Source organism: Lentzea sp. NPDC005914, from assembly GCF_040629405.1.
Taxonomy (GTDB): domain Bacteria; phylum Actinomycetota; class Actinomycetes; order Mycobacteriales; family Pseudonocardiaceae; genus Lentzea.
In genome coordinates this window covers 1-57,671 of record NZ_JBEXVQ010000034.1, presented here as the reverse complement: position 1 = coordinate 57,671, position 57,671 = coordinate 1, and the positions used below count along the sequence as shown (strand labels likewise).

Annotated in this window: 50 protein-coding genes and 4 pseudogenes (1 of these 54 running past the window's edge); 24 read left to right on the top strand and 30 right to left on the bottom strand. The window is 66.5% G+C overall.

Translation table 11 applies throughout. The annotated features are described in order from the left end of the window. Together ABZ345_RS36340 and ppk2 are read left to right on the top strand one after the other, a co-directional pair. On the top strand, positions 1-316 hold the 3' end of the coding sequence (locus tag ABZ345_RS36340; RefSeq protein WP_359859034.1) for a glutamate--cysteine ligase. The gene continues 827 nt to the left of window position 1, outside the view; 316 of the gene's 1,143 nt are visible here — the last part of the coding sequence; its start codon lies beyond the left edge, outside the window; the stop codon is at positions 314-316. A 58-nt stretch (positions 317-374) separates the two neighbouring features. After that, positions 375-1,334: a polyphosphate kinase 2 gene (gene ppk2, locus ABZ345_RS36335; protein WP_359859032.1), complete on the top strand. Its 960-nt coding sequence runs from the start codon at positions 375-377 to the stop codon at positions 1,332-1,334. A gap of 190 nt (positions 1,335-1,524) precedes the next feature. On the opposite strand, the gene ABZ345_RS36330 is transcribed toward ppk2, so the two are convergent. Next, on the bottom strand, positions 1,525-2,463 hold the full coding sequence (locus ABZ345_RS36330) for a winged helix-turn-helix transcriptional regulator (protein WP_359859030.1): 939 nt from the start codon (positions 2,461-2,463) through the stop codon (positions 1,525-1,527). Between the two features lie 139 nt (positions 2,464-2,602). Between ABZ345_RS36330 and ABZ345_RS36325 the strand changes: the two genes are divergently transcribed. Continuing rightward, a complete protein-coding gene (locus tag ABZ345_RS36325; protein WP_359859028.1) occupies positions 2,603-3,130 on the top strand; it encodes an RICIN domain-containing protein in 528 nt (175 codons plus the stop codon). 361 nt (positions 3,131-3,491) lie between these two features. Here the strand turns inward: ABZ345_RS36325 and ABZ345_RS36320 are convergent, their stop codons facing one another. The 3 genes from ABZ345_RS36320 to pdxY all read right to left on the bottom strand — a co-directional run bounded on the left by ABZ345_RS36320 (position 3,492) and on the right by pdxY (position 6,501). After that, positions 3,492-3,707, bottom strand: a complete 216-nt coding sequence (locus tag ABZ345_RS36320) for a hypothetical protein (RefSeq protein WP_359859026.1) — start codon at positions 3,705-3,707, stop codon at positions 3,492-3,494. Positions 3,708-4,080: 373 nt separating this feature from the next. Further along, entirely contained in the window at positions 4,081-5,031 is a 951-nt protein-coding gene (locus tag ABZ345_RS36315) for a hypothetical protein (protein ID WP_359859024.1), read from the bottom strand. Positions 5,032-5,649: 618 nt separating this feature from the next. Next, positions 5,650-6,501, bottom strand: a complete 852-nt coding sequence (pdxY, locus tag ABZ345_RS36310) for a pyridoxal kinase PdxY (protein ID WP_359859022.1) — start codon at positions 6,499-6,501, stop codon at positions 5,650-5,652. Here pdxY and ABZ345_RS36305 point away from each other — a divergent pair. Next, positions 6,460-6,777 carry a Vms1/Ankzf1 family peptidyl-tRNA hydrolase gene (locus tag ABZ345_RS36305; protein ID WP_359859020.1) on the top strand — a complete coding sequence of 106 codons (318 nt, stop codon included), beginning with the start codon at positions 6,460-6,462 and terminating at the stop codon, positions 6,775-6,777. The two genes, pdxY and ABZ345_RS36305, sit on opposite strands and share 42 nt — an antisense overlap. Positions 6,778-6,942: 165 nt before the next feature. Here the strand turns inward: ABZ345_RS36305 and ABZ345_RS36300 are convergent, their stop codons facing one another. After that, entirely contained in the window at positions 6,943-7,134 is a 192-nt protein-coding gene (locus ABZ345_RS36300) for a hypothetical protein (protein WP_359859018.1), read from the bottom strand. Between the two features lie 244 nt (positions 7,135-7,378). On the opposite strand from ABZ345_RS36300, the gene ABZ345_RS36295 reads away from it, so the two are divergent. From ABZ345_RS36295 to ABZ345_RS36285, 3 genes are read left to right on the top strand one after another with little or no spacing between them, the layout of a single operon-like run. Further along, the gene (locus ABZ345_RS36295; protein WP_359859016.1) at positions 7,379-7,957 is read left to right on the top strand and encodes a TetR/AcrR family transcriptional regulator; all 579 of its coding nucleotides are present in this window, start codon (positions 7,379-7,381) and stop codon (positions 7,955-7,957) included. 11 nt (positions 7,958-7,968) lie between these two features. Next, positions 7,969-10,209, top strand: coding sequence for a molybdopterin-dependent oxidoreductase (locus ABZ345_RS36290; protein WP_359859014.1), 2,241 nt, complete (start codon positions 7,969-7,971; stop codon positions 10,207-10,209). 31 nt (positions 10,210-10,240) lie between these two features. Continuing rightward, a complete protein-coding gene (locus tag ABZ345_RS36285; RefSeq protein ID WP_359859012.1) occupies positions 10,241-10,408 on the top strand; it encodes a hypothetical protein in 168 nt (55 codons plus the stop codon). A 34-nt stretch (positions 10,409-10,442) separates the two neighbouring features. On the opposite strand, the gene ABZ345_RS36280 is transcribed toward ABZ345_RS36285, so the two are convergent. From ABZ345_RS36280 to ABZ345_RS36255, 6 genes and pseudogenes are all read right to left on the bottom strand, one after another. Continuing rightward, complete coding sequence (locus ABZ345_RS36280) at positions 10,443-11,543, bottom strand: FAD-dependent oxidoreductase (RefSeq protein WP_359859010.1); 1,101 nt, start codon at positions 11,541-11,543, stop codon at positions 10,443-10,445. A 10-nt stretch (positions 11,544-11,553) separates the two neighbouring features. Next, positions 11,554-12,762, bottom strand: a complete 1,209-nt coding sequence (locus ABZ345_RS36275; protein WP_359859008.1) for an ABC transporter substrate-binding protein — start codon at positions 12,760-12,762, stop codon at positions 11,554-11,556. After that, complete coding sequence (locus tag ABZ345_RS36270; protein WP_359859006.1) at positions 12,759-14,213, bottom strand: long-chain fatty acid--CoA ligase; 1,455 nt, start codon at positions 14,211-14,213, stop codon at positions 12,759-12,761. The genes ABZ345_RS36275 and ABZ345_RS36270 overlap by 4 nt, the downstream gene beginning before the upstream one ends. Then, positions 14,207-14,989, bottom strand: coding sequence for an alpha/beta fold hydrolase (locus tag ABZ345_RS36265; protein ID WP_359859004.1), 783 nt, complete (start codon positions 14,987-14,989; stop codon positions 14,207-14,209). Before ABZ345_RS36265 ends, ABZ345_RS36270 begins: the two co-directional genes overlap by 7 nt. Beyond that, entirely contained in the window at positions 14,986-16,644 is a 1,659-nt protein-coding gene (locus ABZ345_RS36260) for an alpha/beta fold hydrolase (RefSeq protein WP_359859002.1), read from the bottom strand. The genes ABZ345_RS36265 and ABZ345_RS36260 overlap by 4 nt, the downstream gene beginning before the upstream one ends. A gap of 22 nt (positions 16,645-16,666) precedes the next feature. Beyond that, positions 16,667-17,818: pseudogene (locus ABZ345_RS36255) on the bottom strand (acyl-CoA dehydrogenase family protein); the annotation flags it as partial. Positions 17,819-17,878: 60 nt separating this feature from the next. Between ABZ345_RS36255 and ABZ345_RS36250 the strand changes: the two are divergent. The 3 genes and pseudogenes from ABZ345_RS36250 to ABZ345_RS36240 all read left to right on the top strand — a co-directional run. After that, on the top strand, positions 17,879-20,446 hold the full coding sequence (locus ABZ345_RS36250; RefSeq protein WP_359859000.1) for a LuxR C-terminal-related transcriptional regulator: 2,568 nt from the start codon (positions 17,879-17,881) through the stop codon (positions 20,444-20,446). A gap of 645 nt (positions 20,447-21,091) precedes the next feature. Continuing rightward, complete coding sequence (locus ABZ345_RS36245) at positions 21,092-22,405, top strand: protein kinase (RefSeq protein WP_359858998.1); 1,314 nt, start codon at positions 21,092-21,094, stop codon at positions 22,403-22,405. Between the two features lie 6 nt (positions 22,406-22,411). Beyond that, positions 22,412-22,501: pseudogene (locus ABZ345_RS36240) on the top strand (transposase); the annotation flags it as partial. A gap of 134 nt (positions 22,502-22,635) precedes the next feature. On the opposite strand, the gene ABZ345_RS36235 reads toward ABZ345_RS36240, so the two are convergent. The 9 genes from ABZ345_RS36235 to ABZ345_RS36195 all read right to left on the bottom strand — a co-directional run bounded on the left by ABZ345_RS36235 (position 22,636) and on the right by ABZ345_RS36195 (position 33,801). Continuing rightward, on the bottom strand, positions 22,636-22,968 hold the full coding sequence (locus ABZ345_RS36235; protein ID WP_359858996.1) for a hypothetical protein: 333 nt from the start codon (positions 22,966-22,968) through the stop codon (positions 22,636-22,638). Continuing rightward, a complete protein-coding gene (locus ABZ345_RS36230; protein ID WP_359858995.1) occupies positions 22,965-23,333 on the bottom strand; it encodes a hypothetical protein in 369 nt (122 codons plus the stop codon). The genes ABZ345_RS36235 and ABZ345_RS36230 overlap by 4 nt, the downstream gene beginning before the upstream one ends. A 100-nt stretch (positions 23,334-23,433) precedes the next feature. Continuing rightward, positions 23,434-23,859: a hypothetical protein gene (locus ABZ345_RS36225; protein ID WP_359858993.1), complete on the bottom strand. Its 426-nt coding sequence runs from the start codon at positions 23,857-23,859 to the stop codon at positions 23,434-23,436. After that, positions 23,856-24,602, bottom strand: a complete 747-nt coding sequence (locus ABZ345_RS36220) for a response regulator (RefSeq protein ID WP_359858991.1) — start codon at positions 24,600-24,602, stop codon at positions 23,856-23,858. The genes ABZ345_RS36225 and ABZ345_RS36220 overlap by 4 nt, the downstream gene beginning before the upstream one ends. 6 nt (positions 24,603-24,608) lie before the next feature. Further along, positions 24,609-25,064, bottom strand: coding sequence for a hypothetical protein (locus ABZ345_RS36215; RefSeq protein ID WP_359858989.1), 456 nt, complete (start codon positions 25,062-25,064; stop codon positions 24,609-24,611). 248 nt (positions 25,065-25,312) lie between these two features. Further along, positions 25,313-25,789, bottom strand: a complete 477-nt coding sequence (locus ABZ345_RS36210) for an aldo/keto reductase (protein ID WP_359859144.1) — start codon at positions 25,787-25,789, stop codon at positions 25,313-25,315. Between the two features lie 827 nt (positions 25,790-26,616). Beyond that, complete coding sequence (locus ABZ345_RS36205; protein WP_359858987.1) at positions 26,617-26,988, bottom strand: STAS domain-containing protein; 372 nt, start codon at positions 26,986-26,988, stop codon at positions 26,617-26,619. Between the two features lie 111 nt (positions 26,989-27,099). Further along, positions 27,100-29,040, bottom strand: a complete 1,941-nt coding sequence (gene ligD / locus ABZ345_RS36200) for a DNA ligase D (RefSeq protein ID WP_359859142.1) — start codon at positions 29,038-29,040, stop codon at positions 27,100-27,102. 171 nt (positions 29,041-29,211) lie between these two features. Further along, positions 29,212-33,801, bottom strand: a complete 4,590-nt coding sequence (locus ABZ345_RS36195) for an Hsp70 family protein (protein WP_359858985.1) — start codon at positions 33,799-33,801, stop codon at positions 29,212-29,214. Between the two features lie 495 nt (positions 33,802-34,296). Here ABZ345_RS36195 and ABZ345_RS36190 point away from each other — a divergent pair, with 495 nt between their 5' ends. The 4 genes from ABZ345_RS36190 to ABZ345_RS36175 all read left to right on the top strand — a co-directional run bounded on the left by ABZ345_RS36190 (position 34,297) and on the right by ABZ345_RS36175 (position 37,919). After that, a complete protein-coding gene (locus tag ABZ345_RS36190) occupies positions 34,297-36,627 on the top strand; it encodes a fibronectin type III domain-containing protein (protein WP_359858983.1) in 2,331 nt (776 codons plus the stop codon). A gap of 36 nt (positions 36,628-36,663) precedes the next feature. Beyond that, positions 36,664-36,972: a helix-turn-helix domain-containing protein gene (locus ABZ345_RS36185; RefSeq protein ID WP_359858981.1), complete on the top strand. Its 309-nt coding sequence runs from the start codon at positions 36,664-36,666 to the stop codon at positions 36,970-36,972. 307 nt (positions 36,973-37,279) lie between these two features. Beyond that, positions 37,280-37,417, top strand: a complete 138-nt coding sequence (locus ABZ345_RS36180; RefSeq protein WP_359858979.1) for a hypothetical protein — start codon at positions 37,280-37,282, stop codon at positions 37,415-37,417. Positions 37,418-37,541: 124 nt separating this feature from the next. After that, positions 37,542-37,919 (top strand): hypothetical protein, encoded by a 378-nt coding sequence (locus tag ABZ345_RS36175; RefSeq protein ID WP_359858977.1) that lies wholly within the window; start codon positions 37,542-37,544, stop codon positions 37,917-37,919. 100 nt (positions 37,920-38,019) lie between these two features. On the opposite strand, the gene ABZ345_RS36170 is transcribed toward ABZ345_RS36175, so the two are convergent. Beyond that, on the bottom strand, positions 38,020-38,982 hold the full coding sequence (locus ABZ345_RS36170; RefSeq protein ID WP_359858975.1) for a hypothetical protein: 963 nt from the start codon (positions 38,980-38,982) through the stop codon (positions 38,020-38,022). A gap of 301 nt (positions 38,983-39,283) precedes the next feature. Here ABZ345_RS36170 and ABZ345_RS36165 point away from each other — a divergent pair, with 301 nt between their 5' ends. The 3 genes and pseudogenes from ABZ345_RS36165 to ABZ345_RS36155 all read left to right on the top strand — a co-directional run bounded on the left by ABZ345_RS36165 (position 39,284) and on the right by ABZ345_RS36155 (position 40,708). Continuing rightward, positions 39,284-39,727, top strand: coding sequence for a hypothetical protein (locus tag ABZ345_RS36165; protein WP_359858973.1), 444 nt, complete (start codon positions 39,284-39,286; stop codon positions 39,725-39,727). Positions 39,728-39,956: 229 nt separating this feature from the next. Beyond that, positions 39,957-40,256, top strand: a pseudogene (locus ABZ345_RS36160) (recombinase family protein); the annotation flags it as partial. Positions 40,257-40,375: 119 nt separating this feature from the next. Then, a complete protein-coding gene (locus tag ABZ345_RS36155; protein WP_359859152.1) occupies positions 40,376-40,708 on the top strand; it encodes a hypothetical protein in 333 nt (110 codons plus the stop codon). Between the two features lie 500 nt (positions 40,709-41,208). Here the strand turns inward: ABZ345_RS36155 and ABZ345_RS36150 are convergent, their stop codons facing one another. The 5 genes from ABZ345_RS36150 to ABZ345_RS36130 all read right to left on the bottom strand — a co-directional run bounded on the left by ABZ345_RS36150 (position 41,209) and on the right by ABZ345_RS36130 (position 44,976). Further along, positions 41,209-43,890, bottom strand: a complete 2,682-nt coding sequence (locus ABZ345_RS36150) for an RICIN domain-containing protein (protein WP_359858971.1) — start codon at positions 43,888-43,890, stop codon at positions 41,209-41,211. Next, positions 43,890-44,186, bottom strand: a complete 297-nt coding sequence (locus ABZ345_RS36145) for a cellulose binding domain-containing protein (protein ID WP_359859141.1) — start codon at positions 44,184-44,186, stop codon at positions 43,890-43,892. Before ABZ345_RS36145 ends, ABZ345_RS36150 begins: the two co-directional genes overlap by 1 nt. Before the next feature lie 192 nt (positions 44,187-44,378). After that, positions 44,379-44,579 carry a hypothetical protein gene (locus ABZ345_RS36140; RefSeq protein WP_359858969.1) on the bottom strand — a complete coding sequence of 67 codons (201 nt, stop codon included), beginning with the start codon at positions 44,577-44,579 and terminating at the stop codon, positions 44,379-44,381. Continuing rightward, on the bottom strand, positions 44,576-44,818 hold the full coding sequence (locus ABZ345_RS36135; RefSeq protein WP_359858967.1) for a hypothetical protein: 243 nt from the start codon (positions 44,816-44,818) through the stop codon (positions 44,576-44,578). Before ABZ345_RS36135 ends, ABZ345_RS36140 begins: the two co-directional genes overlap by 4 nt. Then, positions 44,815-44,976 carry a hypothetical protein gene (locus ABZ345_RS36130; protein ID WP_359858965.1) on the bottom strand — a complete coding sequence of 54 codons (162 nt, stop codon included), beginning with the start codon at positions 44,974-44,976 and terminating at the stop codon, positions 44,815-44,817. Before ABZ345_RS36130 ends, ABZ345_RS36135 begins: the two co-directional genes overlap by 4 nt. 95 nt (positions 44,977-45,071) lie before the next feature. Between ABZ345_RS36130 and ABZ345_RS36125 the strand changes: the two genes are divergently transcribed. The 3 genes from ABZ345_RS36125 (at position 45,072) to ABZ345_RS36115 (ending at position 47,076) form a co-directional block, all read left to right on the top strand. After that, complete coding sequence (locus ABZ345_RS36125) at positions 45,072-45,386, top strand: integrase (RefSeq protein WP_359858963.1); 315 nt, start codon at positions 45,072-45,074, stop codon at positions 45,384-45,386. A 360-nt stretch (positions 45,387-45,746) separates the two neighbouring features. After that, on the top strand, positions 45,747-46,478 hold the full coding sequence (locus tag ABZ345_RS36120) for a recombinase family protein (protein WP_359858961.1): 732 nt from the start codon (positions 45,747-45,749) through the stop codon (positions 46,476-46,478). Continuing rightward, entirely contained in the window at positions 46,360-47,076 is a 717-nt protein-coding gene (locus tag ABZ345_RS36115; RefSeq protein ID WP_359859139.1) for a recombinase family protein, read from the top strand. The genes ABZ345_RS36120 and ABZ345_RS36115 overlap by 119 nt, the downstream gene beginning before the upstream one ends. Positions 47,077-47,370: 294 nt before the next feature. Here the strand turns inward: ABZ345_RS36115 and ABZ345_RS36110 are convergent. Continuing rightward, a pseudogene (locus tag ABZ345_RS36110) lies at positions 47,371-47,969 on the bottom strand (ATP-binding cassette domain-containing protein); the annotation flags it as partial. Between the two features lie 356 nt (positions 47,970-48,325). Between ABZ345_RS36110 and ABZ345_RS36105 the strand changes: the two are divergent. Next, positions 48,326-48,454 carry a hypothetical protein gene (locus ABZ345_RS36105; protein ID WP_359858959.1) on the top strand — a complete coding sequence of 43 codons (129 nt, stop codon included), beginning with the start codon at positions 48,326-48,328 and terminating at the stop codon, positions 48,452-48,454. On the opposite strand, the gene ABZ345_RS36100 is transcribed toward ABZ345_RS36105, so the two are convergent. Further along, positions 48,451-49,257 (bottom strand): alpha/beta hydrolase, encoded by an 807-nt coding sequence (locus ABZ345_RS36100; protein WP_359858957.1) that lies wholly within the window; start codon positions 49,255-49,257, stop codon positions 48,451-48,453. The two genes, ABZ345_RS36105 and ABZ345_RS36100, sit on opposite strands and share 4 nt — an antisense overlap. An 88-nt stretch (positions 49,258-49,345) precedes the next feature. On the opposite strand from ABZ345_RS36100, the gene ABZ345_RS36095 reads away from it, so the two are divergent. From ABZ345_RS36095 to ABZ345_RS36085, 3 genes are all read left to right on the top strand, one after another. Then, the gene (locus ABZ345_RS36095; RefSeq protein WP_359858955.1) at positions 49,346-51,343 is read left to right on the top strand and encodes a recombinase family protein; all 1,998 of its coding nucleotides are present in this window, start codon (positions 49,346-49,348) and stop codon (positions 51,341-51,343) included. A gap of 1,605 nt (positions 51,344-52,948) precedes the next feature. Then, positions 52,949-54,817, top strand: coding sequence for a DUF6119 family protein (locus ABZ345_RS36090; RefSeq protein WP_359858953.1), 1,869 nt, complete (start codon positions 52,949-52,951; stop codon positions 54,815-54,817). A gap of 30 nt (positions 54,818-54,847) precedes the next feature. Beyond that, entirely contained in the window at positions 54,848-55,882 is a 1,035-nt protein-coding gene (locus ABZ345_RS36085; protein ID WP_359858951.1) for a hypothetical protein, read from the top strand. Between the two features lie 23 nt (positions 55,883-55,905). On the opposite strand, the gene ABZ345_RS36080 is transcribed toward ABZ345_RS36085, so the two are convergent. Together ABZ345_RS36080 and ABZ345_RS36075 are read right to left on the bottom strand one after the other, a co-directional pair. Further along, entirely contained in the window at positions 55,906-56,829 is a 924-nt protein-coding gene (locus tag ABZ345_RS36080; RefSeq protein WP_359858949.1) for an HNH endonuclease signature motif containing protein, read from the bottom strand. Between the two features lie 207 nt (positions 56,830-57,036). After that, positions 57,037-57,567 carry a DUF5753 domain-containing protein gene (locus ABZ345_RS36075; RefSeq protein ID WP_359859137.1) on the bottom strand — a complete coding sequence of 177 codons (531 nt, stop codon included), beginning with the start codon at positions 57,565-57,567 and terminating at the stop codon, positions 57,037-57,039. Positions 57,568-57,671 lie beyond the last annotated feature (104 nt).

Here is a 57,671-nt window from a genome sequence, read left to right as displayed (position 1 = left end):
ACAGGAGACATTGCGGCAGGCTTGCTGGGGCGCGGCGAACGAGGGCTTGCGCGGCAGTACTTTGGACGTGTCGTCCGGAGAGCTGCGACCGATCCGACAGCAATTGGACGATCTTGTTCGGCGACTCACTCCCGTGTTCGAGGTCAACGGTGATCTGCCTGCGGTGCAACGGGGTCTGCGCTTGCTGGACGATGACGGAGGTGGTGCGGACCGCCAGCGCCACGCTTTCCGTGGGGGAGAGGTAGAACCGTTGCTGAGCCTGCTCGACGTCGACAGTGCGGACCGGATCGAGCCCCGCGATACCGCCGCTTGCTGAAGCGAGAGCGTCGGTCCCCGGCGGTTTTGCCTCGGTCATGCCGGGTATGTACGTTTTCGTGACCGACCTGACTGTCGACTCGCACGACCTCGTCGTCGAGGGCTACACCGCTGAGTTCCCAGACGCCGACGAACCGGTGTTGTGCGATGCGAATGGTCGTGAGGTGCTCACCTGGCAGGAGAACTATCCGTTCACCGAACGGATGTCCCGTCCTGACTATGAACGGCTCAAGCGGCTGCTGCAGATCGAGCTGCTGAAGCTCCAGTACTGGGTGCGGGAGACAGGGCAACGTGTCGTCATCCTCTTCGAGGGCCGAGACGCCGCCGGCAAGGGTGGCACGATCAAACGGTTCACCGAACACCTCGATCCCCGCGGCGCGCGGACCGTCGCCCTCGGCAAACCGAGCGAGCGCGAACGGGGCGAGTGGTACTTCCAGCGCTACGTCCGCGAGCTGCCGACCGCGGGAGAGATCGTGCTGTTCGACCGGTCCTGGTACAACCGCGCCGTGGTCGAGCACGTCATGGGGTACTGCACGACGGCAGAGTACGAGCTGTTCATGCGGCAGGCGCCGGTGTTCGAGCAGATGCTCGTCGACGACGGCATGCTGCTGGTGAAATTCTGGTTCTCCGTGTCGCGCAAAGAACAGCGAACCCGGTTCGTCATCCGGCAGATCGACCCGGTGCGCCAGTGGAAGCTCAGCCCCAACGACATCAAGTCCCTGGACCGCTGGGACGACTACACCGAGGCGAAGGTCGCCATGCTCCGCGCCACGGACACCGAGATCGCACCGTGGACGGTGGTCAAGAGCAACGACAAGAAGCGGGCTCGCATCGAGGCCATGCGGAGCGTCCTGGCTCGCTTCGACTACGCCGACAGGGACCTCGAGGTGGTCGGTACCCCGGACGTCCGCGTCGTCGGTGCCGCAGCCACTCTCCTCGAAGAGGGTGAGGACGACGCCGCACTCAGCCCTACCCCCATCGCCCCCGGTACGGAGCCGGGGCCCGGTCTGCATCCCTGAAGGTGCACGCGGCGCGTTCCCAGTTCTACCGCTCCAACTGCGCGATCCAGAGCTCGGTTCGAGGAACGCGGCGGCGTGGCGGGTGAGGTGACCAGACCGAGCGCGTGCGCCTCGGATGGGAGTACGCCGGCGAGCAGAGCCAGCCCGTAGCGGCGCAACGCGAAGTCCGAGTCGACGGCGATGAGCGGCCTCACCCGATCTCCAACCCGAGCTTCGTCGGCACGTGCCGCACCGTGTTGCGATGCCGGTGGCTCGTGATCAGCCCGGCGTCGCGCAACACCCCGGCGTGCTCGCTTGCGCGGCCGGGCGAGATACCCAGTGCGTTCGCGATCTGGCTGGTCGTGCTGGACGGGTTGCGCGTGATCGTCTTCAGCACGGCGGTGCGGGTGCGCCCGAGCAGCGGTGTGAGCGCGGGTGAGCGTTCGGTCTGTTCGAGCAGCGGCATCGGCACGTGCGCCGGGTAGACGACCGTGCGCGGGTGGCCGGGCATGTCGGAGCCGATGATCGTGGAGCCGGTGCGGAACGAGGTCGGCAGCAGCACCATGCCGTCGCCGTGCAGGTCGATGTCGAGCGAGGCGGTGTGCGGGATCTCCAGCGTGTCACCTCTCCACGACGCGGAGCGGAAAACGCTTGCCACTGCCGCGCCAAGACCGTCGGCGAACAGGATTTCCTTGCGGTGCGCCATGTCCGTGTGCAGCGTGGCGCGGATGCGTTCGTACTCGCCGCCGAACAGATGTGCGGCACTGCGCAGCGCGCGCTCCAGCACAGCTTGCGCCGAGCGATCACCCTCGGCGAGTTTGCGGGTCCACGGCGATCCGGGGCTGCCGATGGCGTCCAGTGACTCGCGCACGTATCGCGCGGGCGACGACAACACGGTGTCGACGGCCGCGTCGAAGTCGTGGTCGAGCGCCCAGAGGTACTCCAGCGCGCCCGCACGAGAGACGAGTTCGAGCAACGGCGCCGCCTCGCGCGGGAACCGTTGCCGCGTCCGGCTGACCCACGGCGCGAGCACGCCGCGGTCGTTGCGGCACAGGGCGGCGGCCGCCAGCGACACCTCGACCATCGGCGCCGGCTCGGCGACGAACCGCGTCCGCAACAGGTCCTGCGCCGTGAACCGGATCCTCAGCACACGCGCGAGTGGAGCACGTTCCACCCGCCATTGTCATGGGATTTACCGACTTTCCGCCGTGCCGGAAAGTCCGTGCCGGCCGCACGGGGCGGCAACAGACTTCGTGGTGTCCGTTCAGAACCACAGGGGAGAACCTCAATTGCGCAAGATCGCCATCGTGCTGGCCGTTCTGTCCGCGTTCGTGACCGCGTTCATGGGCTCGGCGTCGGCGGGCACGATCTTCTACAACATCAGAGTCGCGCACACGAACAAGTGTCTCGACGTCGACAACACCGGCGGCGGCATCGGCAACGGCCGCAAAGTCCAGCAGTGGACGTGCCTCGGCAAGGACCAGGTCAACCAGATCTTCGTGCTCGACCCGGTCGCGGGCACGGACAAGGTGAAGATCCGGTCCGTCTACAGCAACCGCTGCCTGGACGTGTTCGACCTCAACCCGAACAACGGCGCCGACGTCGTCCAGTGGGACTGCATCGCGGGCGCGAAGAACCAGGAGTGGACGTTCCTGTTCGACGGCGCAGGCCACTACCAGATCAGGTCGTCGCTCAACCAGAAGTGCCTGGACGTGGACACGGTCGGGGGCGGGACGGCGAACGGCACGCGGGTGCAGATGTGGACGTGCCTCGGCAACACGCAGCTGAACCAGCGCTGGAACCTGGTCTCGATCTGAGCCGCAGAGCCGCCGGGAACCCCGGCGGCTCTGCACTGCATCCGCAGCTAGGCCATGCATGAACAGGAACAGCTCGTTGGAGCAGCGGGTCGCGAGGTCGGCTGCGGTGGCCGGCGAGCCCCGCCTTGTCGATGTCGCGGTGGTGGACTTCGGCGGTCCAGCCAGCGGAAAGGTGCTCGCAAGAACGGTTGGTCAGTGACCACGGTGCTGCGGTCGCACACAGAACAACATCACCGGAACGGTGAACGGGACGGCTGTGCAGGCACGAGACATGTCCGCACCCGTGACGTTCACGAATGAGCGGCCCCGCCCCGAGTCATCTGTATCGGACTGACGTCGCCTGGCGGCTCGGGTTGAGCTCCTATGTTGATGCCACAGGGATCCTGTCGCTCAGCCCGCAGAAGGGAGCCGAGTACCACAGCCGGGTCGGCATGGCCTCGGGCAAGTCGGTGGTGATCTGCCGCAGCCAGGCCTCGGTAGCCGGTTCCACTGGCTTGCCCGCGTCGGCGTGCAGCAGGCAGCGGGCTCGGGAGCGGTCGCCGAGCTGACCGTGGATCCAGACCTCACCGAGAAGCATTGCCGTAAATGGACCTTGTCGGCGGTGGTAGTTGACCACTTGTGGTGTCTCCTTCCGGGGTAGTTGGTCGGGGCCTTGTGCTCGTTTTGCGGTGGCGGCGGGGTGCTGCTGGGCGTCTGGTTGATCAAGCTCTCGGAGCAGTGGGGCCCGCCCTCGACAGCGCGACGGATGTTCGTGATGCAGTGTGGCGGCAAGTTTGGTGATCATCTGGCGTGAACTGCGGGCTGCGTTCAGTGCGCGCGAGGCCGCCTGGAGGTCTTCAATCGATGAGCACGACGACCTGCCACCCGACGGGTCGACGCGGAGTGGTTGGAGCGAAGGTCAAGAGGTCGTTCGGCAGTGCCGAGGCTCACGACGATCCGTGTGCGATTCGCTAGCGACTGCCCGGCGCGGGGGTCGATCGCACCCACAACGCGTTTTGGTCGAACACCGAGGACATGAGGGCGTTGTCGGCGACCGCCGCGCGGATCATTGACTGAAGCACGAACAGGCCACCGATGCTCCGGACGGCTCCGGGCTCCTGGACCGGAGCCTGTCCAGAAGCGGCGCGTACGGCGTTGGCGGTGAACATCCAGGTGGTCACCAGCCGCGCAGCTTGCCGGGCGACCGCTTCGCCGGGTGCGTCCTCCGGGGCATGCTCGTGCAGGAGAGGGGCACCTTGGTCCGGTTGCCAGTTCCGGTTCGCTGCGGGGGGCGGAGCGATGGCTTGGCGGCGAGTTGCGGTGGCGAACGGCTCCGAGGACAGGTAGATAGTTCCCCGCCTGACCTCCATCGTGGTGTCCCAGAACCAGCGCTTTCGGATGAGCCAGGTCTCCGAGGCGGCAAGGCGGAGCCGGCCCCACTCGAGCTCCCGTTGCCAGCTGTCGTCGCCGGGGACCTGGGTCCAGGGTCCGATTCGGCTGAGGACCCACATGGTCAGGTAGCGCACGCGGTGGTAGTTGGCGTAACTGTAGTCCCGATCGGGAGCGGGAACGGCCGGATAGGTGAGCCCGTCGGGCGCCGGTACATCCTGGCCGGAGACCGGGACAACGGTGAAACCGCCGACCGACGCGGGTCCACCGAGGACACGCTGCTGGGCGGCGGCTTGAGCGGACTCGGAGCGATCCTGTGGCTGGCGTTGCAGCAGAACCGACGCCGCCCTGTTCCCAGTGAGACGCTGCAGCGCGACGATCGAGTCCGCAGTCCGGACGAGCCGGGGGAAACGCGGTGTGCCCGATTGTGCGGCCGGTCGGGATGGCGTCGTCTCGGGTTCACGGTCCGCATTCCACCTCATTCTCGCAGTGAACGGCACCGCTGGCTTCGTGGTCACCGTCATGGTGGACATGTCCGAGGGCAGTTTCCCTTGCCCGTGTGGGGTGCCAGAACTCTACGGCCGCCCCGCTGAGCTGCAGTGATCGGTCTGCGGCGAAGGATGTGGAGTTGCTGTTGCTGCGGCATGAGGTCGCGGTATTGCGGCGTACTCATGGCCGTGCGCGTCTGAACTGGGCTGATCGTGCTGTGCTGACCGCGCTGGTGCGGCGGTCACCTGTCTGGTTGCGGATGCACCGATTGGTGTCTCCAGACACGGTGTTGCGGTGGCATCGGCGCTTGGTCGCAAAGAAGTGGACTGGGCGACCGCAGGTCGACGAAACGATCGTGGCACTGATCGAGCGCATGGCGCGGGAGAACGCCGGCTGGGGGTTGTCGCCGTATCCAAGGTGAACTGCTCAAGCTCGGCCATCGGACGGCCGCGTCAACTGTCCGCCGCGTACTGAAGCGACTGCGGGTACCGCCCTCGCTGACCCGGGATACCGACACGTCGTGGCGGCGGTTCCTGCGTGCTCGAGCGGCAAGCATGCTGGCGTGCGACTTCTTCCACGTCGACTGCGCCGTCACGTTGAAACGGGTGAAGGCTGCGGTCGGACGGTCGCGGGTAGCCCTGCACGGCGATCGCCGAGGGGGCTCAGCGCACCTGTTCGGCCTTGAACTGCATCCGCGGCGCCGCGTAGAACTCCTGGGCCTGCACCAGTCGCAGTTCGCGCTCACCGGAGCGGTGAGTCAGGTCGATCAGGTCGAAGACGCTCGACGCGGTGCGCTCCAGCGCCAGCGCCGCGTCGTTGGTCTGGACGTAGTGGGCGGTGAACAGCGCGGCCGTGACGTCGCCGGACCCGTTCGCCTTGAACGGTAGGTGCGGGGTGCTCACGAGCCACGCCCCGGCGGTGTCCACGACGAGCATCTCGATCGTGCCCTGCTCCCGGTCGGGCCGCTCGACGCTCGTGACCAGCACGGTCGACGGGCCCATCGCGCGAGCGAGGTCGGCCGACGCCAGCGTCTCCTCGACGCTCGTGGGCTCGGTGCCGGTGAGGAAGCCCAGCTCGAACTGGTTCGGAGTGATGATGTCGGCCACCGGCACGACCCGGTCGCGCAGCAGCACGGGGATCTCGGGCGCGACGAAACAGCCGGACTTGGCGTTGCCCATCACCGGGTCGCACGCGTAGAGCGCTTCCGGGTTCGCGGCCTTCACCCTGCGCACCGCGTCGATGATCACGTCGGCGATGCCGGTGCCACCCTGGTAGCCGGACAGCACGGCGTCGACCTGCGGGAACACCCCGCGTTCCTCCACGCCGAGCAGGATCTCGGCCACGTCCGACGGCGGCAGGAGCGGACCGCGCCACGCGCCGTACCCGGTGTGGTTGGAGAAGTTCACCGTGGGGATCGGGACGACCTCGACCCCGATGCGCTGCAACGGGAACACGGCGGCAGAGTTACCAACGTGACCGTGGGCGACGACCGACTGGATGGACAGAACCTTCATCCGCCCACCCTAGACGGACACCTGACCATCGCCGTGCCACCGAGCCTGGTCGAGGCGGCGCTGCAGGCGAGACCTCAGTCTTGTGCGAACACGACCGCTCGACGCGCGTCAAGTCCTCGCGGCCGCTGCACAAGATCCGCAGTGGGGGGATGGGCACACAAGCAGCTGCAACAGCGCGTTGAAGACACCGTCAAGCACAACGTGAAGCAAGTGGCCGAAGAAGTCGAACGGCTCGTGCGCGAGGTACGGGCCAAACTGGTCGTGCTCGCCATCTGAGCCACGTCGATGATCTTGGCCTCGAGTGGGTTGATGCCCGCGGCGTGAATCTGCAGCAGCACGTTGTGCTCGCGCACTTCGGGTTCCGGCATCTCGCCTGCACGCAGGTTGCCGCCATCGCGTCCGGAACGGTCGACGATGAATGCCTTCATGACCGTGTCTCTCCTATGTGGATGGTGAGCCGGTCATCCGGTTGAGCGGTCGGAGGCTGTTGCCGAAGGCTCCGGCGGGCGCGATGCGGCGGAGCACGGCGAAACGTCCGGCGGTGGCTCCCGCCAGGTAGCGCGACTCGGGTTTCGGGTCGGCGGCGGCGATCACTTTGGCGACGACCGTGGGTGTTGTCGGACGTGGCCGCACGCGCAGGACCCGGACGACCTCGACGTGCGGACAGCGGTCACCGGACTCGTCGCTGAAACTTCCGGTCGTCGATCAGTTCGTGCGTACTGAGCTGAAAGCCGGGCGCGGCGGACTTGTCACCGTCGTTCGGTCCGGCCGCGTTTCGGCACCCACACTCCGCAGGCCGCGCCAGTGGTCCACAGGTTCGACAGCTGCTGACATCGACTATGGTCTCTGTCATACTCCTGAGACGAGAGAAGGTGTGATGAGCGGTCAGGTCAGGCGAGGCACCAAGCAGCGGATGCTGGACAGCGCGGTGCTGTTGCTGCGGGAACGTGGCGCGGCTGGCGTGACGGTCGATGCGGTGCTGGCGCACAGCGGTGCGCCGCGGGGTTCCGTGTACCACCATTTCCCCGGTGGCCGGAACGAGATGGTCCTGGGCGCGGTCCGCCAAGCGGGGGACTACATCGCCACCATGGTCAGCGACTCGGCGGCTGAGGGCGACGTCCAGCAGATGGTGGAACGCCTCGTCGCCTTCTGGAAGCGAGCGCTGACCAAGACCGACTTTCGGGCGGGATGCCCTGTGGCCGCTATGGCCATGGGCAGCCGCGACCTCGTCCCTGACGCGGGTGAGGTGGTGCGCGAGATCTTCGCGCAGTGGCAGGCGAGTCTCGCTGAAGCCTTGTCCGCCAGCGGTTTCAACACACAACACGCACATCGGCTGGCGACGGTGGTCGTGTCCGCCATCGAGGGAGCGATCATTCTCTGCCGCGCACACCGTGATCTGGGCCCGCTCGACGACGTGCTCGTCGAAATCGCGCCCCTTCTGGAGCGACGAGACTAGGAGCCTGGCCCATGTGGAAACCCAGCGCCTGCATCCTCTGTGAATGCAACTGCGGGATCGAAATCCTCGTCGGTGAGGACGGCCGGTCGTTCGACAAGATCCGCGGCGACAAGCTTCACCCCGCGTCGGCCGGCTACACCTGCAACAAGGCGCTGCGTCTGGACCTGCACCAGAACGGCGACACCGGTCGGATCACGCACCCGTTGCGCCGGCGGCCGGACGGGAGTTTCGAGGAGATCGACTGGGACACCGCGATCAGTGAGATCGCGGCGCGGCTGGGCGAGGTCCGCGACACCTTCGGCGGGGAGACGATCTTCTACTACGGTGGCGGCGGCCAGGGCAACCACCTCGGTGGCGCGTACTCGCCGGCCACCTTGGCGGCCTTCGGTGCCCGCTACCGCTCCTCCGCGCTCGCGCAGGAGAAGACCGGCGAGTTCTGGGTGAACGCCCGCATGCTCGGCAGCATGACCCGTGCGGACTTCGAGCACTGCGAGGTCGCGCTGTTCGTCGGCAAGAACCCCTATCAGTCGCACGGCTTCCCCCGAGCCCGGTCGGTGCTCAAGGACATCGCCAAGGACCCGGCCCGGTCGATGATCGTGATCGACCCCGTGCGGACCGAGACAGCGGAGCTGGCCGACTTCCACCTCCAGGTCCGGCCTGGCACCGACCTCTACCTGCTGACCGCGTTGGCCGCTGTGCTCGTGCAGGAGAACCTGATCGCCACGGACTGGCTCGCCCAGCACGCGGACGGCCTCGGCGCCGTCACCGAGGTCCTGCGGCAGGTGCTGGTCGGCGACTACTGCGCCATCGCCGACGTCGAGGAGACGCTCGTGCGGGCGGTCGCGGCCCGGATCGCCGCCGCGGACTCCGTGGCCGTGTTCGAGGACCTCGGCGTCCAGATGAACCGCGACTCCACGCTCGTGAGCTACGTCGAGAAGCTCGTCTGGCTGCTCACCGGCAACTTCGGCAAACAGGGCGCCCAGTACGTGCCCTCCAGCCTGGTACCCATCGGCCGAGATCGCGGGCACGCCGACGGCGAGGGCCCGCGCAGCCCGGTCGCGGGCGCACGGATCATCAGTGGTCTGGTGCCGTGCAACGTGATCGCCGAGGAGATCCTCACCGACCACCCGGCCCGCTACCGGGCGATGCTGATCGAGAGCGCCAACCCCGCGCACTCCCTGGCCGACTCGGCGCGGATGCGGGAGGCGCTCGCCGCGCTGGAACTCGTGGTCGTCATCGACGTCGCGATGACCGAGACCGCGCGCCTGGCCGACTACGTGCTGCCCGCGCCGACGCAGTTCGAGAAGTTCGAGGCCACGTTCTTCAACTTCGACTTCCCGCGCAACATCTTCCACCTGCGGCACCCCGTCGTACCCGCACCGCAGGGCGTGCTGCCCGAACCGGAGATCCACGCCCGGCTCGTCGAGGCGTCCGGCGCGCTCACCGAGGCCGACTACGCACCGCTGCGTGCCGCTGCGGCCAACGGACGGGCCGAGTTCGCGATGGTCTTCCTCGCGGTACTCGCGGATCCGGTGAAGCGGCGGCTCGCATCCGTCCTGTTGTACCGCACGCTCGGCCCGACGCTGCCGCACGACGCCTCAGCGGCCGCCGTGCTGTGGATGGCCGCGCACGAGTGCGCCCGCAAGAACCCGGCCGGCGTGGAGAAGGCCGGCTACGGGTCCGGCATCGAGGCGGGGGAGCGGCTCTTCGACGCGATCGTCAACGGCCCCCACGGCGTGCACATCACCGACGACGAATACGACGCGTCCTGGCAGCGCCTGCCCGCCGACCGGATCAACCTCGCCGTGCCGGAACTGCTCGCCGCAGTCGCCGCACTGCGGGACAGGCCCACTCCACAACAGGATCCAGACTGGCCGTTCGTGCTGTCCGCGGGAGAGCGACGCGCGTTCACGGCCAACACGATCATGCGTGACCCCAGCTGGCGACGGCGCGATCCGGACGGCCGCTTGCGCATCAGCACGACCGACGCGACGCGGCTGGGCGTCACGACAGGCGACCGGGTCAGGCTCACCACGCGGCGCGGCACCGCCGACGTGTCTGTGGACGCCACGGACACCATGCGTCCCGGCCACATCTCACTTCCCAACGGCCTCGGGCTCACGGTGCAGCAGCGCACGGGCGTCGCTCCGAACGAACTGACTGCCGCCGAGGACCGTGACGAGTGGGTCGGCACACCTTGGCACAAGCACGTGCCGGCCCGCCTCGAACCACTCGGACCGGAGTTGGGGTGATGATCCGGATGAGCATGAACGTCACGATCAGATGGCACTGCCGCCGCAGCAGCTCACCCTGAAGCTGACCGAGTCGGCCTTCGCGCACGATGCCGCGCTGACCGTGCTGGGTTCGGTGCGCGAACTCGGTGTTCGCGTCGCACACCGCGCTCCTGAGGATTCCGGTGGTCACTCACCCCGGTACTGGCAAACGGCCTGATCCGCGACTGAACACCGTTGCCCGGAGATGGGTTTCAGCCAGCCGTGGTGGCGGTCGTGGACATCGCGTCGAGCAGGTGGACGATCTCCTCGGCACACCCCCAGGACAGCGTCACACCGGAGCCGCCGTGGCCGAAGTTGTGCAGGATCCGAGTGCCCACCTGGTGCTCGAGCCGGACGCCCTGGTGCCGCATCGGCCGCAGTCCCGCCCGAACCGTGCCGTTGCTGTACAGGGAGACGTTGCGCAGCACGGGGAGGAACTCCTGGCAACGGGCGAGCATCTCGCGTACCGGCGCGTGGTTGTCCAGCGTGAGGTCCGTGTCCCACTCGTTCGGCTCCACGAGTCCGCCCAGGACGAGCCGATACCTGCCGCGCGGCACGATGAAGATCATGTTCTGGGGGCCGTAGGCCGAGTTGTGCGCCATGAGGTGGGCGCTGCCGATGCGCGGCGCCAAACCGCCGTCGTTGTGCGCGTAGATGAGCGCGCCCCGCAACGGATACATGGACTCACCGCTGAGCTCGATCGCGCCGAGCCCGGCGCAGTTGACGATGAAGTCCACGCCGAACGCCGCGAGCAGACCCGGCTGCTGTGCGAGGAGATCATTCTCGATGCGGGCGCGCACGACGACGCACCCGGAACTGGTGACCTGCCCGTAGAGCCAGCGCAGGTACACGTCGGTGTCGATCATCGGGGCGAGGTGGGTGTAGGCGTCGGCGACGTTCGCGGAAGGGTTGACGCCGTTGCGCTCCGCGAGCGAGGCGTCCCACTGGAAGCCGCGGACGTGCTGTGCGAGCTCGAGCATCTTGCGGTGCTCGAGCGGATTGGCCTCGATCGGGCTGCGGAAGTAGAACACCGCGGGCCGCACGTGCACGCCGCTGTGCGCGTGCCCGGCTAATCGCTGGAACCGCTCGTACGAGGTCAGGCACCACGCCTTCGATCGTTCCAGTGACGCCTCGTCGCCATGATGTCCGCACACGGCGGGCGGCCACTCCCACAACGCGCCGGCGGTCACGGAGGTGATGTCGGGGGCGAACCTGTCGGCGGCGATCACCACCTCGTACCCGGCCCGGCGGGCGCAGAGCGCTGTCGTCAGCCCTGCCACACCCGCACCGATCACCAGGATTCGCGGCTTCATGCCGTCTCCCTCACTTCGCTTTGGTTGCCTTGAGCTGCACGAGCGGTGACTCGAACAGCGGCCGCACGACGGTCAGGCCGCCGGGCGCGCCGGAGTCCGGCTTGCTGAGGTACGACTGCGTGCTGGACGGCCTGCCCGCGTGCGAGAAGTGCAGCGGCGCGGTGATGCCGAGCGTGTCGACGTCGGTCGTGTCGTGAAACGCGCGCAGCACGCCCTCTCTGGTCAGATCTCCTGTCTCACAGGCCTTGTCGAGCACTGCGGTGAACGCGAGGCCGACGGCGTACCCGTCGACGACGGGACCCGACGGCCGGACGCCGGGGTACTTCGCTCGGAACGCCTCGGCGGCGGACCGCGCGCCGGGCACGTCGGCCGACAGCGGCGCGGTGGACGACATCACGAGGACGCGGCTGTCTGTGATCACCGGGTCGTAGCCGACGACGTGCACCAGGAAGGGCACGTCCCAGTTCTGGGCGGCGGCGATCGCGAGCCGTGTCTGGCTCGAGGTCGTCGTGATCACGACGGCCTGCGCCTTGGCCGCCCTGAGTGCGGCGATCTGCGCCGTGACGTCGTTGGTCGTCCCGCCGATCGACTGGGAGACGACCGTCATCCCGGACTTCGCCGCGAAGAAAGTGCTGCCTTCCAGCGCGTTCTCGCCGTAGTCGCCCCGCAGGTGCAGGTGCCCGATCACGGAACCTTCGCGCAGCACGCCCTGCTGGCGGAGGTGGTCGAGCCCGTTGATCACGTCGATGTCGTAGGTCGCACCGACGATCATCATGTGCGGGTTGCCCAGCAGCGCGGCCGACCACGACGCGGGCGCGGCGAGTGCTCTGCTCTGCATGAGGTCCGGGCCGATCGCCGCGGTCATCGGCGCACCGGTGATGTCGAGGAAGCCGAGCACCTGCGGTTCCAGCTCGAAATAGGCGGACATGGCGCGGTCGACGTCATACCCGTGATCCTTGACGTGCAGCTGGACCTGGCGCTCGCAGACGCCGCCCTGCGCGTTGCGGCCGGCGAAGAACAGCTCGTACCCGGAGATCCTGGCCGACGCCTGCGCCTTGAAGGGTCCGCTCAGGTCGGACAGCACGCCGAGCTCGATCGCGGTGTCGGAAACCCCTTGGCCGGTGCGGACGTGCGGTTGGTGGGGTGCGGCGCCGCAGGCGGACAACAGGAGAACGGTGACGACAGCGGCACCGTTGCGGAAATCCGGCCGGCACCTCATCGGAGCTCCCGCTTGAGAATCTTGCCGGTGGCCGTCATCGGCAGGGCGTCGCGGAACTCGACGATGCGGGGGTACTTGTAGCTCGCCATGTTCTCCTTGCACCACGCGACGAGCGCATCCTCGGTCACCGCGGTGTCCGGCTTGCGGATCACGAACGCCTTGACCTCCTCGCCGTGGCTCGCGTGCGGTGTGCCCACCACGGCCACCAGGCTCACGTCCGGGTGGGTCATGATCACTTCTTCGAGCTCGCGCGGGTACACGTTGAAACCGCCGCGCACGATCATGTCCTTGGCGCGGTCGACGATGAAGTAGTAGCCGTCCTCGTCTCGCACCCCGATGTCGCCGGTGCGGAACCAGCCGTCGCGGATCACCTCGGCGGTCGCTTCCGGGCGGCCGAGGTAGCCCTTCATCACGTTGTGGCCGCGAATCGCGATCTCGCCCGCCTCGCCGTCGGGCACCTCGTTCCAGTCCGCGTCGACGAGCTTGACCCGCACGCACCACACCGGCTGCCCGATCGAACCGGGCTTCACCTCGCGGCCGGGATGGTTGAACGTGGCCACCGGCGACGTCTCGGACAGGCCGTAGCCCTCGCGGATCTCCACGCCGTAGACCTTGTGCACCTGTTCGAGGATCTCCACCGGCAGCGCCGCGCCGCCAGACACCGCGATGCGCAACGAACCCAGGTCGTAGCCCGACGCGTCCGTGCTCACCAACGCCCAGTACATCGTCGGCACACCGGCGAAGAACGTCACCTGCTCCCGTTGCATCGACTCCAGCGCGTCTCCGGGCGTGAAACGCGGCAGCAGCACCAGAGTCGCCCCGGCGGCGAAGCCCGAGTTCATCTGCACGGTCTGGCCGAACGAGTGGAACAACGGCAGCGTCACCAGGTGCACGTCGTGGTCGATGGTGCCGAAGAGCTTGTGGCACGTCAGGGTGTTCAGCGTCATGTTGGCGTGGGTCAGCTCGGCGCCCTTGGGCGTGCCGGTGGTGCCGCTGGTGTAGAGCACGACCGCGGTGTCCGTGGCCTCGACCGGGACCGCCTCGAACTCTGCGGGTTGATCGTCCACGAAGGACGCTTCGAAGAAGTACCCGAGGCCAGGCGCCGCATCGAACCCCGCGCGGGCGTCGGGAGTGCCGCCGAAATACGCGCGAGCACCGGAGTCGATCAGGTGGTAGGCGATCTCGCGCGGCTTGAGCAGGATGTTCAACGGCACCACGACCGCACCGGCCTTGAGGATGCCGTAGTAGATCACCGGGAACTGCGGGAGGTTCGCGCACGAGAGCGCGACCCGGTCACCCGGCCGGATGCCGGACGCCACCAGCAGGTTCGCCACCCGGTTCGCGGCGGCGTTCACCTCGGCGTAGGTGAGCCTCGTGTCACCGCACACCACAGCGTCGCGGGCGGGCCACTGCTCGGCCGCGGTCTCCAGCATCATCGCGAGGTTCAGCACTTCGGTTCTCCTTCGGTGAGGAAGTCGTGGATCAGGGGGACGAGTTCGCCGGCGTGGGTCAGCAGCGCCAGATGACCGCCACCGCGCACGACGTGCAGACGTCCACGCCTCAGCAGCCGAGTCATCACGCGGGCGTTGACGAGCGGGATGATCGGGTCGTCGTCACCGGCCACCACCAGCACCTCCTGCCGCAGCAACTGCAGGTAGTGCGCGCTGGTCCAGCCGATACCGGCGGCGATCTGCCAGTAGTAGCCGCGCGGGTCCGGTGCCCTGGTGTGCGTGGCGAACCTGGCCGCGACCGCGGGGTCGGAGCCGAAGCCGCCGCCGTAGATGCGTTGTCCGGTCTCCTTCATGTGCCGGGGACCGAAGTACCGCAACGGACTCGCCAGCGTCAGCAGCACCGACGGCCGGGCGGGCACCATGACCATGCCCATCGACGTCGCGCACAGCACCACTCGGCGGCAGAGCTTTCCGTTGCGGCGCGCGAACTCCTGGGCCAGCGCACCGCCCCACGAGATGCCGAGCACGTCGACCTGGTCGTGGCCGAGTTCGGTGACGAGCCGCCCGAGCGTCCTGGCGAGTGCGGGCATCCGGAGTGGCAGCAACGTGGTCGGGGAGCCGCCGGTACCCGGTGCGTCGAACCGGATCACCGGAATCCGGCGACCCTCCACGAGCTGCAGTGCCTCGACGAGCGGGTCGAGGAGTTCGAGGTTGGCGCCGATCCCGTTGCACACCAGCAGCGGCACGCCTTCGCCCGGTGAGACGTCGACGTTCATGCGAGCACGTAGCTGCCCGGCGCAGCCTCGATCGGCGCGTGCTCGTGGCTGCCGAGCGTGACCGGCGCCGCGATGAGCGAGCAGGAGCGTTCGGTCAGCCACTCGACCCACCGCGGCCACCAGCTGCCCGCGGCCCTTTCCGCACCCTGCTGCCACTCCCGCGCCTCCTGCGGCAGCTCGGCGTTGCGGAAGTAGCTCGCCTTGGGGTTGCCGGGAGGGTTGAGGATGCTCTGGATGTGGCCGGAGTTGCTGAGCGTGAACTCGACGTTGCCACCAAGTCGTCGTGCTGAGCGGTAGCAGGCGTCCCACGGCGTGATGTGGTCGGTCGTGCCCGCCATCACGAACGCGTCGGCGGTGATCTTGCCCAGGTCCAGCGGAGTGCCGTCGAGCACCACCTCGTCCTGGTGCGCCAGCGCGTTGTCCCGGTAGATGTCGATCAGCTGACCGTGGAACGCCGCCGGCAACCTGGTCGTGTCGTTGTTCCAGTACAGGATGTCGAACGTCGGCGGCTTCTTGCCCAGCAGGTAGTTGTTGACCCAGTACGTCCAGATGAGGTCGTTGGGGCGCAACAGGTTGAACAACTTGGCGAGCTCGCGGCCGTCCAGCACCCCGCGGACGTGTGAGTGCCGCTTGGCCGCCGCCAGGGTCTCCTCGCTGGCGAAGATCCCGAGCAACGTCTTGTCGTCGGCCATGTCGAACACGCTCACGAACAACGTCAGCGCGTTGATCACCGGCTTCCCCCGCGCGGCGAGGTACGCGGCCAGCGACACCGACGCGATACCACCGGAGCAGGCCCCGGCGAGGTTCACGTCCGGGCTGCCGGTGATCTCGCGGACCGCGTCGATCGCCTCCTCCATCGCCAGCACGTACGTCGAGAGATCCCAGTCGCGGTGCTCGGCCGTCGGGTTGCGCCACGAGATCACGAACACCTGGAAACCCTGCTCCAGCGCGTACTTCACGAGGCTCTTCTGCGGCGACAGGTCGAAGACGTAGAACTTGTTGATCTGCGGAGGCGCGATGACCAGCGGTCGGGCGCGTACCTGCTCGGTGACCGGCTGGTACTGGATGAGCTCCAGCACCTCGTTGCGGAACACGACCGAGCCCTGTGTGGTGGCCAGGTTGCCGCCCACGCTGAACCCGTCGGTGTCGACCTGGCTCGGGAACCCGCCGTTGCGCCGCACGTCACCGGCGAAGTGACGCACACCCTCGACCGCGCTCTCGCCGCCGGTGTCGATGAACCGCTTCACCGCGGCGGGGTTGAGCGGCAGGTTGCTCGGCGCCAGCGCGTCGAGCCCGAGCGAGAGCACGAACCTCGCCCGCTCCCGGTCCACATCGGACAGTTGGGTGCCGGCGAGCCACGCGTCGAGCTCGGCCTCGGCGGCCAGGTAGACGCCCATCATCCGGCAGTACAGGAAGTTCTGCCGCCATGCCGAATCGGTGAACCGGCGGTCCTTCGGGCCGGGCGTCAGCTCGCCACGGCCGCGAACGGCGTCGACCGCGGCCGAGGCCAGGTGGCGCAGGCTGCCCGCGAGGTGACCGGGGTGCTTGGCGGCCTCGAGGACGACCGTGCGCAACGAGTCGAGCACGTCCTTGCGCCGGAAGCCGACCACGGGGTTGGGACCGCCGATCGCGTCGACGGCCACTGCGTTGGTCATGACACGTCTCCTCGTCAGACGAAGCGGACTGGCCGGTGATCGCCCGGCCCACGATGAGGGTGTTCATCTCGCGCGTGCCCTCGTAGGAGTGGATGGCCTCGGCGTCGGCGACGAACCGGCCGACCTCGTGGTCGAGCAGGATTCCGTTGCCGCCCATGAGCTCGCGGGCCATACCGACCGTTTCGCGCATCCTGCTGGTGCAGAACGCCTTCGCGAGAGAGGCCTGCTCCTCGGTCATCTTCCGCGCGTCCTGCAACCGTGAGAGCTGCGCGACCATGCACAGCGACGAGGTGATGTTGCCGAGCATCCTCACCAGCAGGTCCTGCACCAGCTGGAACCCGCCGATCAGCCGCCCGAACTGCTCGCGCTCCTTGGCGTAGGCCAAAGCACGCTGGTAGGCGCCTGTCGAACAGCCGACCGCCTGCCAGGCCACGGAGTTCCGGGTCATCCGCAGTACAGCGGCGGTGTCGGCGAACGACTGAGCGTTCTGCAGCCGGTTCGACTCCGGTACGCGGCACCCGGTCAGCGTGATGTGAGCGTTCTGCACCGTCCGGAGCGCGATCTTGTTCTCGATCTTGACCGGGCTGAAGCCCGGGGTGCCCTTCTCGACGACGAAGCCCTTGACGTTGCCGTCCTCGAGATCCTTCGCCCAGATCACCGTCAGGTCGGCGAAAGTGGCGTTGCCGATCCACTTCTTCTCGCCGTCGAGCACCCACTCGTCGCCCTCGCGGCGAGCGGTGGTCCGCAGGCCGCGTGCCACCGCGGAGCCGACCTCCGGTTCGGTCAGACCGAACGCGCCGATCTGCTCGAACCGGCGCATCGCGGGCAGCCAGCGCTGCTTCTGCTCCTCCGAGCCGCACAGGTCGATCGAGCCCATCGCGAGCCCGGTGTGCACGCCGAAGAACGTCGCGAACGACGGGTCGGTGCTCGCCAGGGCCAGCGTGACGAACCCGTCGAACAGGCTGGTGCGCCCGGTCAGGCCGAGCTTGCCCAGCGGCTCGATCAGGTGGTGCGGGAACTTCTCCCGCGCCCAGTGCCAGTTCGCGACCGGGGCGACCTCGGTGTCGAGGAAGTCCTTCAACCGCGCGAGCAGTTCGAGATCCTCGGTGGGCAGGTCGTCCGCCAGCCGGTAGAAGTCTCCCGAGAAGGAGTGGTCTCTTGCGTCCATGCCCATGATGTTCGGCGGGGGCGCTGGCTGGCGGCCCTGTCCAAAGTTAGGTTTGGGGTTGTGCAGGTGGTGGCGACAAAGCTGCTGGTCCCGCCGGCGCGCGCGGGCACCGTGGTCCGGTCCCGGCTGCTGCGCCTGCTCGACGCTGTCCCGTCCCGGCCGCTCACCCTCGTCACCGCGCCTGCGGGTTTCGGCAAAACGACCCTTGTCAGCACGTGGCTGCGAGAGTTCGAAGGCCACAGCGCGTGGCTTGCGCTGGACTCCGACGATGACGTGCCCGGCCGGTTCCTGGATTACCTCGTGACCGCGCTCGGCGGCTCCCACACGCTGCTCGAAGCGGGGTCTGCGGCGGCGCCTGCGGTGATGACGGCGCTGGTCAACGACCGTGCAGCAGACTCCGAGGACACCGTGTTGGTGCTCGACGACGTGCACCTGCTGCACGACCAGGAGATCCTGGACGCGCTGACGTTCCTGGTCGAGCACTGCCCGCCGCGGTTGCACCTGGTGTTGCTCGGCCGCACCGACCCCGACCTGCCGCTGGCCCGGTGGCGCGGACGTGGGCTGGTCGGCGAGATCGGGGCCGCCCAGCTGCGGTTCTCCCAGGCGGAGGCCGCCGAGATGCTGTACGCGCTGACCGGACGCGAGCTGCCCGTACCGACCGTCGAGGCGCTCACGTCCCGTGCCGAGGGCTGGGCCGCCGCGTTGCAGCTGCTCGGCATCGGCCTGCGCGACGGCAGTGCGGCGGACGGGCCGGCCGTGCGGCTGCGCTCGGGCGACCGGTACGTGCTCGACTACCTCGCCGAGGAGGTTCTGCGCGGCCAGACCGACTACGTGCGGGACTTCCTGGTGCGCACGAGCCTGCTGGAGTCGCTCACACCGTCCTTGTGCGACGCGGTGACGGGCCGGCCCGACAGCGCGTCGGTGATCCGGTCGCTGGAACGCGCGAACCTGTTCCTGACAGCGCTCGACGACAGTGGGCGGTGGTACCGCTATCACGGGCTGTTCGCGGACTTCCTGCGCACGGAGCTGGATCCCGAAACCGCCGCGAAGTGTCACCGGCGAGCGGCCCACTGGTACGCGGCAAGGGACATGCCCGCCGAGACCATCCGGCACGCGGTCGCCGGGGGAGAGGTGGACCTGGCCGTCGCCGCCGTGCGCGCCCACGCCGAGGAACAGGTGCGGCGCGGAGAACTGGCCACGCTGCTCTCATGGCTCAACCGGCTCGACGAACACGTTGTGCGCGCGCACGCCGACCTCGCCGGGTTCAAGGGCTGGCTGCTCTACCTCGCCGGTCGAGTGGACGAGGCGGAGACCTACGCAGCACTGGCGGACGCGGGCATGGGACCGGACGCACCGGCTGAGGACCTGGCGATGCTGCGGACCTTCCAGGCCTACCTGGCGCTCACCCACGGCCGGTCGGTGCGTGCCGCGGAACTGGCGACCGCGGCACTGACGTTGCTGGGTGGCAGCACGTCGTTCTTCCGCGCGGCCGCACTGGGCGTGCTCGGCCAGGCACGCAGGTTGACCGGCGACCGACGCGGCGCGATCGAGGTGCTGCGCGAGGCGGTGCGGGTCGGCGAACGCGGCGGCAACCCGTTGAGCACGTTGGAAGCCACCGGCTACCTCGCTCCGCTGCTCTACGTGCAGGGCAGGCTGCGCGAGGCCGTGCTGCTGTGCCGGGACGGGTTGCGCGGCCACGAGAACACCCCGATCGCAGGCCTGGCCGAGGTGCCGCTCGGCACGCTGCTCTACGAACGCGACGAGCTCGACACCGCCCGCACACACCTGACCGATGGCATCGCCCACTGCGAACAGCTCGGCACGACCTCGTACTCGTTGCTGGGCCTGCGAACCCTCGCCCGCCTGCACCACGCACAGGGCCGCGTCGACGAGGGCTTCAGCGCGCTGCTCACCGCACGACGGCAAGCCGACGCCGCCGAGGACTACCGCCGCGCCCGGCTGGTCGTGGCGACGATCGCCGAACTGCACGCCCGCTCAGGCAACCTCGCCGCCGCCGAGCAGTCGTTGCGCGAGATCAGCGGCGACCAACCGTCCTCTTCGGACTACGAACAGCTGGCCAGGGCCCGGCTGCTGATCGCGACGGGCACTCCGCAACGAGCGTTGGAACCGTTGGCGTTCATCGAGGAACGTGCGACCCGCGAAGGCCGGGACGGCAGCCTGGTGGCGATCCTCGTGGTCACCGCGCTCGCCCGGCACGCGCTGGGCGAACCGTGCACGACTCCCTTGGCCCGCGCGGTCGAACTCGCCGCCCCGGATGGATACCGGCGCACGTTCGTCGACGAAGGCCCGGTGCTCGTGGGGCTGATGAAGGACGTGCGCGCCACGGCACCGGAGTTCGTCACTGATCTGCTCACCCGCATGCGAGCCGCGCCGAAGCAACAACGGCCGGCGTTGCGGACCGTGGAGGGGATCGGGGTCGTGGAGACGCTGACCGAGACGCAACGCCGCATCCTCGGTCTCATCGCCACCGGCATGTCGAACCAGCAGGTGGCGGACAAGCTGTTCATCACCGTCGGCACCACCAAGTGGCACCTGAACCAGATCTTCGGCAGGTTGCAGGCGCGCAACCGGACCGAAGCCGTGGCGCGCGCCCGTGAGCTCAGTCTGCTTTGACCCGTCAACTTGCCCTTGGGTGTGGTGATGGAGACCTGGTCGTCGGCTTGAGACAGGACGCCGGAACGACGTCGTGGGGACGACCACGAGATCGGGATGCTGTGCGTGCCGACAAATACGTCCGTGCAGGTCAGGAGGCGTCGACGGGTAGTGGTCATCATCCGGCATGATCGCGGCCGTGTGTCGAGATCCTCGCCCTGCGCCATCAGCTCGAGGTCTTGCGCCGGCAGCTCGGCGATCAGCGCCCACGATTGCGACCAGAGGACAGGGCGTTGCTCGCCGCTTTACTCGCGCCCCTGGCTCGCGTGAGGTTGCGCCCGCTCCGGCTGTCGGTCAGCCCGGACACGGTGGTGAGGTGGTATCGCGACCTGATGAAGCGCCGTTGTCGACGCATCCACGGTGAAGTCACGCTCTTGGGTGTCACGATCGCCGCCTCCACCATGTGGGAGATCCTCAAGACTGCGCTGGGGTGAAGACCCTTCGCACCGAACTGCTGGACCGCACGCTGATCTGGAATCAGACCCACCTACGGCACTCACCAGGGGCGTGCAGCGCCGACAGCAGCGCGAACCCGAAGTACCGGGAGAGCTTCATCTGCGAAGTCGAAGGTGGCCGATGGTCGGCTCAGCCAAGTAGCGTCGGCATGTGCCAGAAGAGGGTGAGGTCATCGCCGGGCGGTACCGGCTGGTGTCGTCGATCGGGCAAGGATCCATGGGGGTGGTCTGGCAGGCGCGCGACGAGCAGCTCGACCGCGTGATCGCGGTCAAGCTGCTCAACACGGACCGGCGGTCCCCGGACGCGGTGGCGCAGCTGCTGCGCGAGGGCCGGGTCGCCGGTCGGCTGCGGCACCCGCACGCGATCAGGGTGTACGAGGTCGTCGAGCACGACGGCAAGCCCTGTCTGGTGCTGGAGTACCTGCCCTCCCGCAGCCTCGCGGCGCTGATCGCCGAACGGGGCGCGCTACCGCCGGGCGTGGTCGCGGCCGTGGGCAGGCAGGTCGCCGCCGCGCTGGCGGCGGCGCACGCAGAGGGCATCGTGCACCGGGACGTCTCGACGTTCAACGTCCTGCTGGCCGAGGACGGCATCGCGAAGATCACCGACTTCGGCATCGCCCGCGCGGTCGGCGAAGGCACGGTGACCGACGCCCGCTTGATCGTCGGCACGCCGGCCTTCCTGGCGCCGGAGGTGGCGGCGGGCGAGGCGGCGACGTTCGCCTCGGACGTGTTCTCCCTCGGCGCGACCCTCTACGCGGCACTGGAGGGCACGCCGCCGTTCGGTGTGGACGACAACCCCTACGCGCTCCTGCAACGCGTGGTCCGGGGGGAGTTCGAGCCGCCACGGTCGGGTGGCCCGCTCGGCGAGGTGCTCCTGCGCCTCCTGCATCGTGACGCGGCACAACGCCCGACGATGGCCGAGGCCCACAAGCTGCTCGCGGCGGTCGCGGAGGGACTGCCGCTGCCCGCTGCGCCCCCGAAGAGCGGGACGCGGATGCTGCTCGTCCGCCGCCACCTGCCACGCCGGGTGATCGCGATGGTCGCCGGTGCGGCCGTCCTGGTCGCCGCCGGTGTTGTGATCGGCACCGTCGTGCAGGGCGACCGGCCCAGCAGCAGCGCCCAGACCAACTCCACCACGGCGACTACCACGGTCACGACCGCGACCGCCTGCGTTGCCCGTTACGAGGTGACCAACTCGTGGCCGGGCGGCTACCAGGTCGAGGTGACCGTGCGCAACACCAGCCCAGGCGGACTAACCGGCTGGACCATCACGTGGCAGCCGGCTGCGGGCCACACCATCGGCAACCTGTGGAACGGCACCCTGACCCAGAACGCGACCGCGGTGACCGTCACCAACGCCGGCCACAACGCTGTGCTCGCTGCCGGGGGAACCACCTCGTTCGGGTTCGTCGCCGCCGGTCCTGAACCCGCTCGCCCGGCCGTGACCTGCTCCACCGCCAACTGAAACGTCGGCACCCGGTCCATGACCGTGCTCACCGATATCGGCCCGGTCGAGATCGACGTGCCGCGGGACCGCGACGCCGGCTTCGAGCCCAAGATCAATGCGGTCATCAGTCCCAACACCACAACGATCAGCCCAGCGCACGCGCATCACCTCGTCCTGAGCAGGCACTGTTGCCGCGTGCAGAACGGCATCTCTGCCCGGTGAGGCGAAGATGCCGTTCTCTGCGACGATCAGCGGTAGCAGCGCCAGGAGTACGGGTTGTAGTAGTCCAGATAGCCGCTGTACGCACCCGTACCGTACTGACTGGCGCACACGGCGTTCACGTCGATGTCGGCAACTCCGACGTACCCGCTCGAGTACACGTGCGTGCACCGCCACCCGAACACGTGCTGGTTCGGGTAGTAGACCTCGGCGTGCCAGTAGTTGCTGCCGCAGCCGCGTTGCATGTCCACACCGCCGAGTTCGGTGGCCGCCTGCGCGGGCGCAGCCGTGAGCACAGCGGCGGACAGCGCGCCGAGCATGATTCCGATCGATCCGGCCCATAGGCGGCGGATGATGCTCATCGCGGGCAGATCCCGACCGACGACTGGCTCTCCACCAGGGAGGAGTGGACGTAGGCCTTGTAGACGCCGACGCTCGGCACGTCAACCTTGAACCAGCGCGCGGAGGCGTAGTCGGAGTCCGGCGGCCGGACCATCTGAGTGTCGATCCAGCAGACCATCGTCACGGGCGTGCCGTTGCCGACGTACTTGACCTTGAACTGTTCGCCCAGGTACGCGGCGTTGCGCAGCCAGGCGCCGCCGGAGTTCGAGCCGATGTACGGGCCTGCCGCGGCGTGGACGCCGGCACTTGCACCCGTGGTCATGAGGATGACTGCGAGTGGAGCCGCGACGGCGGCGGCCGTGGCGATGCGGAGGACGGGGTTCACGGTGTCTCCTCGATCTTTCGGTGCACCTGTCGTGCACGTTCACCATGAACCTTGCTCGCTGGAAACCCTTGGCGCAGCGGACAAATGTGGCTCCGGTGCGTCATCCTCCAGGCCGGTCCGCGCAGCTTTCGACGGAGATCGAGTTGATGTGCACGTCGTCGCAGACGACTCGTCGGTATTGGTTGGCGCCGTAAGTCGAAACCGCGGTGATGCCCCACTGTTGTTGTGTGCCACCACATCCGGCCCGAATCTGGTAGGTCGCCATGAACCGCTGTTTGAACGTGAACCGCTGGAAGGGTGCGGTTCCTCGCGGGCTTTCCGTTGCGTACCACGAGGCTCCGGACGTCGACTCGATCCAGACGGCTGCTACCGGAAAGCCGGATGAGCAGGACACATCTACTGTCACTTCGCGGTTGGTCGCGATCGGCAGCGTGGTTCCCAGATAGATCCACAACACCGGCAGGACGACGAGCGCGACGCGCGGAAACCAGATGCGGAATCGTCCAGCGCCCACGTGCGGCGTCATGGGTAGATCTCGCGCACGGTGTCGTCGAGGAAGAACTGCCAGTTCTGGCTCGCGTACCGGACGAGTTCTGGCGTGGGCGGTCCTTCTGGAGAACAGCCCGGATCGAATGCGACGAGCCGGCTTCGCATGTCCTCGACGCGTCTGCGCACGGTACCGGACGCGATGCCGACGGCCTTGGCGATCCTTGAATGGTCGTGCAGTCCCAAGGCCATCGCGCGCCAGGACGCTCGCCGGGTCTCCGAGTGCAGGAAGGTGTCGCGAAGCGAAGGGGAGGATCGGGGCGGCAGATGCATGCGCAGTACCGGATCTATGTGCTCACGTCCTTCGGCGGCGGCCCGTACGGTGACAGCCAGCTTGCCGACCGCGTCTTTCTGGCACATCGTCCGGCAGCCGAGCTCTTCCAGCGCGAACATCATGTGCAGACGACGGTTCGGCTCCCCGTTCGTCCACAGCACTGCCTTCGTGCCGGCCTCGTCGGCGGCGCGCAGCACCGCGAGGCCGCTGAGGTGCAGCCGTGCGTCGGTGAGCCGGACGTCGCCGAGACGTCGTCGTCTCTCGAACTCGTCCGAGTGTTTCTGGTAGAGCATGTCGACCACGGCCACGTCGAACCTTTCCCGGCTCAGACGCACGAACGCCTCGATCGGGTCCGTGACCACGACGACCTCGCAGGGCGCCGCTCCGGTCAGCTCTGTCACGGCCATGGCCGCGGACATGCCCTCGTCCTCTACAACCAGAACTCGCATACCTGGTCACCTCTTCGGTTGCAGCGGCAGCACGAGCCGGACCTCAGCGCCGTCGTCGGGTTGTGGTTCTGTCAGGAGAAGATCTCCACCGTGGTGGCGCAGCTTCTCCTGCAGCTGCCGAAGTTTGCTGCCGGGAGGTGCGAACTCCTCTTGCCCGAGACCGGGCCCGAAGTCCCGCACGTTCAGTGACATGGTGGTGTCCTCCACGGAGAACCCGAGCTCGACCGATCCACCGGCGTGCTCGACGACGTTCTTGAGGAGATCGGCGAGTCCTTGCTCCAGCAGAATCGCGTGGGCGCGGGGCACGGTCAGGCCACCTAGCTGTGGTGACGACAGGAGAGTCAGCCGATCACCGTGCGCTCGGACCGCGTTCTTGAAGATGTCGACGGCACCGACGTGCTGCTCCTGCATCAGCAACTGCCGCCGGCGCTCGGCGGTGACCTCCCGCAACCGCTGGGCCACGACACGGGCGTCGTAACCAGCCTCGATCTGCTTGGCCGCGTTGTCGACGTGGGTGTGGGCCTGTGCGGATCACGGCGAGCGTGGGTGTCTGGCCGCCCGTCACGCGCGAACTACCAGGGCAGCGGGCCGAAGTTGTATCGGGTTCCAAGGCCGTGCAAGCGTGCAACAGCCTCGGCGGGCAAGCGACCCTGGCACGCTCGAACGTCGAAGTGCAGTTGCTGCAAGGACTTCACGCCTGGGACGACTGTCTACACCGCCTCGTGGCCCAGGATGAACCGCAATGCGGCAGTTGGGAGGTCCACTCCGCCAGGTAGTACCGAACTGACTTCGTCGGCCGGCTCCGCTCGTCTCGTTCTGTCCTCGTCCGTCCAGCGCCTTGAGCGTGATCGGTCGAAGAGACCGTGCACTCCTTTGCCCGTCAACCAACCAGATTCGACCGGCACCTTGACGACGACCCCGACTCCGCGCTCGGCAGCGAGGTCAAAGGCGGGGAGGGCAGCTTGGTACATGGCGTTGAACCGAACTTCGACGACTTGGCAGCCGGTGGTCTTGACTGCCAACGCGAGCTCGTCAGCGGTGCTCGGGCCTAGGGATAGGCCGACGGTGCGCACCTTGCCCTCCTCGACCATGCGGGTCGCCGCCGTCAGATACGGACGCACGGTGTTGTCGAACATCTCGAGGGGAGGGCTGTGTAGCAGAAGCACGTCCACGTAGTCGGTCCCCAGGCGCGCAAGAAGATGATGCCAGCGTCAACAGCCGTTGCCAGGATCTCCAAGGCCTCGGCGTCGTCTGGGCCGCCGAGGCGACTCGACGGAAGCCGGCCCATCCCGAGCCCGAACTCGCTGACGACGATTCCGGACGATCCCAGCGATCGCTTCTCGGGTGCCGACAAATGCTGAAGATGGCCGTGGCCGGTCTGGCTCTGGCGGCGACATACAGCCGCACCGCGGCGCTTGCGGGCGTCGGAGCTGCCTATCTCGCCCCGCTCCAAGAGGGGCTGGCCGCGACACCCCTGACCTGGCGCAACTGATCAACGAACCTGCGGCAACCTTAAGCGCAGGTCAGACAGTGCGGCCGTGTTTTGGCACCCCACAGGCGAGCCGCTCGCCGAGGTCCATGACTTCGTCGCGGCAGGCCCGCCCCGGCACCGCTCAACGTCCAAAGACGACTGACCTCATCGGTGTGCAACAGCCGTGTTGTCAAGGTCGCCGACGCATGTGTTGATATTGCCGGTGTAAGCGAAGCGACGGTGGGTACTCGGTGGTCGCCGGGCTGGTTCGCCGGACTCGGTGGAGACCGCGCAAGTGTGGTCTGGCCGGGCTTGACGCGGTGCGTTAAGCAGCCAGCCTCCGCGCCGTCTGGTTGCGCGGTGCGGGCACCGGTTGCGTCATCGCCCGCACCGCGCCCGCCAGGTTCCCGGGAGCTCACCGCCGCCTGACGCACCCTCAACCGGGGATGTTGCGGGGGTCGCTGCTTCGCACACAGCGTTCGCGTCGGTGCGTTCTCCAGACAATCAGAACACCGCCAGCTCATGCGGGACCGCCGAACGCGGCTAGTCGCCTGTGCGTAACGACTTCACTGCCTCTGGCGCAGAGTCGAACAACGGCAAGACGTTGGCAAGCCCGCTGAGCTCCAGTGGACGCCAGGCAGGGCGACTGGAAGCCACGACACCGAACCGCGATCCGCCCTGCTCGGCGCTGCGGTGGATCTGAATGAGCATCATCAGACCTGCCGAGCCGAGAAAGTCCAGCGCGAGGTCCACCACCAGCACGTCAGGCCGGGCATCGAGCTGTGCCTGCAGAGCGGAACGCATCTCTTCGGCGTTGACCATGTCGACCTCGCCGGTCAGCGTGACCACCACGACGCCGTTGTCGGCGAAGGCCTTCGCCTGTGCAAGTTGCGGCCTTTCCTCCCGGTCGCTCACCGCTGGCCGCTCCTTCCACCCACACTGCTGAAGGTGTCCTTTCCAGCATGATCGCCGTAAGTCAGCTGAACGCTACGACTCGCAGGAGCGGGTATTCAACTGCACCCGGCATCAACGAGGAAACGGTGCCTTGTCTTGGTCGATCGGCACGAACAGATCGCCGACGTCCGACACCCGTTCGAGCACCTCGTCCGCGGTGAAGGTCAGCTGCTCCGGTCTGCGGCAGCTGCGGACCTCGTCCCAGGTGACCGGGGTCGCCACAGTGGGCTCGTCGCGGCCACGCAGCGAGTAGGGTGCGATGGTGGTCTTGGCCGGGTTGTTCTGGCTCCAGTCGATGAGGACTCTGCCCTCGCGGCGGGCTTTCACCATTGTGGCCGTCACCTCCTCGGGCGTGTCCCGTTCGAAGGCCACCGCGATCGCCTTCGCGTACGCCGAGGGTGCCTGCGGGCTCGTGGTTTCGATGCCCGCGTAGACCTGCAGCCCTTTTGAGCCCGAGGTCGTCGCCACCGGGAGCAGCCCGTCCGCGGCGAGCACGTCGTACAGGCGCTCGGCCACCCTGCAACAGTGCACGATCGTCGTGCCCGGCCCGGGATCGAGGTCGAACACGAGCCGGTCCGGCAAGTTCCGCACGCCGCCGGTCACCGTCCATTGAGGAACGTGCAGTTCGAGCGCGGCTAGATTTGCGGCCCACACGAGCGCGGCGAGCTCGTGGATCAGCGGATATCGGACGATCTCATCGCCTCCGCGTCGTGACCCACCACCTCGCAACTCCACTGCCGGCAACCAGTCCGGCGCGCTCGCGTCGGTGTTCTTCTGGAAGAACTTCTGGCCATGCACGCCGTTCGGGAAGCGGACGAACGTGACAGGCCTGTCACGCAGGTGCGGCACCAAGACGGGCGCGATCCGGCTGTAGTAGGCGATGACCTCGCCCTTCGTGGTGCCGTCTGGGTACAGCACTTTGTCCAGGTTGGACAGTCGCAAGGTGCGGCTACCCGCCTTCACCGTCACCCGGCCGCCGATCTCCGGTTCGTCAGCGGCGGGTGGTGTGGGCCGCCCGGGTTGTGGCGCGGTCACCTCGTCGGGTGCGCGGTCACGACGAAGACCCCGCCACGCGGTGTGCCGCAGTCTGCCGTCGTCGCCGCGGGTGAATTGGCGGAACCGGACCTCGCCCACCAGCACCGGGTCCACCCACCGGGCGCGCACGACGTCCTCACGCGGGGGAGTGGACGCGAACGGATGGCGGGAGCGTTCGAGCGGTTGGAGCTGATCGCGCAGTTGATCACGTTCCTGCCGGGTGAAGCCGGTGCCCACATCGCCGATGTACACCAGCTCGCCGGTCTCCGGATCGTGCGCGCCGAGCAGGAGCCCTCCGACGGTGCCGGTGAAGCCGCTTTGGCCGGGCCGCCAGCCGCACACGATGACTTCGCGCGTCTGCACCAGGGGGTGCTTGCACCAGAAGTCCGGCCGCTTGCCGGGGATGTACGGCGAGTCGAGCCGCTTGGCCACCAGCCCTTCATGTCCTTCCGCGGCGACGCGCTCGAGCAGTCGCTGCGGGGTGAGGCGTTCGGCGGCGAGCTCGGCCGCGGCGAACGACGGCACGACGGCGACCCGGAAGGGGTCGGGCATCGGCAGTTCGGTGAGCTGGTGCCGCCGTTGCTCGTACGGTTCGCCCAGCAGGAGTTGGTCACCGAGCTGCAGGAGGTCGAACGCCAGGAAGCGGACCGGGAGGTCGTCGAACGGCTCGGTGCGCCGGGCGGTGCGGTGCTTCTGGAAGCGGCCGCGACGTTGCTGCAGCAGACCGAAGTCGATCTGGCCGGCCTCGTTGTAGACCACGACCTCACCGTCGAGCACCGCGGCACGCCCTCGCAGCGCCGCGGTGAACACACCGGTCAGCTCGGCGAACTCGGCGGTGAGATCGAGACCGTTGCGACTGGTCAGCACGGTCGTGCCGTCCGCGGCGATCCGCATCGCCACGCGGTAGCCGTCCAGTTTGTACTCGTAAGCCCATTGCGGTCCCTCACGGAGAAGGCCACCGTCGGGCTTGGCGAGCATGGGGTCGATCCACGCGGGAACGGAGTCGTGCGCCACGGCCACGGTGACCTCCGTTCCTGGTGTGTTGCCTTCTCACCAGGAATCTGAAGGTAACCCGATCGGCCTAATTCTGCGCGTCGATGCAGGTCGGCTATGCCTGTTCTCTCGGTACGCCGTCCGCGAGCCATGCGTCTACGGCACCACAGGTGGTGTCCTCAGAGCATCGATGCCGGTTATCGCGAAATGGTCCGGGTCGCAGGCGGTGATCACCCCGACCACTTCTCCCAGCTCGTCGAGCACAGGCGCCCCCAGGGACGAGGGCTCGAGCCTGATTCCGACGCGGAGCTGCCGCCCAGCACCGCCCGGGGCGGGTTCGAACCGGTCGACGACACCACTGTGGACCGTCCAGTCCGCCTCCGCCGTCTCGCCTCTGACAGGCACGTGGACCTGGTCGCCGATGCGGACCAGCGAGGTGTGCCCCAGTCGTGGCACCGGAACCGGGATCGGCTCGGTCAGGTGCAGCACCGCCAGACCGCCCCGCGTCGAGATGTCGTCCACCGACCGGGCGCCTGCAACGACAACGGCGTGGTCCGGTACCGGGCGGTCGGTGCCGGGCTCGATCATCTGGGCGCGACTGGTGACCACGACCCTCTCCTCGATGAGGAATCCCGTGCACGTGGTGATTCCGCCACCGGTCAGCGCCACCTGGATGTCCACCAGCGCAGCGAGCGTCGCCTCCGGTGCTGTGGCGCCGCGCAGCGCGCGATACCCGTCCACGTCACCGACTTCGGCCAGACAACGCGCCTGCCTGTCGATGTCGGAGGGATCGCTCAGAGGCTCGGCCAGCTGAGCGATCGCTTCCAGCGCCTGGCGGTAGTTGCCGCTGTCGACGTGCGTGCGGAAGCGCAGCAGCGGGTTCGGCTCTGTCATCGCGAGACGGGTCAGCACCGCGCTCCACCGGGTGACCTGGGTGATCAGGCGGCTCAGCTCTGCCAGTCGATCGCGAAGCTGATCGGCAATCCGGGCGGTCACGTCCAGATCCTCGGCGAGATCGAGGGTGGGCTGGGCGAGGTGGGTCAACGCCGCCTGCGCGCATTTTTGCGCCGAGCGCCGGCACAGTTCGAGATCCAGCTCCGTCTGGGTGGCTTCGTTGAACATCTCGACGAGCTGCTGCTGCGTGTTGGGGTCCTGGGCGTCTGTCGAAGGACTGTGTGCGCTCTGGCGCTGCCGGAACTCCCTCCAGGCCGCGACGCTGTCCTCGGACATGGCCGCCTCGGCGAGCTCCCTCAGTTGCTCGCGCAAGGTGTCGAGGTGGCGCCTGCGGTCCTCGTGGTCGCGCTGCTGTTCGAAGCGGTGGGTGAGGTCGGCGACCTCCGCGGGTGGCAGGAGGGTGGTGTCAGTGACGCTGATCGAGGTGGCCTGCCCGGTTCCGAGGTCGTGCGCCGTGACGTTGAGCACGCAACTGTTGTCCAGGTCGAAAGTCACCTCGATCTTGGGCGTACCTTTCGCGGCAGGGGGTATTCCGGTGAGCTTGAACTGGCCGATCTTGGCGTCCGTGTGCAGGGAACCGTTGAAGATCTCGACGTTCACACCGGACTGGTTGTCCTCGGCCGTGGTGAAGGTCTGCGACCGCCTGGTGGGGATCGTGCAGTTGGCGGGGATGAGCTCGGTGAACGAATGCCGCTCCTGATCGTCGACCGTGCGGATGCCCAGCGCCAACGGAGTGACGTCGAGCAGCAGCACGTCCGTGAGCAGACCTTCGAGCACCGCCGCCTGCAGCGCGGCGCCGCTGGCCACCGCGGTGCGTGGGTCCGTCGGTTCGACCCTGGGGACCTCGAACGCGTGCCGCACCGCGTCACTCAACAACGGGGACAGCATCGGCCTGCCGACCAGAACCAGGCGGTCCACCGGCATGTCCAGCGACTCCCGGAAGTCCGCGCACAACCGGCGCAGCCGGGCCAGCGGCTCGGTCAGGATCTCCGCCAGTTCTCCGCGAGTCAGTTCCAGCTCCACATCACCCGCGGAGCCGAAGGCGAGCAGCGGGTAGGAGGCGTGCTCACGGGTCGACAGGGCGATCTTCAGAGCTTCCGCGGCGACCTCCAGCCGCTTGCGGGACCTGCCGGAGGAGGGAACCTCGACACCTCGTTGCCGCAGCCGGCTGACCAGGACCTGGGCGATCGCCGTGTCCAGGTCCTTGCCGCCGAAACCGGTGTCACCACCGACCTTCAGGACTTCGTGGACGCCGTCTTCGACGCAGACGGCGCTGATGTCGAGTGTGCCCGCACCGAGATCGACCACCACCACGGTGCCCGTGAACCGCCGTTCACGCGCTGCGGCAAGACAGGCCGCCGTCGGCTCGTGGATCAGGCGCACCAGATGCACATCGGCAATTTTGGCGGCTGACCGCGTGGCGTCCTTCTGGTTGTTGGTGAAGTAGGCGGGAATGGTGACGATCGACTGCGGCCGGTCGAGCCGCAGGTCGTGGTTATGCTCGGCCCACGACAGCCACTCGTCGCGAACCTGTCCGAGCTCGGCGCTCGCCAGTTCGCCCACCCGTTCACGGACCTTCGTCGCGAGGAAGCTCTCGACCATGCCACGGGCGTGGCGGATCAGCCGCGCCGCCACCTCCTCCGGGCGGTAGGAACGGTCCCGGATCTTGAACAGGGTGCGCCGGCCCATGCGGCGCTTGGCCAGATCGATGTGGCCGACGAGCCACTGGGCGAGGATGCTCTCCCCGCTGAGACCGATGAGCTCGTTGCCCGTTTCGTCCAGGCTCACCGTCGACGCGAACTGGGGTTCGCCTTTCCACGGACAGAACACGGGTTGCCCGGTTCGGCTGTCGTAGATCGCGACCGCGCACGTGGTGGTGCCGAGGTCGAACCCCCAGGCGCGGCTGAAGCGCTGGTCGATCTCGGCTCGGGCCCGCGCGACCCAGGCTTGGGCCCGCTCCTGGAACAGCTGACGCTCTCGCGCACCCAACGCGTTGAGGGCCTCGCTCACCTCTGGCGACAGCTGCGGCGGCACCATTCGTTCGTCGGCCAACCGGCGCAGGATCGCGACACCTCGTGAGCTCGCACCCCGCGCGCTGATCGCGGACAGGCACTGGCGGACCAGCTCGTCGTGGTCGCCGCACCGCCGCAGGCTCTCCTCGAACCGCACGTCCTCGACGGCCTCGGTGCCGCGCCACTGGAGCAGGCAGTACACGGCGTCCGCGAAGTCACCCGAGCGCAGATAGAGGTCCACCGCGTGGTCACGCTGGTCGCACCGCTCGTACAGGCGCGCGGCGCCGGTGAGGTCACCTCCTGCCTCGTAGGCCTCGGCGCGCGCGGCCAGACCTTGCGGGGTGTCGTCGCTGTGCAGCACCCGTGCGGCCTCGCCGAACTGGCCCGCCTGGTGGAACAGGCGGTTGGCGCGGAAGAACTCGTCGGCGTCCTCAGCGCGGAACGCGGCCAGGACCAGCTCGCCGGCGGCCTCCTCGAACCGGCTCCACGTCTGGTGCACCAGCCGAAGCTCGGTGCTGTCCGAGGCCGCTCGCCGAGCCTGTGCGCCGAAATGGCGTCGCGTGGCGCCGAGCAGGCCCTCGCGGACGGAGGCCGCGTGATCGCGGCGCTCGACGAGCTCCGGTGTGCGCTCGGCCGTCCGGTCCAAGCTGACGATCACGCTCTGGATCTGACGTGCCGCCTCGACGAACTGCTGCCGGTCCACCAACACCTGGATGTCGGGCAGGCACAGGTCGGCGAGGGTGACCAGGCGCTCGGCCTGGCCGGGCGGGCAGGTAGCCAGCGCCTCGAAGAACTGCCTGAGCCCCTCGTGACAGTGGCTGACCCGGTCCTGCCGCCCGGCTTCGCGGTAGGCGGGCAGCGCCTCCGCGTACCGCTCCGCCTCGAACAGCAGGTCAGCCAGGCGGCCGGACAGCGCTACCACGTGGTCCGTGTCCCGCTGGTGACGGGCGAGCTCAAGTCCAGCGGCCACGTCGTCGACCTCGGTGCACCGCAGGCAGCAGGCCATGGCTTGAGCGATCCGCGCGGGCGTGTCGGCCAGCTCCACTGCCAGACGTCCGCGGTCGAGCAGGCAGTGCACCTCGAACAGGTCCGGCAGGAACGCCTGTGGCAAGTGCAGCAAGAACTTCTGCCACAACGACCGATCCGATTCCAGCGAGGCCCGGCGGACGTAGGCTTCCAGGATCCGCTTCACCGCGGCGGGTTCGAGCAGTTTCAGTTCCTGCCAGCGGTGAAGGTGGAAGATCACGGTGTTCGCGTCGCTCTGGTCGGCCAGGACGTCCGTCAGCCGATCACGGGCCCGGATCTGCGGCTTGACCAGATGCAGGCGGGTGGTCAGCTCGAAGACGACGGTCAGCACGTGGTGGTCCGCGCGAAGGGTCAACCCGGTCAGCCAGGGTTCGTCGGCCTCGGTGAACGGGTAGCGTTCGACCGGTATCCGGCTGTCATAGGCCTGGAAGAAGACGCTCGCCTGCGCGGAGTCCACGCGCAGTGCCAGCCGGAGGGCGCGGCGGTATTCCCGCGCCGCCTTCTCCGTCGGGGTGGTCGAGAAGACGAGTGCCAGCCGGTCGCCGGCCCGTGCCAGGCGCCGTTTCGCACCGCCCGCGAGGAAGTCCTGCACTTGTTCGAACAACGGTGTGCGGAGACGATCGGGCAATGTCCCGTTTTTGTCACCTGTGTCCATCTGTTGGCCATAAATGTGGACTTCGCCGATGTGTCCTGCCTGCAGCGCGTCGCGGCCGACGCTGCCGTTCATCGCGTTCTTCACGCGCTGCTCACTCACCCTGAACCCCTGACTCGCGCTGGCACGTTCTCCATGCACACCAACAGTTCCCGAGCTCATCAATCGCGGACGCGCGGGACAGGTCATTAACGCACATTCACAGCTCGGGCGACTGCGCTGTTCGAGTGATGGAAGCTGTTGCGTCGAGGTTTTCCGCGGCTGGACATCCCATGACTCCCCGGCTATTTCCGAGGGGTCGCTTTTCGGCTTTCCAGAAATCCGAGCGCGGCAGGAAGACCAGGTCGAGCAACCCCATGAGCACGCAGAAGGAACCGAACTCGAGCTAGGGGTGGAGGGAGTACTGGCCGTTCGTCCACAGAAGGTTGACAGCCGCACTCGCGAGCCCTAGACATCGGAGGTATGCGTGCTTCGGCTATGGTGCTTGGCTTGGCTCTAGCGGTCGGCGCGGTCGCGCCGGCGGTGGCCGCTCAGAAGGCGGAAATCTTTGTGTTGCCGTCAGGAAACGACGCGACGGCGGGGTCGCGGATGCGTCCGGTGAGAACGCTTGCAAAGGCGCGCGACCTGGCCAGAGCTCGTAATGCTCCGATGACCGTGTGGGTCGGCGGCGGCACGTATCGGGTGAGCGCGCCGCTGGAGCTTGACGAACGGGACCGCGATGTCGTGTTCCGGGCTGTGCCAGGCCAGCGCCCGGTCGTCAGCGGTGGGGTCCGGGTCACCGGGTGGCACAACGACGGCAAGGTGTGGTCGGCGCCGGCGCCAGAGCGGTTGGGCGACACGCGGCAGCTGTACATCGACGGGGTGCGGGCGCAGCGGGCCAGGGGGCAGGTCGCGGTGAAGGCGACCGCCACCGGGTACGAGGGGGATGTCTCGTGGCGGAATCCTCGTGACGTCGAGTTCGTCTACACCGGTGGTGACGGGTTGTGGTCGTCGTGGAAGGGGCTCGGGCCGTGGACCGAGGCGCGGTGCCCGGTCGGTTCGGTGAGCGGGCGGGTCATCACGATGGCGCAGCCGTGCTGGGACAACTCGACCAGGCGGCCGCCTGATCCGGATCATCCGACGCGGTCGATTCACGAGGTGGGACCGGGGGATCTGCACGCCGACCGGCAGCCGGCGTACGTGGAGAACGCGTTCGAGCTCCTCGACCAGCCCGGCGAGTGGTACTTCGACCGGGCCGCGCGGCGGATCCACTACCTGCCCAGGGCCGGGGAGGACCTGGCGAAGGCGGATGTCGAGGTACCGATCGCCGAGAAGCTCGTGGACATCAAGGGCAGCCACAACATCACGTTCGACGGGCTGCGGTTCGCGTACGCGACGTGGTTGCGGCCGAGCAGCGGTGAAGGCCTGTCGGAGATCCAGGCAACGATCTCCCTCACCGGGCAAGGGGCCTACGACAAGCAGGGGCTGTGTCACCGGATCGCAGGCGGCACCTGTCCGTTCGGGGCGTGGACCAAGGCGCCGGGCAACGTGTCCGTGGAGCACGCGAGCGGTGTTCGGTTCCTGAACAACGACTTCGTACATCTCGGGGCGGCGGGTCTCGATCTCGGGCACGGGGCGAGCCAGGTGACGGTGCGGGGCAACGTGTTCACCGACATCTCGGGCAACGGGCTGCAGCTCGGTGACGTCGACCAGCCGTTGCCCGGCGACGCCAAGGACATCACGCACCACATCGACGTGACCGACAACCACCTGTACGCGCTGCCGGTCGAGTTCCACGGCGGGGTCGCGATCTTCAACGGGTACACGCAGAACACGACGATCGCGCACAACCAGATCGACCACACCGCCTACAGCGGCATTTCCACCGGGTGGGGCGGCTGGCTCGACAAGGTCGGGGAACCCGGTCAGCCCAACATCAGCCGGGACAACCGGATCGCGGACAACCTCGTCTTCGACCACATGCTGGTGCTCTCAGACGGCGCCGGCATCTACAACAACGGCCGCACCGGAGGCACCGAGATCACCGGCAACGTGATCCGCGACCAGCGCGGGCCAGGCCACGGCATCTACCTCGACAACGGCTCCAGCAACATCACCGTGAGCCGCAACGTGCTGGTCGGCAACCCGCACGACTGGGCAGGGCTGCGCAAGAACTACGAGCTCAACGACGGCTCGTACTGGCCGATGAGCGTCATCGACAACTACTGGCAGCAGGGCGATCCGGACAAGACGGTGCCGGGAGCCACGATCAAGGGCAACAAGGCCATCGCGAAGCTGGCGGACGCGCCCAGGTCCATTCTGGACAACGCCGGAATCGAGCCGTCGTACCGGAGTGTGCTCAGCCGGAAGATCGCCAAGCAGTCGATGCCCACCGCGATCGACCGGGTCTCGGCCTACGGTGGCGACGGATTCGCGTACGTGGCCTGGACTCCGCCGGTCGACGACGGTGGCGCCGCGATCACCGGCTACACGGTGGAGCTCTCGGACGGGCCGCGGGTCACGGTGTCGGTCGCCGACATCGACCGGCTCGGCTACGTCAAGGTTTCGGGGCTGCGCAACGGAACCACGTACACCGTGCGGGTCGTGGCCAACAACGCCGAAGGATCGGGCCTTGCGGCGGGTACGACCGTGACGCCGGCGGCCAAGACCGTGACGGAGCCAGGCGCGCCGGAGAACGTGCACGTGAACCTCGGAGACAGGGTGGCGACGGTGTACTTCTCGCCGCCCGCCAAGGACGGCGGCAGCCCGGTCGTCGCGTACACGATCACGGCCACCGGGCTCGACGGACGCGTGGTGACGGGGCGGAAGGTGTTGCTGCGGAAGAAGGACACGTTCGTGGTGATCGACGGGCTGGCGGCCGGCACGCCCTACACGTTCACGGTCACCGCGACGAACGTGGTGGGTACTGGGCCGGGTGCGACCGGCTGAACAACGACCAGGCACCGCCGCTGCACGGCTGATCGGATGAACGCCGGCGCGATCGCCCTGATCGCGCCGGCGTGCCACCGTCCAGTGGTGCGCCACGCAACGTCGACCCGGGCGATCGTGGTGCTGATGTCCGGCCAGGGTCGGACGGTCCGGGACATCACGTCGATGATGCAGGTCAGCGACGACTATGTGCGGGACGTGGTCCACGCGTTCAACGAGCGGGGGTTCGGCGCGCTGGACCCAAAAATGGGCCGCCTCTCATACGACGCCCACGCAGTCCAGATCCGGTCGGCGTTGGCGACGAAGTTGCCGCCCATGACCTTGGCGATGCGGTCCTCCCGGTAACCGCGTTCTTCCAGCAGCTGTGCGAGCCGTCGGAACTGGTCGACCCCGCGCACGTCCTCGACGAACGGCCACGCACCGGATTCCCCGGCGGCCGCGGCCCCAGCGGAGGCGCGCCGGGCCTGCTGCCGAGCGATGCGGGCGCGGTAGGCGTCGAGGTTGTCGACGCGGGTACGCCTCGACCGGCCGCACGACCACGAGGTCGACGTGACCGACAATCGTCCTGTCACCTTCACGGCGAGCCTGTGCGTGCCGAGAAATACGTCCGTGCAGGTCAGCAGGCGCCGATGGATACCGCTCATAATCCGGCATGATCGCGGCCGTGCTGGTCCGCTTCGCCTACCTCGCCGTCTCCCACGCCTTCGCCGCGCTATGGCTACTGCGCATGACCGATCGGGACAAGGACGTCGAGATTCTCGCGCTACGCCACCAACTCGCGGTCCTGTAGCGACAGTTCGGCGATCAGCGCCCACGATTGCGGCCTGAGGACAGGGCGTTGCTCGCAGCCTTGCCTGTGCCCTTGGCACGCGCGACGCTGTGCCGACTTCGGCTGCTGGTCAGCCTGGATACGGGTGCTGAGGTGGCATCGCGACCTGATGAAGCGCCGCCATGCCCGCACGAGCGCGACGAGGAACAGGGCGGCAGCGCTCACGGCGGCGGTGGCGGTGAGCACGCCTGGTCAGGCGCTTGCCCATGGCATCACCGGGTCTGCCGCAGGCAAGAACGCCTGGGAGTTCATCCCGTTGGGGATCGAGCACATGCTGCTCGGCTGGGACCACCTGCTGTTCATCGCGGGCATCGTGCTGCTGGCCGGTGAGCTCAAGCGGGCGGCCAAGCTGATCTCGGGTGTTCGTGGTGGGGCACAGCACGACGTTGTCCCGCATCGTCTCGCCCGCCGCCCTGGGGACAACGCCGCCACGGACGCGCAAACAGCTGAAACGGCCGGTTGATCCGGACCTGGTCGAAGAGATCGCGCGCTGGGCGGCAGCGCATCTGCCAATCGCAGTCGCCTGACCCGTCATCATCCGGCTGGCCAGGCGGCCTGGTACCTCAGGCATCACGGGTGTGCGGGAAGAGCGTCGCAGATACCCGCTTGAATGCTTCGGCAGTCTGCGCGTCTTGTTCTTCCTTGGACAACCTGACGAACGCCAGCTCGGATTCGCATCGTTCGCGAAGGTCGTCGCGGTCGAACCAGCGAAGCGGGTGGCGCGGGTCAGTGGTGTCGTAGACGCCCTGTCCGAACGCTTCCATGATGGTCAGGTCATAGCGGCGGTAGTCGTGGCTGTGGTCGGGCGGCAGGAGCCCGCCCGCGACGCGGTTCATCCATTCCTCCCGGATCGCGCTTTCGTCGTCGGGATCGTCGACGTCGGGATCGTGGCCGAACACGTCTTCGGAGGTTCGCAGTCCGGGGAAGACGTGGAGGACTTCGCCGAGCTGGGGTGGTTCGGTGTTCTGGATGACGATCCAGAGCGCGTACTCGTCGGCGAGGCATTGCGAGCGAGGGACTCGTCCCTTGCCGAGTTCGCGGCCGATCCGCGTGATGCGTTCGCCCATGCGCACCAGCCAGTGGTTGTTGACCTGGGTGAGTGCCAGTTCGGGCAGGTCGCAGAGCAGGGTGACCTCGCGGATGGTCGCCTCGCCTTTGAGATAGGCGGCGAACTCGTAGCCGAACGAGTTGTCGAGGCGTAGTCCGCTGTCCTGAATGGTGGGGACGAAGGGGGAGAAGTCGACGGTGGTCGACAACGCCATGGCGTCGGCTGGTGTGAGTGGGTTGCCGGTGAACGAGGTGTTGAAGAGGTGCACGACCTCGGCGGTTCGTCGGTCGGTTACATCGAGTCCCTCGCCCAGGCCGGGGGACTCGCCGTCGGCGGGCTCGCCAGCCAACTGCCGTAACGCGGCAACGTTCAGCTTCAGTGCTCGTGCGAACCCTTGCAGGTTGTCCGCCCGGAACCCGTCCAGCGCGCCGGCATCTCCCGCGGTGTTCTCGAATCGTCGCCAGGTGGCCAGTGACACGTCTGCGCGTCGTGCTGCCTCCTGCTGAGTGAGGCTCAGCTCGGCACGGCGTTCCTTGATCGAATTGCCGGACACGCTTCCCCCTTGAGTGCTCAATGAACACTTGCAAAGCCATCTTAGCACTCATTTGCTACTCATAAGTGCGGCGCGAAGCGGTCATGTTCCTGTCCGCCGCAGTCAGCTGGCGCTCGGCGCCGTTCGAGCTGCTCCGCATTGGGCTCTTCGAGTGGTCAGAGCGGCACGACCGTCATGGCACGCGGAGCCTCCTTTTCTCGGCTCTGAACGAACGAGGGAGCCCGTGATGGTTGTGCTGACGAACGTGGAACTCGTGGCCGCGCTGACATGCCGCAAGCGTCCGGCTGCGCCGCCGGTCGAGCGCGGTGTGCGGTTCGCCTTCTACGGCCGGATGTCGACGACTGAGTTCCAGGATCCGCGGACCTCCCGGGCATGGCAGCGTGCGATCTCGGACGAACTGGTCGAAGGCGTCGGTCGGATGGTCGTGGAGTTCTTCGACGTGGGGCGGTCACGCCGTTGGTCGTGGTCGGACCGCTCGCAGGCGTCGGCGCTGATCGTCGAGGCGGCGCGTCCTGATCGTCGATTCAACGCGGTCGTGGTGGGGGAGTACGAGCGCGCGTTCCACGGTGACCGATTCCGCGAGATCGTCACGCAGCTCAACGACCTCGGGATCGAGGTGTGGCTACCTGAGGCGGGAGGTCCTGTCGAGCTCGACAGTCCGGTGCATTAGGCGTTGATGGTGTTGCTCGGAGCGCAGGCGCAGCGAGAGGTGGCCCGCGCGCGGCAACGGGTGTTGGCCGCGATGCGTGTGCAGGCGACGCAGCAGGGCAGGTTCCTCGGTGGCCGCCCGCCCTACGGCTACCGGCTCGTCGACGCGGGTCGCCACCCGAACTCTTGTCACAGTCAGTGGGGTCGCCGGTTGCAGAAGTTGGCGATCCGCGAACGGCGCCGTGGGTGCGATGGATCTTCGTCAGAGGTCGTCTGGTCGCGCCGTCGCGTCAATCGTTCGCGAGCTCAACGACCGGAACGTGCCCTGCCCCGCGAGCGCGGACCCAACTCGCAACAAGCACAGGTCCGGGGCGCGCTGGGTTGCGGCCACACTGACCTCGATCCTGGAGAACCAGCGCTACGCCGGTCGGCAGGTGTGGAACCGCCAAGCAACCAGCGGTCATGGCACTGGTGGTCGAACTGATGGACGGGGTTCCGGACGTGCGACGAGAAAACCCGCAAGTGAGTGGGAGATCTCGGCACAGCTCGCACACATTCCGTTGGTCGACGACAACACTTTCGTCGCGGTCCAGTCCATCAGGGCCCAGCGACCGACTAAGGACGGAACAGCTCGGCGGTATGCACTGGCCTGCTTGGTCGTGTGTGGGACGTGCGGCAGAAGCGCCCACACCGACGCATCAACCGCGAAATCCGGCCGCCAACCCTCGGGCCTATACCCGGCGATCACGTCACGCAGCAGATCCTCATCGATCCGGCCGGCGGACACCGCTGCGTACCCGGCACCGTGACCACGCCGGGCACCCGGCGCCAAGCTCAGGTACGCCACCCCGGCCACAGTGACCGGCGCGCAGATCCCATCCACCAGATCGAACAACGCATCCGCCCGCCGATCGAAACAGTCGTACACCTCGCCCCCGAACCGGCGAAGTTCACCCTGGTCACCACCGCCGACCTGCCCGACACTACGAACAACGGCCACTGATCCTCCCGAGAAGATTCGCCTCTTCCTCAGAGCGTGAGCAGGTGGCCGCCTTCTGCCAGTCCCTCAACCGAGCGACTGAGCACAAACCGGACGTTAAACGCGAAGCCCAGAACCAACACGACGGCCGTAGCGCCCATCACCGTGGACCGTCGAACGCTGCGGCCCCCGAGTTGTGCGAACAAGCCATATGGATCTCCTCATGGTTGTAGGAGCTGGCCGACGGTTGCGGAACCTCTATCAGCGTGGGGGTCCATTGAGCCGTCATTGATCGAACCCCCATGGGGGCGCTGACGAGCGCCTACCGCTCGCGAGCGAGGCGGTTCGATGCGTTCACTGCGGTGATCTGCCGGCCCGTACCGATGGGAGCGGAGACAAGGTGCTCGGTAGTGGTCGCTTGCCGACGTTCGGAGTTGACATCTCGCCACCGCCCCCCTGGCCGCAGGGCCGAGCGGCCAGGGGTAGCGGTCGACGCCGCTGCAGGCGAGAACCGGGTCGTCCGGTCAGGCCCGGTTCAGTTGCCACTGCTGGTTGGCCCCGCCGTTGGCGGTCCACTGCACGACCTGCGCCCCGTCGCTCGTCGCCGCACCGTAGACGTCCGCCGCCAGTCCGCTGTCGTGGCTGACGATGGTGTAGTAGCCGTTGCCGGTGGACCGCAGATACCACATCTGGTTGGTGCCGCCGTTGGCCGTCCACTGCTGCAGTTGCAGCCCGGCCGTGCTGCTGTTGGCGTTGACGTCGAGCACCTTTCCGCTCGGGACGTACTGGAGGGTGTAGGAGCCGTCGGAGGTCGTGGCGATGGTCCAGGTGGCGGTGCCGCTCTGCTGGACCGCCTTGGCACCGTCCACGGTGGAGTTGCCCGCGACAGCGAGCGGCTTGCCGCTGTTGCGGTTGACGATGCGGTAGGTGCCCGGTGTGGGTTCGTCTCCGCCGCTTCCGGCGAGGTTGAAGTACTCCACCGCGTCGGTGAAGACGGGGTTACCGGACTTCGTGGTCGACAGCTGCAGGTACACGCGGTTGCCGGTGGCCGGGGTGGTGAAGGACACCGGCTGGGTGACCCGCGAGCCGAGCGGGACGGTCAGGGTCGTGCTTCCGGACGCGACGACCGCGCCGTCCGGCGCGTCGAGCCGCGCCGTCCAGGTGAAGCCCACCGAGGTGTTGGCGAGGTCGTCGTTGAAGACGGTGATGTTGCGGGTGACCGTGGCGTTCCGGGCGTAGTTGGGCACGGCCTGCGGCAGAGGGAAGGTGCCGTTGGAGTCCGAGACGCCGGAGGCCGACCAGTAGGGCAGGTCGACCGCGGCCACCGGGTTGAACGCCGCCTGCACGCGCTGGATCTGCGGGTTGCTCCAGGGGTCCGGGAGGTTGTCCGCGCCGTAGACAGGGCGACCGCCCTCCTCCGGGGTGAAGTCGCCGGTGCGCACTCCGGGCACGACGCTGGCCCAGGCGGACAGCAGCGTGTACGGACGCAGGTCGGTGGCGTTCTTGCCGCGCTTGGCCAGGGTTGCCGTGGCGAACCACTCGAAGCCCTGCTTGTTGTTGCATGCCGGCCAGATGTACTCGCCCTCGCCGTCGGGCCGCCCATTCACGGTTTTCAGGCCCTCCCCGTACCTGCCGAAGCCGTCGACGTAGTGCGGGATCACCGCGAAGTTGGCGTACGTCATCCCGGGATACCCGTTGAGATTCCCGTCGACGCCCACCTCGGCAATGATCGGCCGGGTGCCATCGTTGCCGTTGATCGCCGCGTACAGGTCCTTCTCGAACTGTTCGGAATCCTGGCCGCTCTGGTTCGGTTCGTTGGCCTGACTCCAGCGGATGACCGCGGGGTGGTTGCGGTCGCGCAGGACCAGCGCACGGGCGTGGTTGACCATGTTGTCGTGCCCGGCGATCCAATCCTGCTTGCCAGAGGAGCCGCGAATCGCGGTCTCGCCGATGATCATCAGGCCCATCTCGTCGGCGACGTCCAACATGTACGGGCTCGCGGGCTCCTGGTGGATGCGCACCACGTTGTAGTTGAGCCGCTGGTAGTTGTCCACCGCCTGCGGCCAGCCGCCGTTGCCGGGCGACGGGGGCAGGAAGCCGGGCAGGGTGTCGTAGGCGTCGCCCTTGCCGCCGTTGTTGATCCGGTCGTAGTCGGCACCTTGGAGGTTGTCGCCGCGGAAGTTCACGCGCACGCCGTTGAGGTAGTAGTAGTCACCGTTCTGGGTGGCCTCCCGGAACCCGAACCGGTACGTGGCGTCGCTGGTGTGCCCGTCATCGGCGACGGCATGCACCGCCAGCCCGTGCAGCTGCGCCCGGTACCCCGACCGGTACGGCACGTTGGGCCACCAGTACGAGGTGCTGTCGAGGTTCCACGCGACCGGCCCGACGGTCACGGTCGCGATCGAGTGGGCCGCCACGGTGACCGTACGGCTGGGCAGTTCCGGGTAGCTGAAAGCCGTTCCATTGCTGGACGACAGCGACCCGGTCAACGTCACCGACCGGGAACTGTCCGACGTGTTGCGCACCGACACGTCGTAGCTCAACGTCTTGTTCGCCACCGACGTACGCACGAATGTGTCGCTGACGTACACCGCCGGGTACGTCCGCAGGAACGCCGAACGGAAGATCCCCTGCGGGACCGCCTCGGACCAGTCGGCGGCGTCGGGCACCAGGTACCGGCCGTTGGATGCCTTCAACGCGCCGCGGCCCTTCACGGCGACGCTGATCGTGTGGGTGCTACCGGGGGCCGCGTAGGCGGTGATGTCGAAATTCGACGGCGTGAACGACGTGGTCTGCGTCGCCACCACCCGGCCGTCGACCGACAGCGTCGCCTGGTGGTTGACCGCCCCGAACTCGATCCACGTCGACTGCGGCTGACCCGAGTCGGGCACGGTGATGGTGCGCGAGTACACCGCCTCGTTCACGTCGGTGAAGCCCTGCTTGTACCAGCCGCCGCCGGGAACCGTGATCGAGGTCGCCCCTCGACCCGTCGGCGTGAAACTCCACGTCCCGGCCAGGTCGACCGAGGCGATCGCGGCGGCGCCGGCAGCCGCGGCAGCTGCGGCCGTGACGGTCGGCTGTGTTGCGACGGCCGGCTGTGCTGCGGCGGCGGGTTGTACCGTGCCGATGGTCGCGAGGAGTGTGGCGCCGGCCAGCGCTGCGCGGGCGAAGCGCTGGGATAGCGTGCGAGGGCTGTTCTGACGCATCAAGAAACCCCTTTCGCGGGTGTCGCGTCTACGGGGATACACCGATCACCGGACCCATCGTCACTACCGCAGGGGCCGCCAAAATGGAGAGGTCCACTATGGACTCGTCTACCGGCTCCATGCCCGCGGAGCAGGGCATCGGTCGGTAAGCAATCGTGGTTCCAGCCGGACGTGATCTGCTGGCTGCCGGCGTAGGTCCAGGTGGCCGTCCAGGCGGTGACCGGCGCCCCGTTGTTGGTGACGGCGACGTTGGCGGTGAACCCGCTCGCCCACACGTTGGGCTGGTAGGTGACCACGCACGGTGGCGCGGCCGAGGCGGACTGGCTGCCTATCAGCACCAACGCGCCGACGGACAGGGCGGCGAGCACGCGCGACAACCTTGGCACGGTGACCCCTTAGGATTCTGGGAGCGCTCCCAGACACAGACCGTAACGGAGCCCTCACGAGTTGGAAAGCGGCCGACCGTTGCAACCAGTGCTAGCTAACACTCACAGGTCTGCTCCGGGTCGGATAGGGATGACGTCAGCGCGGTGGTGCGTGAGTTCCTGACGGAGCAGGGTGTTGTCGTGGTGCAGTGCGGCGATCGCGGTCGTGGCGGCGTCTAGGCGTCGATGGAGATCGGCGCATTCGCGTTTCTTGGCAGCGAGTTTGAGCCGAAGTTCCCGGATCTCGTCGTCGAGGCGGGTCACCGCGGGTCTGCGGTGCTGCGTTGAGCAACGTGGTCATCCCATTCCGCGAGGATCGTGTGCGCGCGGTTCATGGTCGCGCGGCTGACTCCAGCCTCCTTCCACAAGTTCTGCTTGGTCAGCCGTCCGTCCGTGCGGCACGCGGCTCCGGTGAGCAGGCGGTGCATGGCCGTTCGTACTGCTCGCGCGGTTGCTGCGGTGACACCGTCCTCGGTGAGGGTGCGGGCGGACACGGCGGTCACTGGCTCTGCTCTCGGCTGCGGTCGAGGATGGTGGTGGCCTGGTCGATCTCTCGGCGGATGAGCGCTTTGCGTGCGGGAGGAAGGCTTGGGGTGTCCAGGAGTTTGAGGTGGATGCGTCGGTGGGAGTCGTGGATGGCGAGGTGCTCGACACCGATCATGCTGTTGCGGCAACGGTCGGGACGGCAGCGATCGTGCAGTCACACGCTGAGCTGCGGTGATCAGCGTCTGTCGTCCTGCAGGCATGATCGTGGGCGTGGCGCTGCGACTGCTGTACCTCATCGTTGTTCGGCTCGGTGGCTGGCTAGTTCTGCTCGGCCGGTCTTCGGTGGCCAAGGACGTGGAGTTGCTGGTGTTGCGGCACGAAGTCGCGGTGCTGCGTCGGGGTCAGCGCCGTCCGCGGTTGGATTGGGCTGATCGCCCGGTGCTGGCCGCGTTGGTGCGGCAGCTAGCGGTGTGGCTGCGACAGCACCGGTTGGTGTCTTCCGGGCACCGTGCTGCAGTGGCATCGGCGGTTGGTCGCGAAGAAGTGGACTTACCCGAACCGGACTGGGCGACCGCGGATCGATGAAACCGTCGTGGCTTGATCGAGCGGATGGCACGGGAGAACTCCGGCTGGGGTTACCGCCGGATCCAGGGTGAGCTGCTCAAGCTCGGCCATCGGACGTCCGCGTCGACTGTTCGTTGTGTGCTGAAGCGGCTTCGGATTCCGCCTTCGCCGACTCGAGAAGGCACAGGCCTGCCGCCGAGCTCGTTGGCAAATCCCGATCCACCGTGAGGTAGCACGACGTCGTGGCTAGGCATTGGTCAACGCCGCGACGAGCGTCGAGCCATGCGTTGGTCCGCACTGGGCTGTTCGAGTGGAGTCGGCCACGACGCCGTCACGGTGCTTCTTGTCTCTGGGTCTTGGTTCTGACCGAGGGAGCTGACTGTGGCCGCGCTGACGAGTACCGAACTGGTTGCCGCGTTGACGGGATGTCGCCGTCTGGTGGTCCCGTCTGAGGAGCCTGGCTTGCGTTTTGCGTTCTATGGCCGGATGTCGACGAGCACGTTTCAGGATGTGCAGACGTCTCGTGCGTGGCAGCGGGCGGTATCGGATGAGTTGATTGACGGCGTCGGCTCGGTGGTTGGGGAGTTCTTCGATGTAGGTGTGTCGCGGCGGTGGTCGTGGCAGGACCGTCCCGAGGCTGCAGCGTTGCTCGCTGCTGCCGCGGCTCCTGATCGTGACTTTGACGCGGTTGTGGTGGGCGAGTACGAGCGGGCGTTTCATGGTGACCAGTTCCGCGAGGTCGTGTCCCGGTTGAACTCGCTGGGTGTTGCGGTGTGGTTGCCGGAGGCGGGTGGTCCGGTGGAGTTGGGTAGTCCGGTACATGAGGCGTTGATGGTGTTGTTGGGTGCGCAGGCGCAGCGTGAGGTGGCGAGGGCACGGCAGCGGGTGCTGGCGGCGATGCGGGTGCAGACTCGTGTACAGGGCCGGTTTCTGGGTGGTCGTCCGCCTTACGGCTATCGGCTTGTTGATGGCGGCCGACATCCGAATCCTGTGCATGGGCGGTGGGGTCGGCGGGGTGCAGGTGTTGGCGCCGGATCCGGTGATGGCGCCGTGGGTGCGGTGGATGTTCGCCGAGCGTGCCCGCGGTCGCACGGTGGCGTCGTTGGCGCGTGAGCTCAACGAGCGTGGCGTGGTGTGCCCGTCGGGTGCCGATCCCGAGCGGAACGCGCACAGGTCGGGGGAGCGGTGGATTGTCCGGACAGTGGCGATGATCCTGGAGAACCCGCGCTACACCGGTCGGCAGGTATGGAACCGAAGCAGCACAACGGGTCACGGGCCTGGAAGCCGTCCCAGCGGCCGCGGTTCAGGTGTGCGGCGGTGGAATCCGGTCAGCGAGTGGGAGGTCTCCGAACGGATCGTGCACGAACCACTCGTGGATGACGAGACGTTCGTCGCCGTTCAGGGGATGCGGGTGGCGAAGCCTGCAAAAGACGGCGAGGTACGGCGCTACCTGCTGACGGGGCTCGTCGTGTGCGGGCTGTGTGGCCGTCGGATGGACGGGCACTGGGTTCATGGGCGGGCTGGCTATCGATGCCGGCACGGCTTCACCAGCGTCAGGCGACGTTCCGACGGCGAACCGCGGAACATCTACGTCCGAGAAGACCACCTTCTTGAGGCACTGCCACACCTGCTCGGGCGGGCCGCGGAACCTGTGGAAGTAGGTGTGGGCGAAGACCTGGGGGGTGCGCATCCGGCCCGCACGTCCGCATGAGTTCGATGAAACGGCTGATTCCTTTGGATTCTGACTTCAACCGTCATCGATCACATCAAGGTGGCGACCGGGATGCAGTCACGCGGACCGTAGAGCCAGGTCACGAGTCCCTACGTCGCCGGCGAGAACCCACCGATCACTCGCCGCCGCCGCACCCTTGCGAGCCCGGCCCTAGCCTCTTCAAGCCGGCCAGATCGAACGCCTCACCATAGATCGACAGGACCGTCTCCGCGGAGTCATCCACGAGTATCGCCATGCCGCTTAACCTGCGCGGATGCAGTTTTCGGCACGCGCAGGGTTGAGCGGGCTCGGCACCTCGCCGGTCAGCACGATCGCGTCGCTCGCCTCCTGGTCGGCGAGGTCGGGCTCGGTGGCCACGGACAACAGGGCCTGCGTGTACGGGTGCGTCGAGTGGTCGTAGACCTCCTCGTGGGTGCCCTGCTCGACGATCTTGCCCAGGTACATGACGAGCACCCGGTCTGAGACGTAGCGGACCAGGGACAGGTCGTGGCGATGAACAGGTACGAGAGCCCGGGTTCCTGTTGCAGGTCCTCGAGAAGGTTGATCACTTGGGCCTGCACCGACAGGTCGAGGGCCGACACAGGTTCGTCGCAGATGAGGATCTTGGGTCGCAGCGCGAGCGCCCGTGCGATGCCGATGCGTTGCCGCTGGCCACCGGAGAACTGGTGGGGATAGCGGTTGACGGGCTCGGGGTTGAGTCCGACGGCGTCGAGGAGATCAGCGACCGCGGCGCGCCGGCCCTTCGGCGGGGTCGCGGACGGGTGGATCTCGAACGGCTCGCCGACGATGTCCCCGACCGTCATCCGCGGGTTCAGCGACGAGTACGGGTCCTGGAGCACGATCTGGATGTCCCGGCGAACGGCCCGCATCTCGCGCAAGAAGATCGCTGAACTCGTCGCCTTGTAGAACCTGCTGGCGGATCTCGACATCGGAGTTCTCAGCAGGTCAGTACGAGCTGACCTGCTGATTTTCGGAGCGGCCTCGACGGCGCCGACGGGGTCGAACTGCGTCTGAGGACGATCTTGCTCGCTAAGCACACGTCTCATCTGGGCTGGTCAAGGCCTGTGACACCCTGTCCTGGTCGTCCGGTAGGGGCGTCGAATCGGGACGGGTTGGCGGGACGGCCCCAAGTGGCATCTAGCTGGGCAAACAGCTCAATCACCAGAGCGGGGCGGGTTGGTCAACCCGTCCCGCTCTTCTACCTCTGGCCTCGGGTGAGCCTATTTAGGTGGCGTTGCCCCTGGCCGCGAAGTTCGACCCGTGGAACGCCGTCGTCGCGCACCGGCCGCTGGGCGAGGTGATGCGCGCCCGCAAGGTCGCGTACCGCCCCAGCCAGCCGGGTCGCGGCGCGGACTAGAGCCACTCCCGCACGATCTTGGTGAAGCGGTCGGGCTCCTCCACCCACGGGAAGTGGCCGCTGTGCTCCATCTCGACGACCTGCGCGTGCGGGATACGCCGGGCTATGCGGCGGGACTGGGCGGGGCTGCTGATCCGGTCGTGACTGCCGACGATGACGAGCGTCGGCACCTGGATCTCCGCCAGCCGGTCCGCGGCGCTCCAGTCCGCGAGGACCTCCATCGAGCGCACCATGGCGCCGACGTTGAAGATCGTCTGACCCATGGCCTCCTGCGCGGCGGCGAGGTTGGCCTGATCCGCGAGGAAGTGCGGCAGCAGCTTGCCCATGTTCGCGGCGAGCTCGGCGTCGTCTGCGGGCACGGAGCCGGCGATCTCGATCCACTCGGGCGGGGGCGGCGGGCCTTGGTCGTCGTCGGGGGAGTCGGACGCGCCGAGCTGGCCCGGCGTGGTGTCGACGAGGACGAGGCCTGCGACGTGTTCGGGGTGGCGCAGGGCCAGTTCCTGGGCGACGAACCCGCCGTAGGAGTGGCCGATCACGATCGCCGGGCTCGCGTCCAGCTGCACAGCGAGCGCCGCCGCGTCGTCGGCCAGTTGCTCCATGGTGAGCGTGGCCAGCGGCGCGCGTTCTGACCGGCCGTTGGCGCGCTGGTCGAAGTAGATGAGCCGCAGCCGGTCGGACAGCGCGTCCAGGCCGCGGTAGAAGGTGTGGTCGAGGCCGAGGCCGCCGTGCAGCACCAACGCGGCCGGCCCCTGACCGACTTCCTCGTAGTAGAGGGTCGTCCCGTTCACGGTTGTTGTGCTCATACCCCGTAGGCGCGCGCTGGGTTCTGGCGCGCCGCCAGATCGGATCTGGCGCCTGAGAAGTGAGCAGACTCAGGACGGGAGAGAGACCATGACGACCACAGAACGGTCACCGGACCAGGTGATGGCGCAGATCACGACCGAGCTGGGCGCGGGCCTGGGCACGTTCCTGACCGCGCTCGGCCTGCGGCACGGCCTCTGGGCCGCGCTGGCCGGCGCCGGGCCGCTCGGCGTCACCGAGGTCGCGGCCAGGACCGGACTCGCCGAGCCGTACGTGCGCGAGTGGCTGCGTTCGCAGGCTGCGGCCGGCTACCTGGACTACGACGCCGACACCTTCAGCCTGCCGGAAGCCGTGGAGATCGCGATCCTGCACGCCCCCGGTGGAGCGATCGTCAACGCCTGCGCGCACCTGATGGCGTCGATGGGCGCGAGCTTCGCCGACTTCGAGAAGGCGTTCCGCGGTGGTGCCGGATTCGCTTGGCACCAGCGCGATCCCGAGTACTGGGCGGGCACGGACGCGCTGACCCGCAGCACCATCCACACCGGACTGATCGCGGCCGCGATCGAAGCGCTGCCGGGCGTCGCGGACGCGTTGCGGGCCGGTGGGACCGTGGCCGACATCGGCTGCGGGTACGGCGCGCCGACCCGGATGATCGCGGAGGCGTTCCCGGCGGCGCGGGTGACCGGGTACGACTACCACGACCGGTCGATCGCCGAGGCCCGGTCGCGTGCGGACGGCGAGGTGCGGTTCGAGGTCGCGAGCGCCTCCGACTTCCCCGGCACCGGACACGCGCTGGTGACGTTCGTGGACTCGTTGCACGACCTCGGCGATCCGGTCGGCGCGCTCGCCCACGCCAGGCGTTCTCTGGCGCCGGGCGGGGCGGTGCTGCTGATCGAGCCGCCCGGTGGTGATCACGTCACCGACAACCTCAACCCGGCCGGGCGGATGTACGAGCGTGCGTTTCACGGTGATCAGTTCCGTGAGGTCGTGGCTCGGCTGAACGCACTGGGGGTCGAGGTTTGGCTGCCGGAAGCGGGCGGTCCGGTGGAACTCGGTAGTCCGATGCATGAGGCGTTGATGATGTTGCTGGGTGCGCAGGCTCAGCGTGAGGTGGCGCGGGCTCGTCAGCGGGTGTTGGCGGCGATGCGGGCGCAGACTCGTGTGCAGGGCCGGTTTTTGGGTGGTCGGCCGCCGTATGGGTATCGGTTGGTTGATGGTGGTCGTCATCCGAATCCGGTGCATGGCCGGTGGGGTCGGCGGGTGCAGGTGCTGGCGCCGGATCCGGTGACTGCGTCGTGGGTGCGGTGGATGTTCGCCGAGCGTGCGCGTGGGCGGACGGTGGCGTCGTTGGCGCGCGAGCTCAACGAGCGTGGCGTGGTGTGCCCGTCGGGCGCGAATCCGGAGCGGAATGCGCACAGATCCGGGGAGAGGTGGATTGTCCGGACGGTCGCGATGATCCTGGAGAATCCGCGCTACACCGGCCGGCAGGTCTGGAACCGAAGCAGCACAACGGGTCACGGACCTGGCGGACGTCGCGGCGGGCGCGGTTCGGGAGCGCTGCGGTGGAACCCGCTCAGCGAGTGGGAGTTGTCCGAGCGCATCGCGCACGAACCACTCGTCGATGACGAGACGTTCGTCGCGGTGCAGGGGATGCGGGTGGCGAAGCCTGCCAAGGACGGCGAGGTCCGGTGCTACATGCTGGCGGGGCTCGTCGTATGCGGGTTGTGTGGCCGTCGGATGGACGGGCACTGGGTTCATGGGCGAGCGGGCTATCGATGTCGGCATGGCTTCACGAGCGCCAAGCGGCGTTCTGACGGCGAACCGCGGAACATCTACGTCCGAGAAGACCACCTGCTCAAGGCACTGCCGCACCTACTTGTGCGGACCGCGGGACCCGTGGAAGAAGGCGCGGGTGAGGAGTTGGTCGATCACGTCCGCGAGCAGCGTCTGCAGATTCACTATGATAGCCGATGTCTTGAAATTCGCCGCGCACAACTAACGTTAAAAACTGTGGGACCTGCTCGTCGCCCAGTTCAGCCAGCTCTCGCATTGGATTGGTGTGCTGACGTAGAAGTGGTCGAAATATGAATTACCCCACGGGATTCTGGTGAATCCCGTGGGGTAAGAGAATGTCCGAGAGTTGCACACTATCCACACGACTCGTGCTGCCGGAGAGGGAGTAGGCGACGTCCAAGGCTTGGCTCGCACCGGCACGCCGGAGACGGCGGCGCTGACGGAGGGCTACCACATGGCGTTCTGGATTGGGGCCGTGCCAGCAGGTGCCAACTTGTGGGCATCAGTCGACCAGCCTGGGTCACGCCGCCGTGCACGCGGCGTGACTGGACGGCGTCGGAGGATGCCGTCCGCAGCTCAGAGTTCTGGGGCACGCTGGTTCGACGCGGATTGCATCCTAGGAAGTGCGCTTCAGGAGGCCACGCCGCGTGAACTCGGCCATGTCGTCTTCCGGGACCTGGGTGTCGGGCTCGTGGTCGATCATCACTTCTCCTGTGGTCGTGGCGGGGATGCCGCCGGGGCCTCGGAGCGGATGCTCCGGGCCGCAAGGGGCGGACCCACGTGCCACGCCACCGACGTGACGGATTCCGCTGAGTGCGGATGTGCGTCACGACGCGCCGATATGTGAAGCGACCACAAGGGGTGTCGGTCAGGAAGCTTGTCGCTGCCTGCCGCGCGCCCGCCGCCCGTCACCGGGCGTTGGTCGGCCGTGGTATCGGCGTCGCACACATAGTGGACCACAGCGTTGGGCTGAAACCCGCAACTTCGGCTCAAGCGTTCTGGCGGACGCGGCGATCATGGTGTGCAGCCGGCTCGCGCCATACGCTCACGGCTGCGGGTATCAAGGGGATCGCCACCGAATCCGAGTTGAAGACCATCGGGGAACACGATTGCCTCGGCCCTCATGTGTCGTGGCTACGCCACGGATTCGGCTTAGCTCGCACCTAATTGTTTCCTGAGTAGTACGCGACAGCGCAGCTTCAAGGCCTTCGTGGACGCGGCGCAAGGACAGCGAAGACCACAATTGCGCCGTGCTGCGTGTCCGCAACAAGTCGATTATTTCCTTGCTGCGGACGAGGGGCTGTGTGTGCCTTATAGAGTAGCTGAGTTGACGTTGCCGCTGGAATGGGAGAGCGAATCGGTGGTCCATCAGTCCCAGCAATGAGATTACCCCACGAACTCGGCGAGTTCGTGGGGTATTTATGTGTCCGGGGCGAGTTGCACACTATCCACACGCCTCGCTGTCAGCGATACGCCGTGATCGATCGACTTATCGGCCGTCCCGGTGTCCCTGACTGACGTCCTGTGCAGGTCGCACGGGACGGTCGTCGCCACCGTCCTGACCTGTGGCGATGCGCTGGCCGACAAGGGGACAGGCTCAGCCGAAGGCGTCCCGGAGTGGATCCATTGCTGGCCAAGACCTGGCTGGCGTGACGACACAGGCGGGACAGGGCAGCCACAACGTTGCTCCAGACCAGCATTGGTTCTCGTCCTTGCTACGCGCCGTGAGCGGGCAGCTACGGGGATAGCTAATCGCCGGCTCTATGTCGACGCCACGGGCCAGCTATTCGTTCATACGTTCGACGGCGCGCCCTCAAACAGGTGGAAGTCGTATCACTTTCTTGGATCGGAACGACAGGGTGGGCAACTGCCACGTATGAGGGTCCAGGGAAGGCTGCTATGTCAACGGCACGCGCGGAGTCAGCTGGATCCGCCAAGACTTCAGCTGCAGACAGTACTGCGGTAAAGCCTGGTTCCCAGACAGAGTCAGGCGCGAAGCGATCGAATAACGCAATCTGGAAGCTTGCGATGCCCGATGGAGAGACACCCCAAGAGCGACTTGATGCGGTGATCGAGGCTTACGAAGAAGAGGTTACAGCCGAAGGTTCTGTCAAACAGTCGCTTATTGAGGTACCGCTCCAGCAGTTCCGGACTGACGTGTCACTCGACCTGTACGTCAGAACTACTTTCAGCAAGGGGATTCTGCCGTTTGTTGAAAAAAATCTTGTTCGACCTGGCGACGCAAATATGTTCCACGTTAAAGGGTTGGATGCGTGTCTCTTCGTCAGCACAGAGTCGTCCATATATGTTATTACCTCAGGTGGCGGCTATCACGTGATCGCAGATTTTGTCGATTACAGCTTTCCCTTCGACGTGGCTAAGAAGCTAATCTCCAACAACTTCACCGCAGCCGATGTGCGGGATATGACCGGCTTCAAGACCAGTCGGTCTGAAACATATCGCCACACATACTCCATCGATAAAAGCGAGGCGATGGATACGATCTGGAAGAAGCTGGTCGGTCGTCTCGATGCTGAGCGGCTTCCGGAAGATAGTCTCCTGCGTGGCCTAATCAATCCTGAACGACCCCCCGCTGTCGAGATTAAGTCAGCTTTTGTGCTTCGGCAGAAGTTGGGACTTTCGGATGTTTGTGATCTGGTCAAAGACCTGGAGCAACTTCCTGAGCCTACGGAGGAACATCTGAGGCAGCTCTCGTTTCTTGACAATCTCTATCCAATCAAGAACGACAAAGAGCTGATGGCAAACCTCTGCGAGAAGTTTGTCGAAAATATTCGCCTCGCATTGCTTTCTGGTGACGTTCCGGACATTGATGTTCTTGATCCTTACGAAATTATCGCTTTCAGGTCCGCGTCAACGTTCAAGATTGGGCGAACCCTGATTGGAGATAGCGCTCCGGATATTGACGAGTTGCTGCCGCTGCTGAAAAATAAGCTCGGCGGTTCTCTTGAAGATTCGAAGACTTTCTACGTCGCTTTCGTGGGCCTCTACCTAAGTTTCAAGGTCGACCCTGACGACGCGTCGAAAGCGATTAGACGCAAACTGATCGACTTTCTCCACGGGCAGGTGGATCTGGAAGGGCGAACATACTTTCGAATCGACAAGGTGTGGTACCGGAGTTTCGGGGACTTCCTAGAAAATCTGAAACGCGACTTCATCGCGGAGGTATTTGATCGCGATCGACCGGTTCTGCTCGGGGACGAGGTGAAGTTCCTGCCATGGGTTGGCGGCTCAGAGAGGGAATTCAATACTGAACAAGCGAAGAAGTCCGGCTTCTACTTTGGCGATGAGATCTTTGCTAGGGTCGATCGCGGCTGGGTTGAACTCTTCGACCTGCTGAAGGTGGACGACGAGAACAAGAAGCTCTATATCGTTCACGTGAAGAAGGACTTCGCTGCGAAGATGCGTGATGCATGCTCGCAGATAACGACTGCTGCCGACGTTATTTCGAGGGACCGCGGGAGCGGAAAGACCGTGCTAGCCAATTACTATCGGGACGAATGGAGCAAGGACGAACTCAATGCAGATATCAGCGAGGAAGTGTTCCTGTCCTGGTTTGACTACGATCTGGTCTACGTCGTCTTGTGTGCCACTTCAAGGGAGTTTGTTGTAGAGGATTTCGAGAAGGGGCGACTGACCTCGCACATTGCGCGGCGCGAGATCCTGGCGACCAAGAATGAAATGAAACGAAACAGGTTCGACTTTCGACTTGCTCACACGAAGTATTCCCGAGCACAAGAGTCCGAGTAAACCGTTTTGGCGATTAATGGTGCGGTGCCGATGGCGGATGATCTGAGGTTGGAATGTTGGTTTCTGCACGAGGAGCTCGTGCTCAATCTGCTTACGGAGAATGAAGCAACAGCGCTCGCTCGTGCAATCCCAGAACCTGGTCGTTCGTTAGCGCAAGTACTGCGGGTCGACCTATTTCAGCGCGCAATATCGCGATACCTTGTGACAACTGGTGTTGCGTCATTAGAGGTCCTGCATCTCAAAGGTGCTTTGAATTCAGGAATGCTCGTCTGGCTCGAACAGGAAATATCGTTTAAGGGTGTGGCTGATGCTCGCGCCAAGGTGGAGAGAGGTCTTTCGGGTCGAGCGTCATTCACTGCCAGGCTCGCGACAGATCGAAGTGTCCGTGTTGTTGGCGACTATAGCGCCTCACGTCTGACCAGTGGGAGCTCAACTGACCAACTGTCGCGAACCAAGCGCCAATTCTTGCTCGGCTACGTCGAAAGCCTGATGGTTGATGAGATCCGCGTCCGGCCTATTGTTATTGCGTCTCGCTGGTTTCAGTCCAAATATAGAACTGGGAGCTATCTTCCGATAATCTCGAACGACCCATGGCATGTTTGGCCGCTTTCGATTGATCAGTTTGATGGTGTTGATTTTACTCGAAGCCTTAAGTCGTCAGACCTGTTGCTGTTAAAAGAAGTGCCAGAGGAGGCTGTGAAGAACTTCTTTGCTGACATTATCGGTGAGCCTGACGTGCCGAAGGATTGGGGTGGAGAGCAGTTCGATCTGTGGTCGTCGATGGTCTCGATTGAAGGGAATCGACTGCGAACGGCATTCGCATTCAAGGGTCCTGCCAAATTTCGTCCCATGACGATTGCTGATCTCGGCAAGAATGGGGATCAGATCGACCGGTTGGCCCAAACGGCGGCCGACTTGATCGTTGTGCAGCATTGCCATTCGATTAGGGCGCCTGTCATCAACATGTTAAAAGCATATGCTGGTGACCCCATGCGGCCGCGAAGGTATATGACCATCGATGGTTACGATACGATTAGAATCTTGCGGCACTTTGGAAAGATCTAGCTTCGATCACTTCATCAAGTCACTCATGAGCGATGCCGTGAGCGTGGCCGCGTGTAGAGGCGAGGATACCAGTTACTTGTGCCGGACTTGATGTCCGACTTCTTGAGGTTGCAGGGCTTGCATAGCAATTGCAGGTTTGTGACGTCGTTCAAGCCTCCGTGTGCAAGCGGAACGATGTGATCGAAGTGGCTGGGGCTTAGAGTGCTCAATAGTCCGGACAAGTCCACTCCGCAATATACGCAGCGACCCTGATCGCGGAAAAATACAGCTTTTCGTGCCCATGCTTTTGGTGTAACTCGCTTGAGTCGGCCTCCATTGTCGGCGATTAGGCCTGTCAGCTCGTCGTCATCGGCAAATTCGTCGATGTCGATCGCTGACACGAGGCGGGCGAGAAAGTCGTTCAGGCCGAACATTACAGCGCGATTATGAAACACGACGTGGAAGACTTCGTCTGCGATGATGTCGAGCAGGTCTTCGTACGGTGCACTTAGTTGCACGCTGGTGATAAAATAGTCGTAGCACTTATCTTCGACTGCGGTTGATTCCTGCCATCTGCGAATGTTTCGACTATCGTACACGAAGTCACCGTCGCGCTCGGGCACTTCGAAGTCGATCGTCGGCCATAGGCCGTATGCGGAAAGGCATAAGTCCACAGGTAGGTAGCGCTTCGGCGTATTTGAAGGCGAGTCCAGGTCATGTCGCGTGACATAGGGACCTGCTGTGTCGTCGAGAAACATCTCGTCGGCGATCCAGCGCGCGAACCTGTGAACAACCGTATCGTACTGCCACGGTGACAGGAAATCAGATAGACCGCCATCTCCGGTCAGTTCCTCAAGATCTCGAATGTAGGCGAATGGATCGCTTGCGATGCCGCTTATGCGACGCGCAATTTCGTATGTACGAAAGTATCGATGGCTGATCCACTCGTTCTCACGCCGTGTGTCCACATTGCCCTTCCGTCCGGCGGCGACAGTAAGAGGCTAGATTAAAGCGTGATGCGGCCATGGAGAAGCTCGGACTTGCCCGAACGTGCGCTCAGCGCCGCGTCGCGGTGTCAGGGTGCGAGACGCCTACCGTGTCTCGCTCTCCTGTAGCTCGGGTGACCAGCGACTGCGTAGGCGTCAGGCTGCTGTGCCCAAGCGTTCTTGGCGGACCTAGAGAAGAGTTACCGCCTCGGCGATGAGTTCCAGCGACTCGTCTTCGTTTAGAGTTAACCCCTGCAATGCGGAGAACAGTGCCGCCGTCTGCTCGATCTGCGTTTGGGTTTCCGCATACTCGGAGCGCACGAAGGTTTCCGTGTACACGACATCGTTGTGCTGCCGGTGAGGAAAGCTCAGCCAGGTGAAGGGGCGGCCCATCGCGGGATAGGCGCCGGCCGACTGCGGCATCACTCGAAGACTGACCTCAGGCAGCTCGCTCACCTCCATGAGGTGAAGCAGTTGTGCCTTCAGCGCACGCCGGCCGCCCACTACCTGCCGCAGCAGCGCTTGTGGGAACACGGCTTCAACGGCCAGTGGATCGTCGCTGCTCGAACGGGATGCCCACGTGTCCCTGATGCGTGAGAGCTGTTCAGCTCTGGTCGAGTCGTCCCACCTCGTTGTTGCCGCGGTGTAGTCGGCGAGCTGGAAGACGGCCGGCACCATGACCGTAGCTAGGGTCCGGAGTCGTGTCGCGTCAGCGAGCAGAAGAGGGAATGGGCTTGACCCGTTTTGACGGACACCTGAGATCAGGGGTTTTGCCCCTGGAAGGATGTCCTTATGAAGACCACGGGCTCGAACAAGCCCCGGCG

Coding starts and splice junctions, on each gene's coding strand:
- ABZ345_RS36320 (WP_359859026.1), bottom strand. CDS start 3,707: ATGCTTCTCGGTGAGGTCTGGATCCACGGTCAGCTCGGCGACCGCTCC.
- ABZ345_RS36315 (WP_359859024.1), bottom strand. CDS start 5,031: ATGTCCACCATGACGGTGACCACGAAGCCAGCGGTGCCGTTCACTGCG.
- pdxY (WP_359859022.1), bottom strand. CDS start 6,501: ATGAAGGTTCTGTCCATCCAGTCGGTCGTCGCCCACGGTCACGTTGGT.
- ABZ345_RS36295 (WP_359859016.1), top strand. CDS start 7,379: ATGAGCGGTCAGGTCAGGCGAGGCACCAAGCAGCGGATGCTGGACAGC.
- ABZ345_RS36290 (WP_359859014.1), top strand. CDS start 7,969: ATGTGGAAACCCAGCGCCTGCATCCTCTGTGAATGCAACTGCGGGATC.
- ABZ345_RS36285 (WP_359859012.1), top strand. CDS start 10,241: ATGGCACTGCCGCCGCAGCAGCTCACCCTGAAGCTGACCGAGTCGGCC.
- ABZ345_RS36280 (WP_359859010.1), bottom strand. CDS start 11,543: ATGAAGCCGCGAATCCTGGTGATCGGTGCGGGTGTGGCAGGGCTGACG.
- ABZ345_RS36275 (WP_359859008.1), bottom strand. CDS start 12,762: ATGAGGTGCCGGCCGGATTTCCGCAACGGTGCCGCTGTCGTCACCGTT.
- ABZ345_RS36265 (WP_359859004.1), bottom strand. CDS start 14,989: ATGAACGTCGACGTCTCACCGGGCGAAGGCGTGCCGCTGCTGGTGTGC.
- ABZ345_RS36260 (WP_359859002.1), bottom strand. CDS start 16,644: ATGACCAACGCAGTGGCCGTCGACGCGATCGGCGGTCCCAACCCCGTG.
- ABZ345_RS36235 (WP_359858996.1), bottom strand. CDS start 22,968: ATGAGCATCATCCGCCGCCTATGGGCCGGATCGATCGGAATCATGCTC.
- ABZ345_RS36225 (WP_359858993.1), bottom strand. CDS start 23,859: ATGACGCCGCACGTGGGCGCTGGACGATTCCGCATCTGGTTTCCGCGC.
- ABZ345_RS36220 (WP_359858991.1), bottom strand. CDS start 24,602: ATGCGAGTTCTGGTTGTAGAGGACGAGGGCATGTCCGCGGCCATGGCC.
- ligD (WP_359859142.1), bottom strand. CDS start 29,040: ATGCTCGCCAAGCCCGACGGTGGCCTTCTCCGTGAGGGACCGCAATGG.
- ABZ345_RS36185 (WP_359858981.1), top strand. CDS start 36,664: ATGAACGCCGGCGCGATCGCCCTGATCGCGCCGGCGTGCCACCGTCCA.
- ABZ345_RS36180 (WP_359858979.1), top strand. CDS start 37,280: ATGATCGCGGCCGTGCTGGTCCGCTTCGCCTACCTCGCCGTCTCCCAC.
- ABZ345_RS36165 (WP_359858973.1), top strand. CDS start 39,284: ATGGTTGTGCTGACGAACGTGGAACTCGTGGCCGCGCTGACATGCCGC.
- ABZ345_RS36150 (WP_359858971.1), bottom strand. CDS start 43,890: ATGCGTCAGAACAGCCCTCGCACGCTATCCCAGCGCTTCGCCCGCGCA.
- ABZ345_RS36130 (WP_359858965.1), bottom strand. CDS start 44,976: ATGATCGGTGTCGAGCACCTCGCCATCCACGACTCCCACCGACGCATC.
- ABZ345_RS36115 (WP_359859139.1), top strand. CDS start 46,360: ATGGGCGGTGGGGTCGGCGGGGTGCAGGTGTTGGCGCCGGATCCGGTG.
- ABZ345_RS36100 (WP_359858957.1), bottom strand. CDS start 49,257: ATGAGCACAACAACCGTGAACGGGACGACCCTCTACTACGAGGAAGTC.
- ABZ345_RS36095 (WP_359858955.1), top strand. CDS start 49,346: ATGACGACCACAGAACGGTCACCGGACCAGGTGATGGCGCAGATCACG.
- ABZ345_RS36090 (WP_359858953.1), top strand. CDS start 52,949: ATGTCAACGGCACGCGCGGAGTCAGCTGGATCCGCCAAGACTTCAGCT.
- ABZ345_RS36085 (WP_359858951.1), top strand. CDS start 54,848: ATGGCGGATGATCTGAGGTTGGAATGTTGGTTTCTGCACGAGGAGCTC.